The sequence below is a fragment of the Streptococcus sp. 27098_8_74 genome, assembly GCF_041431705.1.
In the GTDB taxonomy this organism is placed as follows: Bacteria; Bacillota; Bacilli; order Lactobacillales; family Streptococcaceae; genus Streptococcus; species Streptococcus salivarius_E.
On the sequence record NZ_JAPVYF010000004.1, the window covers coordinates 57,672 to 115,342 of the forward strand.

Genomic DNA, 57,671 nt, shown 5'->3' on the forward strand with positions numbered 1-57,671 from the left:
GTTAAGGCAGATACATCAAGGTTAGTGGCTGTTTCAGATGAAGCATTTGTGTTCCTTGTCGCTTCTGAGCTAGCAGTTGTTGATTCAGAAATTTTATCTGCTGCTTGTGAGTTACTAGCACTCACTTCACTTCTAGCCTCGCTAGTAGCAGTTTCACTAGCGGTTTGGCTAGTTGTTGAGACTTGGCTAGCTTTCTCACTTGATGCTGCCCCATCTGTTGCTACCCCACTGAAAATATCAGCTGCTGTCACAGCATCACTATCTGAGGTAGCACGCAAAGTGGCATCTGAAGGTGTTGAAACTTCATGATGCTCATCAGCCAAAGCTTGACCTGCAAAGACCAAACTAGCTCCTAAAAGGACTGATGCTGCCCCAAATGAATATTTACGAATGGAAAAACGTTGTTGTTCGTGTAAAAATTTTTCTCGTTTCATATCAATTATTCTCTCTATCGAATTGATGTTACTGTTTGATTGTAACACTCGGTGACAAATATTACAAGTATTTTACAATATGTTACTGAATATTTCTCACTTGTCCATTAGTATACCAAATTTATTTGACTTGTTCACACCTAAATCATAAACTGTCCAATTTTTGTCATAATCGAAAGTCGAAGCAAGCCATACTTATTTATTCGTAATTTTGTTAGAAAAAAGTGAAGAAAAATATAAAAGATCACTATTCAAATAGCAATCTTTTTCATACTAGTTACGGTAATATGGTCCGTTCGCCCCAATAACAATATAATCTGAATTTCCTGATACTCCGGCAACTGCGGAAAAAGCTACACTATCATCTTGAGATACAACTGATGCATTGAATGTATTTTCTGAAACTCCTTGAGGCTTCAGTTGAGCAGTATAACCTGTTGAGTTTTTGATAATTGTACCATCAGCGTTAATTGTAACTGATTCACCATTCGCATTAGTCCAAGTCCCCACAATAGAGCTAATATCACCATTATCAAGGGCACCGAAGTTAAGTGATGATTGACTATTAATTGTCCCCTTCTCAGATTTAGCCTTATCTGTTCCAGCTGCAGATTCAGCCACTTGTCCACTATCTGTAGCGCCTGCTTGAGCTTGTTCCTTAGAAGAAGCTTTAGGTGCTACTGCTGAATCCTGATTGTCATTTTCTTCATTTGAAACTGCTGAAGATGATGATTGAGTTGATTTTTTATCCTTCTTAACAGCCTTACTTGAGCTTGAAGATGACTTCTTAACCGTTTTGACTGGACTGCTACTTGTGCTAACACGAGCTGATTCATGGCTGTTAAACTTAGTCACCAGGAAGATGGCAAGAATAACTACGATAAGAGCTGCCACGATACCAATGAGTTTACTTGTATTTTTCATGAGTGATATTCCTTTTCTGATAATTTACTAGGTTATTATAATATATAGACAGCTAAATTTTTCATTGAAGTCATAAACAGTCGTTTTTTCGTCATAATCAAACCACATCTTCTATTTTTAGTGTCTGTTTAAAACGATAGTCTTTAGATTGTGTTGACAAAGAACAATTAGGGTACTTCCCTAAAATCTCTCGAACAGTGGACAGACCTATACCGCGGCCCTCTCCTTTACTTGAGCGACCAAGTTTAAAGATACCGACTGTATTGATAGATTCTTGAGCAATGGTATTCTCCACTATCACCACCTTTGTCTCTCCACTGATAAGAGCAATGTTTACTTCTTTAGCACTGCTATCCAGACTAGCTTCAATAGCATTATCCAAAAAAATAGACAACACTGTTATGAAATCCAACAATTCCATCCTCGATACTTCAAAGATATCACTGACCTCAAGGTGAATGGTAATAGACTGTCCCTGTGCTTCCAAAATTTTACTAGCCAGGACACCTTTAACGGCTTCATCTTTAATATTAATCAAGTTGGCAATTTCGTACTGTTCCCCCTCAATCCGAGTCTTTGTTTTTTCAAGGATGTTATCGTAGATATCGGAAATAATAGCCATATCCTTGGAGTCAATGCCATATTTGATACTAGACAAAACATTTAGGTAATCGTGCCTGAAGCGACGAAGATCCGTATAGAGTTGCTCGATTTGTTGACTATAATGAGCCAAATCACTCATTTGCCTATCTTTTTGGAGTAGGACTTCTTCTTTTAGTCTCTCACTGAAGGTCGCATTAATATAAACAAGGGTCGCAAGAAAGAGTAAAGCATAGGTCACCACGAGATAAACATGCCAATCTCTTCCTCCAGGGCTCTGTTGCACAAAAAATGTAATATATTGGAGAAGGAGGGCATAAGATAACATTGATATATCTATAAGTAATAAAAAGTACTTTGAAAATGACTTTCGAAAACCATAGTTCAATGCTTTGAAATCCACTTTTAAGGTCTTAATGATTAACCAAAACACAGGAAAGACTAGCAACTCAATGACAAGGTTTAAATGAAAATGGTTAAGTACAATCAGATAATGACGATTGATGACCAAGGCAATCCCATAAATAATAAGATTGTGAACAAGACTTTCTATGATGATTGGAAACAAGCCATAGAAAATATCTAATAACCTATTGCCATAACGATTTCTGTAGAGGGAATAAACAACCAAGAAGGCATGCCCTAAAACATAGGATAGTGCTGGAGAAAGCACGAACAAAAATCGGATAATCAAGGGGATGATGATATACCATCTTAGCTTTATCTTCTCGGAGGTAATGTATTGATAAACGAGAATAAAGAGGATAATCTCCGCTAAAAAGTCTAGATTATCCAACAAAAAATTGATTGCTGTCATAGGCTGATTCTCTCAAGCAATTTCTTTAGTTTCAACTTCGAAACATAGCAAACGCCACCATTTTCAAAATAGACTGTCCCCGTACTTTTATCTAATTTGATGATATTTTCTGGATTGATAAGGAAAGATTTGTGGCATTTAAACAGTCTAGGGTCACTCTTTTCGATTTGTGAGAGACTGCCATAAAACTCAATCTGCTCCTCTTTAGTATAAAGGATAACCTTATGAACAATATCTGACGTCTCAAAGTACAAGATATCATGAAAGGGAACCTGAATAACGGTCTTAGCATTCTCAATCCGAAAAGCGTCTTCTGGATTCTGACTCTGTATCTTTTTGCAGGTTAATAAGATAATACTTTCCACACGCTTTTGAAAGTCCTCACCCTCCAAAGACTTATCAATAAAATCTAGAGCTGCCAGTTGGTATTGAAAAGTTAAGGGAAGATACTCTGAATGGGTCGTGAAGAAAACAATATTGGCATAGGGATCATTCTTGCGAATCTGCTTAGCCACTTCCAAACCTTTTTTAGTATCGTCTTTAATTTGAATGTCCAAGAAAAAGAGCTGATGAGACCCTCGCTCGGTAATAGACTCTAACAGTTGGTTGGGTTTGTCAAAAACCTCAAAGTCGCCCACTTTAATGTTATTTTTCTTAAGAATCGTATGAATAACCTCTTCAATACGATTTTGTTGGATAAAATGATCCTCTAAAACATAGATGTTAAGCATGGCATAACTTCCTTTAGCATAATCTTAAGAGAAATTCTAAGTTAGAGCATTTCTTTAATAAATGAACCTCTCTTATTTATTTAAAATGAGATTTTTTGTTCTCTTTACCTATTTTACATTTTTATTACAAAAAAAAACAATAGTTTGTAACATTTTTTTGCTTCATTCACCAAAAAAACACCACCCTCAAAAGAGAGTGATGTTACCAATCTTAAGAAATATCCACATAGCGTCTTGCACCACTATAGGTTACATAAGACAACCAGGTGTGGCCATCGGCTGTTATGACCTTGTCATAGCGAACGGACATGCCTTTATCATAGTAGGCTAACTCTGGGCTTGCAACGCTTGGTTGAGCCTTGATAGAGCTAGGTTTGGTAAAGGTATAGGTGCCAGTTGCCGCTAAGCTTGGGCTTGCTGGTTGAGCAACTGCTGTTGCCTTAGCATCAATAGCAACGTATCGGAGGTTGCCTCCATGGCTGACATAAGAGAGCCAGGTATGACCATCTGCAGTCACCAATCTGTCATAGTTAACGGACATACCAGCATCATAGTAGGCCAACTCTGGACTTGCCACACTTGGTTCTGCTTTAATGCTAGAGCGTTCTTTGAAAGTGTAGGTTCCAGATGATGGTGTACTTGGTTGAACTGGTTGTTCTACAGGTTTAGTCACACTTGTTGGTGCGATAGCCACATAGAAACGATGTCCTGAATAGCTAAGGTAAGAAAGCCATGTATAGCCGTCATTATTGACAACCTTGTCATAGTTAACTGACATACCTGAATCATAGTAGCTAACATCAGGGTTGGCTACCAAAGGTTGAGTCTTAATTCCAGTACGAGTAGTAAAGGTATATGAACCTGAAGCTGGAAGATTATGGCGGGTTGCATTTTGAACTGGAACAGTTGTGCTAGTGCCTCCGATACCTACCATCTTACCGTCTTGAACATAGTAGAGATGGACAATATATTCGCCCGCTTCAGCCTTATGGTCACTAACATTGATGCGAACCTTGTAGCTACCATCACTTTGTCTGTCGGCTTGGTGCCATACAAGATCATCTTGGCCGTCCTTAGCTGTCCATACTGGAACACTCACACCTTGGATAGCCTTGTCACCACCAGAAACATTAGTGATATGAACGTCAAAACCGAGGTTAGAGAGGTTCTCAATATTGATAGTACCGCTTGGTTTGCTTTCTTGTTGAGCGAGTTTTGCCACGGCTACATAACGGCGGTTGCCATTGTAGCTGAGGTAAGAAAGCCATTGGTAACCATCACCACTGACAATCTTGTCGTAGTTGACTGACATGCCAGCATCGTAGTAGGCCAACTCTGGACTTGCCACACGAGGTTCTGCCTTAATGCTAGAACGTTCTTTGAAGGTGTAAGTTCCTGCATCAGGAAGGCTATAGCTAGTAGTTGTATGAGTTTCTTCAACCTTGGCAGGAACTGTGTAAGTTGTGCCACCCACACCAACTAATTTACCATTAGTTTCAACATAGTAAAGATGAACATTGTAGAGGCCACGTTCATTCTTGTGGTCAGTTAGACTGACGTTAACCTTGTAGTTACCGTTGTTAAGACGAGTCGCATTGTACCAGATGATGTCATCTTGACCATTCTTTTCAGACCAGATTGGAACAGATACCCCAAGGACACCGTTTTGATCTGAAACATTACTGATAACCACACTAAAGTCGCCATTATCATGGCTTTCAATAGAAATGTCGCCTCTTGGTTTAGCTACAACCTCTGCAACAGCACCTAGGTCGACATAACGACGAGTACCACTGTACGAAGTATAAGAAATCCAACGGTGGTTGTCAGCAAGCAAAGATCTATCGTAGTTGACTGACATCCCTGGATCAAAATTGAACTCAGTCTTGGCAGTCAAGCTAGGTTGGTTCTTCACATCTGCAGGTTTAGTGAAGTAATAAGTACCACGTTCAGGGATGGTTTCATCTCTAGTCGCTTCAGTGTTGCTACTAGTATTTTCAGTCTTTAAAGCTGCGATATCAGCGTAGTAGCGTTCATAGTCGTAACCAATGTAAGAAATCCATTGGTGATTGTCTCTCTTCAAGACCTTGTCGTAGATAACATGGTCACCTGCACTAAAGACGAAAGTAGGTTTGATATCCATGACTGGAGCTGTACGAATTTCAGTTGTGCGACGGAAATAATAGGTACCGTTTGATGGAATATCAAGAGAACCATCAGCAGTCACTGGACCATCCACACCAGGTTGAGGAGTATCCACAGCTTCACGGTCAGTAACTCTAGCTTCTGCTACTTCTGAAGTTGCTGAACGGTTAGTCTCACTTGCTACTTCAGAGCTAGCTACTGATGACACTTCAGAACGTGGGCTAGCCACTTCTGATCTAGAAACAGTAGCAACAGCAGATGCAGAATGAGCAACCTCTGCCGGTACTTCCAAAGAAGCAGCCTCGCTAGCCACTACACTATTAGCTTCAGAAGAGGCAACCTCACTGCTAGCAAGCTTAGGTCTTGGCGCTTCAGATCTTGAAGCTGGTTGATTGAGGACATCGGTAACAGCTTCTGAAGTTGCCTGGTCGATTTGAAGTGGTTCAGAATTATTTACAAAAACTTCATAGTCCTTGCTGGTACTTGTGCTGTTGGCTTGTTCCTGAGCCAAAGCATGTCCACCAAGCATCAAGCTCGCACCAATCAAGACTGATGCAGCTCCAAAAGAATATTTACGAATTGAGTAACGTTGACGTTCCTTAACAACATATGCCTTTCTCATTTTGATCACTCTCACTTTCTAGGCTGTTTGATAAAACTTGGAACCGTTTTCACATTTCTATTATACCCCTTTGAAATATTTTTTACAATTATTTCAATATTGTTACTAAACTTTATTTTGTAGAAAATTGATATCTAATTCTTTCAAATAACTATAATTAAGAAAAACCCCAAGAACTACCTGAGGGCTTTTGCTACATCTAATTCCTTGACACATTAAGCAAATCTGAATAGATTAATTAATTCATTCTGAGTTGATTTGACTATAGGTATCAATCTAGTCTAAGTCTGATTCATCATAAATGTATTCTTCTAAATGTTCAGTCACTGTAATCTCATCACAGGAGCTAACATTTTGAAAGTCCTTAATGTAAACAATTTTATACTGATTTGGTAGAAGTACAGGAAAGGCAATTGGCTCACCATTCTTACACACGCGAAACATCTGAAAGCTATCTGTTACGTTACTAATAAAGACAAACGGAAACAAATGAGGACTGGGAGAATTCAAATAGTGATAGATACCCTTTAAGGTACCACTAGTACTTCTTACTTCTCCTTGTTCTTTTTGAGACATTTTTAAAGTGTGCTCCTTCTACTACTTGTGATTTCCTTTTCTTAAGTACTGAGAGACAATACCATTAATCTAATTTATTGTAAACATGCATCCGACCATATATCGCATCAGAACCGAAACGAATCTGTCCGTTACTATCAAAGAAAATTGGGTCACTGGTTGGTCCATCATTATGAGCAAAACCTGCTACATAACCGCCATCTTGAGCAAAACCATTAAATAGCTGACTACTTGTATCACTATAACCACTTTCAGCACCAACACGGGTTACACTACCGGATGGGGATACTGTAATTGTGTCCCCTAAGTCATTTTGATAAGTACCAGCAACACTAGAGAAATCACCATTAGCCATTGCCGTAGCATCAACTACTGTGGTAGCTGGTGTTTGTTCCGCCGAAGCAGCTGGTTGTTCTGTCGTAGTTCCTTGATTTACTTCAGCTGTTTCTTCACTAGGATTTGTTGGAGCAACTTCTTGTTGAGTAGATCCAGAAACATTTCCGGCTGATGGTTGTGAAGCCGTTTCTCCAGAGGTTGCTTTTGAGACCTCTTCTGAACTAGAAGATTTTGTCTTTTGCTCAGACTTCTTAGTTTTTTCTTTTGAAGATGGTTTTGTCGATTTCACTTTCTGACTAACCTTACTAGAGCTCGATGTTAATGTAGCTTCCTTCTTGTTATTACCACATGCACCAAGTAATAGAACGGAAGTCAAAGCAAGTGCAGTTAAAGTTGTGAAACGTTTTGTAGCAGGTTTCATAATAATTCTCCTTAATACTCTATTTTAGACTGTGTCATTTTCAAAAATCTCGATGAAATAAGTTATATTCTTTAGTTCTTCTTATGGATATAATATACTGCATATTAGAAAAAAAGAACAGGACACGTATGTCCTGCTCTATTCTTTCATGGCATCTCTCATTTTCTCTGATATGATATCTGCTAAAGAGGTATCTCCTAATAATCTAGCCAAGATTATCCCTTCTTGATAGGCCTTTTTAGCCTCAAAAATATCATTCTTTACAACATATAGATATTGTCCCTCTAGCATTCTCAAAATTGGTTTTTTCTGATAATCTTGAGTTTCCTCCATAATGTGATGCAGTTGATTGAATGCTACTTCCGATAAATGAAACTTTTTTCGTTCATATTCAACTATTGGAACCATTAATAAGGCATCCCTAAGTAAAAATAAATACTCCGTGGGAATATTATCATAACTATTTATTAGATTTCTACAAATGGTATAAAAAGTCCCTTCACTAAACCCATCTGACCGCATGCTATCACCATCTCCTAACGAGATTTGATATAGTTCTATAAGTAGTAGGTCATTGATACCGTATACCCTTTTCTCACATAATGATGGTAAACTCTTCTCCAATATGCTCATGCCAAATTTTTGGTGTGTCTTTGAAGTATATGAGTAAAGTTTTGACTGTAAGATATCAACTACCCTCTGTTCATCAACTGGCAAATCATCATAATAGATATCAATAATTTTACCCAGCTTTTCGTCTAGTTTCATTAGGTTATTTGGCTTATCTAGACTAGTCGCATGCATCAATTGATATTTGAGATTGAGGTATTCTACCGGCAACTTTGAGCCTATAGCTCTCTCTCCAAGCAATTCCGATAAAGATATATTCAGACGTCTTGCCAAGTGCTCTAAGGTTTCTAGTTTAGGTTGAGACTTCCCTGTTTCTATACGTGTCAATTGTCGTACTGATAAAACCTCATCCCCTTCACAAAATTTTTCTTTAGTGAGTCCTTTTGCTAATCTCAACTCTCTTAACCGATGACCAAAGTCTTGTCCAAACATCGCTAGCTCCCTTTTACTTGAAACTATTATAATTTTTATGATTTGTAATAGTATACCACTCAGTATTCACTATTTCAATTATGAAACGAAAATAATCATTACTTTCAATACCACTTACAAAGAAAAAAGATAGGATTTTCATCCTACCTTTTCAAGTTACTTTTATTGTATCACATCTTAGAGCTGTTCTGCTACTGCTGAAAGAAGATCTTGGATACCATTGGCATCGCTACCACCGGCCATGGCCATATCTGGTTTACCACCACCACGACCTGATACGATTGGTGCGAGAACCTTGATAACATTACCTGCGTGAACATCTTTAGACTTGCTTGCTACGAGGACATTAACTTTTTCGCCAATGTGAGCTGCAAGGACAAGGACATCAGAGTAGTCTGCTTGTTTCCATTGGTCCGCAAAGGTACGAAGGGCACCTGCATCAGAAACTTCTACTTGGCTAGCAATGTAACGAACACCGTTAGCTTCTTTAACATCTTTGAAGACGTCACCAGCTGCAGCTGCAGCTGCCTTTTCTTTAAGCGCTGCATTTTCTTTTTGAAGGGCATGCAATTGCTCTTGAAGGCTAGCAACCTTGTTAGGCACTTCTTTCAATTGTGGTGCTTTAAGTGTTGCTGCGATTGCTTTGAGGGCATCTTCTTCTTCACGGTAAGCAAGGTAAGCTTCACGTGATGTCACTGCCAAGATACGGCGTGTTCCTGAACCGATACCCTCTTCTTTGACAATCTTGAACATACCGATTTCAGCAGTGTTGGCAACGTGCGTACCACCACAAAGCTCAACAGAGTAATCACCGATTGAAACGACACGAACATTCTTACCATATTTTTCACCAAAGAGGGCCATAGCTCCCATTGATTTAGCAGTGTCAATGTCTGTTTCAATAGTTGTTACTGGAGTAGCTTTCCAGATTTCTTCGTTGACTTGTTCTTCGATAGCACGCAATTCTTCTGGAGTTACAGCCTCAAAGTGAGTGAAGTCGAAACGCAAGAATTCTTGTTCGTTAAGAGAACCGGCTTGAACAGCATGATCACCGACGATGTTATGAAGGGCAGCGTGCAAGAGGTGAGTCGCTGTGTGGTTCTTCATGACACGGTGACGACGTGTGTGGTCAATTTCAAGTTTGTAGTTAGCTCCTACAACAAGTTCACCTTCAACTTCAACAGTGTGAAGGGCTTGTCCATTTGGTGCACGTTGAACGTCAACCACACGCGCAACGACTGTACCAGCTGCATCTGAGATTGTACCGTGGTCTGCTACTTGTCCACCCATTTCAGCGTAGAATGGTGTTTGTTCAAAGACAAGGAGGGCTTGACCAGAGTTAACACTATCATGACGAGCATCATCAGCAACGATGACGCTCAAACGGCTTTCAGCAGTTTCCGCTTCATACAAGAACTCAGATGGTTCAGTGATGTTAGCGAGGGTTTCATTTTGCATCCCCATAGAACCACCTTTAACCACGCTAGCACGTGCACGGTCTTGTTGTTCTTTCATGGCAGCTTTGAAACCTTCATGGTCAATCTTGAAGCCTTCATCTTCAGCCAACTCTTCTGTCAATTCCACTGGGAATCCGTAAGTATCGTAAAGTTTAAAGATGTCTTTACCTTCAAGCGTATCTTTACCAGATTTCTTAAGGTTAGCAAGAAGCTCGTCAAGCATGCTTGAACCTGCATCGATGGTACGTGCAAAGGTTTCTTCTTCACGTTTAACAATCTTCTCGATAAAGTCTTTCTTCTCAAGAACTTCTGGGTAATAGCTTTCCATAATTTGACCAACAGTTGGAACAAGTTTGTACAAGAAAGCGTCAGAAATGCCGAGACGACGACCGTGCATTACGGCACGACGGAGAAGACGACGAAGGACATAACCACGACCTTCATTACCTGGAAGAGCACCATCACCGATGGCAAATGCCAATGAACGAATGTGGTCAGCTATAACCTTGAAGCTCATTGTGTCACCATCTGGATCGTAAGTTTTACCAGACATTTTTTCGATTTCACGAATAATAGGCATGAAGAGGTCTGTTTCAAAGTTTGTTTTAGCCCCTTGCATTACGGCTACAAGACGTTCAAGACCTGCGCCCGTATCAATGTTTTTATTAGGAAGTTCCTTGTATTCTGAACGTGGAACTGCTGGGTCTGCGTTGAATTGTGACAAAACGATGTTCCAAATTTCAATGTAACGATCGTTTTCAATATCTTCTTCAAGCAAACGGATACCAATATTATCAGGGTCAAAGTCTTCGCCACGGTCAAAGAAGATTTCAGTATCTGGTCCTGAAGGTCCAGCACCGATTTCCCAGAAGTTATCTTCAATTGGAATCAAATGACTTGGTTCAACACCGCAGGCAATCCAACGGTTGTATGAATCTTTATCATCTGGATAGTAAGTCATGTAAAGTTTGTCTTTTGGAAAATCAAACCACTCTGGGCTTGTCAAAAGCTCATAACCCCACTCAATAGCTTCATCACGGAAGTAGTCACCAACTGAGAAGTTACCAAGCATTTCAAACATTGTGTGGTGACGAGCTGTCTTACCAACGTTTTCGATATCGTTGGTACGGATAGCTTTTTGTGAGTTGGTAATACGTGGATTTTCAGGAATCACAGAGCCATCAAAGTATTTTTTCAAAGTGGCAACCCCTGAGTTAATCCAAAGAAGGGTTGGGTCGTTAACTGGAACCAAGTTAGCTGATGGTTCAACAGCGTGACCTTTTGATTTCCAGAAATCAAGCCACATTTGACGAATTTGTGCTGAAGTAAGTTGTTTCATTGTTTCTCCTTAATCAATTGTTTCTTATTTTGAGCTATTCTCGAGCATTTCCACATAGTCAATAGCGACACATAGGGAAATGGCTAAATCTGCGTAAGTATTTTCATAAACAGTAACTGTATAAGTCGATGTCAGATGAAAGAGCTCCTTTTGAATCCTAGCAACTACCTGATTTTGACTATTAAGCAGTTGAAAATCCAGGTCCCAAATATTCCCCTCTATTCGCAAGCCAAGATTATCGACATCATACTTATCACGAAGAAAGGTTAATTTTTTACGAATGTAAAAACTCGAACCATCCTGTAAATCCACCGTAAATTTGGGTAAGAGACTAATAGGCTCCTTGGTGATATGACTGATCTCACGACCATCCTCGCCAAAAATCGTAAAGGTCTTTGGAATCTTAAAAAAGGATCCTTCGACCTGATAGGCAACTCTACCTTGATCATCCTTGATATCAAAGCGTTCGCCACCCAATCGAAACTTCTGTTTGACAAAATAGGTTTTCATACGCTACCTCCAATATTGCCATACATTTCATTCAGAAAATACCCGAAGAATAAAAGACAAGACCACTAAACGAAGGGCGACGTGAACCGCGGTACCACCTTCATTCAATGAACTTGTCATTCTTATTTGTCTTTAATTGTGAACTTTGAGTAGCAAGTAACCAGATTCGTCCATGGCTCGCAGCGACCGCCATTTTTCTGTATCAGAAGCGATGATTACCAATCTCAAAGGAAAGGCTAAAAATGTCATGATATTAGAACTTTCAGCCACTCTCCATTTTAACGTGTTTTAGGTCTTAGGTCAAGCTGATAATAGCATTATCAACTCTATCTTGTGATTTATTTGCTAGAGCTTGATGATGAACTTGATGAAGCTCCAGAACCAGTCACATACTGGTCAAGAATTGCGCTAAAGGCCTTGTCTACAACTTTAACATTGTATTTCTTAAGGACCTTAGCAATCACTGAGTTAGTAAAGTTAGTATCAGATTTCTTACCATTGATGATAACCTTAGTCAAATCATCCTTATAGTTTTTCCAATCTGCATTTTTCTCAGATTTTGAAACAGTTTTGACGATGTAGTAAGTCGCAGCACCAGTTGAGCTGTTTGAAACAGTCACTACGTCAGAAACGGCATTAGCATCTTGTTTGAAAGCTGCTGTCAAAACATCTGCTGGGAAGTCTTGAGAAGCCGAGTTAACTGTCTTAGAAGTCACTTCCAAGCTGTTATCTTTAGCTACTTGTGAGAAATCTGCTCCTTCTGCCTTAGCTTCAGAGTCTACTTTATCTGCAACTGCTTTATCAGTAGTTGAAACCACTTGCACCTCTGTATTTGGTGTGTAGTTATCATAGGCAGCCTTGTAATTTGCTTCCGTCAAATCTTTTTGTGCGGCTTGGTTAACAGCATACTCAACCAATTTTTGTGTACGGATTTGATTACGGTATGATTCTTCTGTTTGACCATAGGCTGCAAGTACTTGTGAGAATTGATCTCCGTATTGTTCTGAAGCTTGCTTATAAGCTTTGTCAACGTCTTCTTTGCTGACCTTGCTACCATATTCTTTTTCAAGAGCCTTTTGCAAAGTTGCACTCAAAACACTTTGTTGTGTTTGGCTGCTACCTTTAAGTGAATCAAAAACATCACCAACAGTAACAGTATCACCCTTCATAGATACCAAAGTTGTTTCTTCAGTTGTTTCGTTACCTAGAGAAACATACGTAATACCTGCACCAACGAGGGCTGAAACAGCTACAAGGGCAAGACCTCCAAGGAAGCGACCACCTGAGCTTGGTTTACCAGCATCACGTGTCTTTTTCGTTTTAGCACGTTTAGCTTTTTCCTTTGCTTTTTCACTGGCGAGGGCGATGCTTTCCTCTTCTTCTTTTTGGCGATCAAGATGCTCTTGTTCTGCGTCTTTGTCTGCTACAACCTCTTCAACAGTTTCTTCTGTTGACTCAAGGTTTTCATTTTCTTTAGCCATTCTATCTACTCCTTAAATTGTCAATATCTTTGTTATTATACCACACTTACTTAAATAATGCTTAATCTGGCAAGATAATATTTTCAGAATTTTTCCGAAGCATAAGAAGTCCGTCACTCATAGGGACCAAACTAGCAGTCAAACCAGGGTTATCTAAGGTCGCATCGAAAAGACGATGCAAGCCACGGTAAATCGTACGCTGACCACGACGAACTTCCATGATGTCTTTGGCAATGTCCCCACCTTGGAAGATATCATCAAAGACGATGACACCACCTACCTTGAGACGTTTTAGGATTTCAGGCAGAAAGACGATATATTTAGACTTGGCTGAGTCCATAAAGACAAAATCATAGTCAGTGTCCAAATCTTGCAAAACTTCTGCTGCATCTCCTTCGACCAAGGTAATTTGTTTGCGACTGTCATACTTGGCTAGATTTTCCTTGGCAAATCCAATCATTTCTTCATTACGATCAACCGTTGTAATCTGAGCATCAGGCGCATATTCAGCCATAAGAAGGGCTGAAAAACCAATAGCTGTTCCTACCTCAAGGATTTTCTTAGGCTGCAAGGTCTGCAATAAAAATCGGAAATAAGCAACAACCTCGTGCTGGATAATTGGAATATTCTCCTTACGAGCAAAGGCCTCCAGTTCAGCCAAATGCCCTTTATTTTCCTGAAGATGCGTTCGCATGTAGTCCACGATATCCTTGTTGACTACAGGACGTCGCATGTTGTGATTTGCGTTTTTACTATATGATTTAACCATGTGTTTTATTATATAAAAAATCCCTAGCGAGTGCTAGAGATTTTTCTTATCTATAAATCAAATCGTCATCATTAGGCTACTTGACGTAACCCCCTCTTTTTCAAGAGGTGAGCAATGACCAAAGCCACCACGTAAAGAGCGATGAAAACAAGCAAGGTCATCTGGTATGATTTTGTCAATTCGTAGGTTACCGACAAGAGCATTGGCCCCACTAAGGCCGCCATCGCCCAGGCAGTCAAAATGTAACCATGAAGGGTAGCCAACTCCTTTGCCCCAAAGATATCGCTAAGGTATGGAGGAATCAAGGAGAATCCTGCCCCGTAGCAAGTCATCAGAACAGCCATCGCAACCACAAAGACAAGTGGCACTTGCAGGACAATTAGGAGGACGGCCATAACAATATTAACCACAAAGAGGAGAATAAAGGTCTTCGGACGCCCAATATAATCCGACAAGCCTGCCCACAGAAGGCGACCAAAACCATTAAAGATTCCCATAACACCTACAACAACCGCCGCTGATTCCGCTGACATCCCAACCATATCTTGAGCCATTGGAGAAATAGCAGAGACAAGGGCTAAGCCACAAGAAATATTGATAAACAGAATAAGCCATAACCAGTAGAAAGTTGATGATTTCAGGGCCTCATTAGCCGTAACTCCCTTGCTCAAATCAGCAGCCTGACGGTTTGGACTCTTGTCAGCCAACAGTTGTCCTTCCTCTACACTTGGTCGTTTAATGAATTGTGAGACAAATAGCATAACAACAAAATAAACGACTCCCAAAATATAAAAGGTCTGCTCAACACCACGTGCCTGAATCAGATATTGAGCAATGGGACTAGTTAGCAGCGAGGCAAAGCCAAAGCCCATAATGGCAAGGCCAGTCGCAAGTCCACGCTTATCAGGAAACCACTTAATAATAGTTGAAACAGGTGTAATATAACCCACACCCAGTCCTAGACCACCAAGAATACCATAACCAAGATAAAGCATCCACAGCTCTCCATGAGCAATGGCAACTCCTGTCAGAATATTTCCCCCAGCATAGAGAACAGCCGACATACTTCCAGTCACCCTAGGACCAAATTTTTCAACCAGACGCCCCATGAAAGCTGCAGAGAGTCCTAGACAAAAGATGGCCAACGAAAAGGCAAAAGAAACTGAAGATTGATCCCAGCCAGTCTGGGCCATAATAGGATTACGATAGATACTCCAAGCATAGGTAGACCCCAACATGAGATGGAGTAAGACACCACATGTTGCTACAAGATAACGATTGGTTGTTTTCACAAAAACCTACTTTCTATTTCTGAACATTGTTCACTTATCAACTATAAAACGTTAGGTTTTTAGTCTATCATGAATATAAACTAGGGGCTATAAATATGCTCATCCATATATTTCCATATCAATTAGAACTTATATTCTAGTAAATGTTCGTTTTTAAACATAAAAAGAATCATCCTGATTCAGAATGATTCTCTCTTATAGTGACTTCTTTTTAAGAAAGGTGAACACCTTTTTCAACCAAGTCTTCCAATTCAACGAGACGGTCTTCAAAAACTTTGAAGGCAGCATCCAAGTAGTCGGTATTGGTCATATCAACACCAGCTTTCTTGATGACTTCCAAAGGATAGTCTGAGCTTCCCGCCTTAAGGTAAGTAAGGTAAGCTTCCTTATCTTCTTCAGTACCGTGAACAATTTTTTCAGCCAAGTAGCTTGCTGCAGCAAATCCTGTAGCGTATTGGTAGACATAGTAATTCATGTAGAAATGCGGAATACGTTCCCACTCAAACTGAATTTCGTAGTTATCTTCAGCTTTAAGGTTATAGTATTTCTCATTGAGCTCTGCATAAAGCTTATTCATGAAGTCCGCTGTCAAGATTTGACCAGATGCATCTGCTTCGTGTATAGCATGTTCAAACTCGGCAAATTGCGTTTGACGGAAGACAGTTCCCTTGAAACCATCCAAATAGTGGTTAAGAATAGCAAAACGTGTCTTGTCATCTTTAACCTCTTTAAGCAGCGTTTCTGTCAAGATATTTTCATTGGTTGTAGACGCAATTTCCGCCAAGAAGATTGGGTAATCTCCGTAAACATATGGTTGAGTCTGACGTGTAAACGTTGAATGCAAACTATGACCAGTCTCGTGAACCAAGGTAAAGAGATTATCCAAAGTGTCTTGCCAGTTCAAAAGCATGAAGGCATTGGTATCATAAGCCCCACCTGAGTAGGCACCTGAACGTTTTCCTTTGTTAGGGTGAACGTCAATCCAACGTTCCGTAAAGGCTGCATGAACCCCTTTACTATACTCTTCACCAAAGATTGCCAAGACTTCTTCTGCTTTCTTGAGGGATTCTTCATAAGTAAGAGCAGTTTCAGTCTCAGAAAGTGGTGTATAGACGTCATACATCTTAAGCTCATCAAGCCCCAAGACCTTCTTACGCAAATCAAGGTAACGGTGCAAAAGTGGCAAATGCTTGTTCACTGATTCCAAGAGTGAGTCATAAACACTCTCTGGAATAAAGTTAGCCGCAAGTGCTGCATGACGTGCTGAATTATAGTGACGAACTTTGGCTTGGTAATTGTGAACCTTGACAACGCCTTGGAGTGTTTGTGCATAAGTATGTTGGAACTGTTCGTAAGTCCCATACATCGCTTCATAGGCTCCCTTACGAATGTCACGGTCCTTAGATTCCATAAGAGTGATAAAGTTACCATGTGTCAACTCAACCACATCCCCTTGACCATCTGATACCCATGGGAAGAGGATATCAGCATTATCCAAGACATTGAAGGTATCCGTTGGACCGTTGAAGATATCACCGGCTGCTGCCAAGAGCTCTTCAGCTTCTTGAGAAAGAACGTGGTCCTTGTTTGCCAAAAGGCGTTCGAAATAATGGTCATAAAGTCCAAGACCTGGCTCTTGTTCTTTAAACTCAGCTAATTTCTTATCATCCAAGGCCATAAATTCAGGCTCAAAGTAAGCAAAGGCTTCACTCAACTGTGAGTAAAGGTTTGAGGCCTTTGCTTGGTACTCTTGATACAGACCTACTGTTGTGTCTTGGTCATTTTTCATTGACGCATAGACATAGATTTTCTCCAAGCGACGCATAAGGCTCATATAAAGTTCTGTTGCCTCAAGCAAGTTCTTAGCAGAATCTAAGAGATGACCTGCATAAGCACTAGCCTTCTTCAAATCCTGAACAGTGCTTTCATATTCAGTCTCCCAATCTGCATCTGTCGCAAAAATGGTCGTCAAATCCCATGTGTATTTCTCTTCTAAATGAGCACGATTGTCTGACATAATATTCTCCTTAATTGTATCTATTCTTTACTATTTTAGCATAAAAGGTGGGAGAGTAGAGAGTTTGTCGATAAGAAAAATGCCTTTTTCGATAATATTGCATAAAAAGCTTTTCAAAACCTTCAAGTGACTGTCTAATTTGTACAAAACCCTGCTTAGATTCTGGAAATCTCACTTGTGGAAAAAAATCCTGATCAGACAGGCATAACAAATTCATTCCCTTAAGATAGGCTTTTTCCTGCCTTCTCATCCACCTTGGATTTTTCCCCATTAATTCTCGTTGAATCACATGTGAGACCTTCTTTCGCTGAGTTACTTGATAAGTCTCAACCTGCTCTGCTTGATAAGGAAAACGTAAAACTGTCATGAGATTTTCGGTTAACGGCCAAGCCTTAGTTAAATAATAGATTTTCCCAAAAATATCCTCATAGATGAGATACTTAAGTCTAATTTCCTCTTTCTTCCAATCAAGCTCCCATAGGTGAAATCCTATCTTAGCCGTAAAATAGAGAAAGTCCCGCTGTAGGTCTGTTAAACGTCCATTCAACCAGAGTTCCTCACCCAAAAGCCAACGCACTTCGTAACCTGCTTGGTGATAGGCACATGTCCTCTCTCTCAAACGTTGCTGGGATAACCGAGAACACTGAACTTCTAGAGCCAGGGAATCGCCAACAAATAAATCTGCAATTTGCCCCATCTCAGACAAAACTTTTTCAATACTTACTTTTTCACCATGATTAACCAAAGATTTATACAAAGCTGCCTTAAGGGATAAATGTTGGGCCGATTCATTCTCCGAGAAGAACTGACAATCTTGCAAAGACTTATGAGCAAAATGTGGACACATTACCTGGCCATGTCTCAGAAGAACAACTCCCTGGCAACCAGGACAGCTATAGGATTCCTTACGTTGCAAACTGGTTTCTAGAGCTGAAACGAGCTTCCCCTCCTGATTTCTTGCAATTAACATGACTCTCTCCTTCGTGCACTCTCTTACTTATTCGTAAAAGAATTCACAAAATAAAAAAACATCTAGATTACTCTAGATGCGTCCCCCATTCAAACTGAAACTTGCTCCCTGCTGTATGGAAACTTAGGTTTATAGGTGTATTGCTTACCTTGGGATACAAGTGCCGCTCAGTCCATTTGATCTCTTTTCAACAATCTCAATTCTTCAAGGAAAATCCCCCAATTTTCCTAGGAATCAGGATTTTGAAAACAGTTTCTATCCCACATAACCATTAAAAATAGCTATTGTAGCATAGACAGATGCTCTCACAAACATCTGGTCAAATTCCGTCACTGAAGCATCATCCCAATATGCTTATCACCCTTTTGTTCCGCAATCCCACTAAAAACTTAATCCTTGAGTTGATAATGAGATAAAACAATTTTAGACTTTTACAAGTTAAAGTCTTTATTTACTAACATTGAACCACCATTTCCCTAGGTGCAGTTCAATACCAACAAACGCAAAACCGTGTTGGTCCAAAATGGTTTCTAGTCAAGAGTATCTTATGATTGATAGTCAGTCAATCTGAAGAACTTTCCCTCTAGCTTCTTTACGCAGAACGTCATACTGCTTACAAGATACTATTTCCTAGAAGAGTATTGGCTAAAAAAGCCACTCTCAAAACATACCACCTATCAGTCATTAGGTTTAGTCCACCTTCTGATAGGTATATTAGCAGTTACTGCTTTATTTTCTTTCCCTCTTCGCTTTTGACGATTAGTCTCTACCGATTCTGCTGTTTTTGAATCTGTCGTTTGCTCTACACGGATTAAAAATACCGCTAGCTCCCGCTACGATGATGCTGATGTATTAAATCGATTAATCTAATTTTTTGCTGTTTAAATCTTCTCTTTTTTAAATCATCACAATGAAACATTGGAATTTGATAACTTAGAATTCCAGATTCTAAGCTAGTCCTTTTTGACTAGGGAGTCACCCTGCCAAAAAAACAAACTCTTCCTAACACAATCTATTATACTGTATTATAATTTTTTGTCAATTAATTTATTTCATATTTTTTGAAAATAATATTTACCCCCTTGTTTTACACATAGTTAACTATAAAGAAAAGCTTATAATATAGGCTTTTCTTGCGATTTTGAAAAAATTAGAAAATGTATATCTGTTTTTCTTTTTTCAGTCGAAATCAAGTAATTTCAGTAAATGTCAGAAAATTTCATCTTTATTATTTCTGGTTAACTTGATTTTTCCAAACTAAAAAAACTAGGAAATTTTCCTAGCTTTTTTATGTATTATCTTAGTGTTTACGTTTGTAAGTTGAAATACCGAACAAGGCTAAAGCTGATGTCACCATAGCTGCACCTGCTGCTGCAGAAGCTGCTGTTGATTTTTCACCAGTAGCTGGAAGAGCTGGAGCTTCTTCTTTTACAGGTACTGATGTTGGTGTTACAGGTTTACCTGGTGTAGGTTCTGTTGGAGTTGTTGGTACTTGAGGTTTTGGTTTCTCAGTTGTTTCTTCAACAGATACAAAGTTTTTGTGGTAAGTAACTTTTGCTGAAACAGTATTTGGAAGAACAGGTTTGTTTGGTTCTTCTGGCAATTCAGGAACAACTACTGTTGAGTTAGTTGCAAACCAGTAAGCAGTTGGAACGTTAAGGTTATTTCCACTTACGATGAAGTCCATTGGTTCACCCTTGAAGATTGTTGCAGCAGCACCATAGTAGGCATTCTTCGTACGAGGTGTTCCGTCTGGGTTAATAGCATCCCAACCTTCATCTGTAACTTCATCAGTTGTTGGATCAACTGTTGGGTCACTGTTAAAGCGTGAACCGTTAGCCACAAATTCGTTATCATTTGTTGCATAAGCATAACCATCTTCATGTAAAGTGATAGATGAACCAGGAATTTGAACGTATTCATTACCATTCAAACCAACTTTTTCAATGTGGTTTCCAAGCTCAGTGTTCCAGTGGTTAAGTGATGAGATACTCAAAACTGATCCGTTCTTAGACAAATCAAGTGGTGTCACTGATGACTCAGAATCAAAGAAGTTCAAGTTCATCTTAACGTGAAGTTTTTTGTTAGTGTCGTCAGTTTGTGAACCAATGAAAAGTGTCTTAGTTGGATCGTGGTACAACTTAACAATGGCTGAACCATCTGTACTTGGTGTTTCTACCAAAGTGTAAGTTGCAACAATTTTCTTAACTGGAGTACCATTGAATGATGTTCCGTTTAGGTTGTTGTATGTTACAGTCAATGTTTGACCTGTAGCCATCTTCAACCATACATCTTCAGTGTATTCACCGTCAGCATTGATAGTGTATTGTGTACCGTTAGCTGCACTAAAGTCACTTGGAATGTAACGAGATGTGTTGAATTGTTCAAGGATTTCATCTACTGAGTGACCTGATTGGATTGTTTTATCCAAGTAGTCAACAGAACCTGCTGAGTTTTCAACAGTCATAGTGGCATCAGATTCTGTTTTATAGATCAAGCCAGTAGCATTTTCAGCCAAGCCTTTTGTCAAAAGACGAGCTGTTGTTCCACCAGTGTACTCTTTGTATGATTTTTCCCAAGCAGCATAAGCAAGAACGTCTTGGTAGTATTTATCCAATTGTGTCTTGTAATCTGCAAGTTTTTGTTTATATTCTGAAACCGCAGTTGTCAAAGCTGTTGTTTGAACTTTATTGTCATTGTTAGCAGCTTCAACGCTAGTGTGTTTAACACCTGCTTCTTCTGTAGCTGTGAATCCCCCTGTTGCAACAACATTTGCTTTAGCAGATGTAAGAGCTGCATCAGCTTCTTCACGAGTCAATTTATTTTCAGAAACAACTGTATTTGAAGCTTCTTGAGCATCTTTAGCTGCTTGATTTTGGACAGCTTTAACATCAGCAGAATCTTTTGATGCTGCTGCAGTCGTTGTTGCAGCTTCAACAGCATTATCGAAGTCAGGATTTGAAACTTCAGCAATAGCTTTAGTTGTTGTTTTTACAGTAGTATCTGTTTCAGTAGTAGTTTTTTCTTCTGTTCCAGGTACTGTAGTAACAACTGCTGCATCACCTGTTGTTTTAACAAGGTTAGCACTTGATTCTGCAGCCGTATTTGATACGGTTGCATCAGTATCAGTAGTTGTTGTTACATCTTTAGCTTCATCCGCAGCTGCTACGCTTGTAGCCGCGAGCCCTGCAAGCAATACGCTTGAATACAATGTTGTTTTAAATGGATTGACTTTCATTTACACTTTCTCCTTCTTGGTTAACATTTTATTAACCTATTTTCTTCACCGTTTAATATACTACCGTGATTTTCAAAATTTGGCAATAGTTTTCTGAAAAAAATATTATATATTTGCTACATGTTTTTAAAATTTGACACACTTTTGTTATATTTTAATCATTTCTTTACAATAAAGAGTAATTAGTAAGGATTTTACAGAGTTTTTTACTTAATACTTTCTTATAACTGTTCATTTATTTCTCATAATAAACTGTTTCAACGATAGAATAGGCTTCCTATTAGAAGCAGGTCATCAATAACTGGCCTCTTCATAACTAAAAACACAAAAAAACACCTTCAAGACCTTGACTTTAAGCATTTTTCGTCGTATGCTAGAAAAAAATGTTAAGAAAGTTGGGGGACTTTTCAATGACAAAAAAAGAAATGAGATTGCTGATTCTTCTTGGGGTTAGTATTATTTTAGCGAACCTTGTACTTCTTTTGCTTCTTAAGCCTTTGCCTGATTATCTAGCTTATCTCATTAAAACACTTGGCCTTATGTGTGTATACTATTTCATCGTACAGAGGCGTTTCGGATTAAAGATCAAATCGACTAAAAAGATAAGTTGGTCTGAAACCTTAGGGGTTTGTTGGTTTCTTCTTTTGGCAGATTTCTTCTATGTTTCTGCGGTTGCTTTTGGGATCAGTAAAGCACCTCACATGATAGGAACTGCCTTGGTTATTGCCTTAGGAGCCGGGTTTTTTGAGGAATATTTTTTTCGTGGACTTTTCCTTAAACTCGCCTTTCAAGATGGTATTAGATCTTCAAAACAGGTTTTAGGAGTCGTTTTCTTATCTGCCATATTTTTTGGACTGGCCCATCTTGGAAACCTCACTCACCAGCCCTTGAACGCTACCTTGTTCCAGGTTTATTATGCGACAGCTATAGGCATATTCTTTGCTGCTATTTACCTACGTACCGGTAGCCTCTGGTGGACTATTGTTCTGCACTTTTTGATTGATTTTGCCAGTGTCCTTCTCTCGCAATCAACACAGGCTGCACCAGCTACAAGTATCTGGCATTTCATTTTCTGGCTACCTTTAATTGCCCTAGGACTCTTCCTTATTCGTCCTAAAAAATTGAAAGCCATTAGATATCTTAATGACTAATATTTCAAACTGCATCCCACAAGTTAGATTTTTGGTGTCTAACCTGGGGATGCAGTTTTTCATTTATCAGCACCACATTCTTACAACTTATCTCAATTTCCATTATTACTCCTAAAACGATTTAATCATAGAAATTTCATATCAGGTCTTCATCTATTCCTATCAGAATTTTGCTGATTTTAGACTTCTCATTTTGTTATAATATGACCTACAATCATATTTTTCAAAGGGGATGCTTATGAATTTTCAACAATGTCGCTATGTTCAGACTATCGCTGAAACAGGGTCTTTTAGTAAGGCTGCTAAAAAACTCTTTTTGACTCAACCTAATCTCTCAGCATCCATCCGTGATTTAGAAGAAGAACTTGGAGTCCAACTCTTTGAACGTTCCAATACAGGAGCTAAACTAACTGATGACGGTCATGATTTTCTCAAATACGCCAAACGTATTCTTGGAGAGCTAGATCTACTAGAAGGACGCTATCGAAAATCCTTTAAGAAATCATTCACTGTTGCCAGTCACCACTACGATTTCTTGTCACTTCCCATGGCTCACATTGCCCAACGTTTTCGTAGTGATTATCAAGAATTTCAACTGATTGAAACAACAACTAGGAAGATTCTCAAAAGCGTTGAAAGCTTCGAAAGTGATCTGGGGATTATTTATCTAGATGAAGATAACGACCATATCTTAGAACGCAGTTTCCAACACATGGATCTGACTTTCACCCCACTCGGAGAGTTTGAAACCAAGATTTTCTTAGGTCGCCAACATCCCCTAGCTCACAAAAAATCCCTCAATCTCAAAGATTTAGAGGGATACCCACAGGTCCGCTTTCGTCAAGAAAGCTCTGGAATTCATTTTGACGAAGATCCTCTCGAGGTTCTGCCTGACCAACAAGTGATTTACAGTAATGACCGAGGCAGTGTCATGAATTTGCTCTGTGCCTCAGATAGTTACGCTTCTGGCCTCGGTATTGTTAATAGTTTCATTAAAGACCAAATTGTTTTACTTCCACTGAAGAACAGTCCAAAGCATACCTTGGGGTTTGTGACAAATAATAAACAGAAACAATCCGCAATTATTCAAGCATTTATCGAGGAAATTCAGGATAGCTTACTACCCCACCACTAAGGAGAAGAAAATGGAATTTCAAACACTTAACAATGGCATCAAAATACCCGTGCTTGGTTTTGGTGTCTGGCAAATTTTCGATCAAAAGGAATGTCAAAAAGCCGTTGAAGACGCTCTTTCTGTAGGCTATCGATTAATTGATACTGCTAGTCTTTATCGAAATGAGGAAGCCGTGGGACGTGCTATTAAGGCATCTGGTATCCCTCGAGAGGATATTTTCTTGACTAGTAAAGCCTGGATTAGCCAGCTCGGCTACGAAGATACCAAATTAGCCCTAAAAGAAACACTTCGCAAACTAGATACTGACTATCTTGATTTATATTTGATTCATCAACCTTTTGGCGACTTACATGGTGCCTGGCGTGCTATGATTGAGCTTCAGCATGAAGGACTTATTAGAGCCATTGGGGTTTCTAACTTCTCAACAGGACGTTTGGCAGATTTTGCCTTGCAAACACCTGTTATTCCAGCAGTCAATCAAATCGAGTTGCATCCCTATAAACAACACAAACTTATCCAGAAAGCTGATAAGGAATTTGGTACCCTAACACAAGCCTGGGCTCCTTTTCACAGAGGAGAGGATGGTATTTTTCAGGACTCAACTCTGACTGCTATCGCTGAAAAACATGGCAAGACAGTCGCTCAGGTCATCCTCAGATGGCAAACCCAACAAGGCATTCTGACCATTCCTAAAAGTACCCATATCGAACGAATGAAGGAAAACTTTGATAGCTTTGACTTCCACCTAGACCAAGCAGACCTTGATGCTATTAGTAAACTAGACCGATACCCAAATGCTTATGGTCCTGATGAAAGTGTAGAACGCATTAAGCATTTATTGAAATATAGTGTATAAGAAAACGAGTTCGACTGAACTCGTTTTTCTTATACACCAGCTCCTCTTGGGACTTTCTTCAAGTAGTGACGGAGCTTAGGTGACATTCTCCAGAAAATAATTTTCAGTTTTAAGGAATCAGAACTCCTAAGTGCTAGACTTAGATGTGTTTCAAGCGCTTTACTCACAACCGAAGTTTAGTAAAAAACAGTTTAGTAATTCTACGAATTGAAAAACTGTTTTTATATAATATTTTACCCAATCACACTTCCGTTTGGAACAGATGGATCCACTGTCAAAACAGTGAGTTTGCCATCATGCTCTGCGGAAAGAATCATACCTTGGCTGACATATTTCTTCATCATCTTACGTGGTTTGAGGTTAGCCACGACTTGAAGTTTTTTGCCGACCAATTCTTGTTCGTTTGGATAGAATTTAGCGATACCTGAGAGGATTTGGCGGTCTTCTCCGTCGCCAGCGTCAAGACGGAAGCGAAGTAATTTGTCTGAACCTTCGACTTTTTCCACTTCTTTAACTTCAGCGACACGTATTTCAACCTTGTCGAAGTCTTCAAATTTGATTTGGTCTTTTTCAGACTTAAGTTCGACCTCTTCTGGGTTCCATTCTTTCTCTTGAGGTTTGCCTGCGTTCATTTGAGATTGGATGTAGGCAATTTCTTCGTCCATGTCAAGACGTGGGAAGATTGGAGTTCCTTTTGAAACGACTGTCACATTTTCTGGGAAGCCAGAAAGTTCAAGATTTTCAAGGTCAAATGCTACTGGCAATCCAAGTTGTTCCATAATGGCATTTGAAGTTGTCATCATGAATGGTTGGATGAGGTGGGCTACCACACGAAGGCTAGCCGCCAAGTGAGCCATAACCGCTGCCAATTGTTCCTTGTCACCATCCTCTTTGGCAAGTACCCAAGGAGCTGTTTCATCAATATACTTATTGGTACGTGAAATGATGTTCCAAACGGCGTCCAAGGCACGTGGGAAATCTACAGCATTCATTTGTTTGTGGAATTCTTCAATATTTTCAGCCACAACCTTAGCCAAATCAGCATCAAAGTCTGTAACGTTCTCAACATAGGCAGGCACTTGACCACCGAAATACTTGTTAATCATGGCAACTGTACGGTTGAGAAGGTTCCCAAGGTCATTAGCCAACTCGTAGTTGATACGGGCCACATAGTCTTCTGGTGTGAAGGTACCATCTGAACCGACAGGAAGACTACGCATAAGGTAGTAACGGAGTGGATCAAGACCAAAACGCTCTACCAACATTTCTGGATAGATCACGTTTCCTTTAGACTTAGACATCTTACCGTCTTTCATGACGAACCAACCGTGGGCAACAAGACGTGTAGGCAATGGCAAATCAAGAGCCATAAGGATGATTGGCCAGTAGATTGAGTGGAAACGAAGAATATCCTTACCAATCATGTGGATAATTTCGTGGTTTTCATCATTTTGCCAGAACAAATCAAAGTTACCATGCTCATCCTGACCATAACCAAGGGCAGTGATATAGTTGATAAGAGCATCAATCCACACATAAACCACGTGTTTTGGATCTGACGGTACTTTTACTCCCCAAGTGAAGGTTGTACGTGACACAGCCAAATCTTCCAAGCCTGGCTCGATGAAGTTTTTAAGCATTTCATTCATACGACCATCAGGTTGGATAAATTCTGGGTGTTCTTTAAAGAAGGCAGTCAAACGGTCTGCGTAGTTGCTGAGTTTAAAGAAATAGGATTCTTCAGAAACAAGCTCTACCTCATGTCCTGATGGAGCTACCCCACCAATGACATTACCTTGATCATCACGGTAAACTTCTACCAACTGGCTTTCAGTGAAGAATTCTTCGTCTGAAACTGAGTACCAACCAGAGTATTCACCAAGATAGATATCTCCTTGTTCCAAGAGACGCTCGAAAACTTGAGCAATAACTTTTTCATGGTAATCATCAGTCGTACGGATGAATTTATCGTATGAGATATCCAAAAGTTGCCAGAGGTCCTTAACACCAACAGCCATACCATCCACATACTCTTGTGGTGTGATGCCTGCTTCTTCAGCTTTTTGTTGAATCTTTTGACCATGTTCATCAAGCCCAGTAAGATAGAAGACATCATAGTTCATCATACGTTTGTAACGTGCCAAGACGTCACAAGCAATGGTTGTATAGGCAGAACCAATATGCAATTTACCAGATGGGTAGTAAATAGGTGTTGTGATGTAGAATGTTTTTGTCATTTTAATTTCCTTTCATGTGTTAACAAATGGGCTAACACTGATGATATAACATCTTATTATAGCACGTTTTGGACACTAAAAAAACCAGACTAGCTGGTTTTAAACATTACTAGTTTTGAAAGAGCTTTTTATCAGCTCTAACATCACGTTCATAGTCATAATCTAATTTCTTCACGTCATCCTCTGATAGGCGTCTGAAGCTTCTCTCTTCTGTAAGTTTGCCTTTCTTATTATAAGTAGTGACAATTAATTTATCACCCTTAACCTTGTATCGAACGGTTTCTTCAAGAGATTCTTTGTAGGATTTAACGTAAATCTTTTTACTTTCATCGTTATCAGCCTTAGTTCGATATTCACTTATTTTGTATTGACTATCTACTGCCTGGTCAATGACTTTGGTATATTCAGATAGTGACATGTTTGGTTTAAGCGTTCTAGACCAAGCATCTGGACGGTAAGCTGCGTCTGTATCATAGTCTGTAAAGTCAACCAGATTGTTCCCGCCAGCTAAGGTATAAAAATAGAATTTAACATTATCACCTTTGACTTTAACAAAATCATGAGCCTCTAGGCCACTTTTCTTGAAAGATTCCATACCATCAACCATTTTCTTCTTATCTTTATGGTAAAAGCGATAAGTTTCAAGCAGATAGGTTCCTTCAGGTATTTTACCACCTTGCAGGTGCATAAACGCATAGCCACCAAATGAAAGTGCCACTAGGACAATCGCTCCCACCACAGAAGCAATAATAATTTTAGCTTTCTTAGACAAGCCTGTCTTAGCAGGAGCAACTTGTGAAACGGCTTGTGTCACTTGATCACTCAACTGAGATTGTTGAGGATTAACACCCTCGTCCTTAGACTCTTGAGAAATAAATTCCCCATTAGCTTTTGCTTGTTGGATTTCTTCCTCTGTCGGCTTACGATTATTGATTGTTTCGAAATAATCTAACCACTCTTTTTCGTTCATAAAAGTCCCCTTTTTCATTGATATTTCCATTCTACCAGAAAAAAGACTCCAAAGCTATTTGACTATTTTCATAAAAAGAAAAGCGGTACCAAGATGGAGTTTTAGCTCTCCTTCTTGTACCACTTTGCTCATTTACATCATTGGCTGATTAAATTTTATCAATGCCTCTTTTGCTGCTTTTACTATCGTCAGAGCCTGATTTAGAACCACTACCATAGTCATCGCTGTAACCATAACCGTAGTCACCTCCATAACCATAATTAAAGTAATCCTTATACTCGTCGTACTGATCACTATAAGTCTTCAATTCTTTCTTATAATCTTTAATTGCATCCTTATAATCATCCCAACGCTCTTCAGCATCCCCCTTACTCATACGCTTAAAAGTAACACGGGATTGAAGCTCTCCATCCTTGTCATAAGTAGATAGCGTATACTCGTTACCTTTTTTGACGTAAGTTCGTTTTTCTTTGAGAGATTTCTTGTAAGATTTTACAGATTCTTTAACGGCTTCTTTTGTAGCGTCTTTAGTGTAAAAAGAATAATCCTTAGACATATCTTTCATGAAGTCTTTGACTGTAGATTCAAGCTCTTCAACTGTTAAAACTTCTGTCTGAGTTTTATTCCATGGATCGAACTGCTGAGGGATTTCATGTTCATACTCTAACAAGCTAACATAAGGTGATTTATTGTCCTCGAGATAAGAATAGTATCTAGATCTATTATTTTTTACTTCTACAAAGGAGTAGACATCATCAAATTCATCGAAAGCATTTACCATCTTATCTTTATCTTCATCACGATAAGAATAGGCCACTACCTCATATGTTCCATCCGCAATCTTACCTGATTGGTAGCGCCATAGTGAATAGCCTCCAACGATAAGTAAAATCGCTGCCAAGGAACCTAAGACTGATGCCAAAATAATCTTAGTTTTCTTAGACATACCTTTTTTAGGGGGTACTACTTGTTGGAAGGTTGCTGTTGCTTGGGCAAACTGAGGCTGTTGCGTCATAGCAATTACAGGTTCAGCTGGTTTAATCGGTCTTTGCTCCGTCACTTGTCCATTTGAGCTAAAAATATTAGGTCGTTCAAGGATAAACTCGCCTGCTGCTTGAGCTTGAGATAACTCTTCGGGAGTTGGTTTACGACCGTTGACTAATTCAAAGTACTCAATCCACTCTTGCTGGTTCATAATAATCTCCTTTTTTATTGGTCTACTGTTCTATTGTACCAAAATAAATGGTGAAATAGTATTTGACAATTATCATAAAGACTGTAAGTTTTTTTAATAAAACATTTGGCTATGATTCTCGATAGTAAAGAGGTACTTGGTCGGTAAGTAGTTCAACGCCAGATGAGATAATCCCCATCATGCCTTGAATAATTATAATACTTCAAGGAATACTCATAATCCCAATCATAACCACTTTTGACCTCTTTGGCTTCCTCTGAGCTCAATCGTTTAAAAGTTCTACGCGACTCAATATGTCCATCATCAGCATAAACAGTCAGAACGAGACCATTAGGTCGCTTTTCATAAGTTCTTTTTTGCTTCAACATTTTTTTATAATCGTCTACACACCTTTGGACAGATACTTCCTTTACGTTTGAATACTCCTCTCCCTTTTTAGAAATCTTATCAATATGAGAAATCACTAGAGCTTTATATTCAGAGACTGTTAGATCCTGTTTCAAAGTCCCAGTATGTGGGTCAAAAGTCTGTGGAAGCTTTTCATCGTGCTCAAATGGTGAGACAAAAGGTTCCCCATCCCCCACAAAAACATAATAAAATTGAGATTTCATATTCTCAACAACTATAAAATCCTCATATAAACTATCATTATTCTCTCCCCGCTTAGTCCAATTTATCAATTCATTGGAATATGCTGATTTAGCCTCATATTTTACCATCTGATAGGTACCATCTGGAATATAGTTCTCTTGATACTTCCAAAACCTTCCCTCTATAATGGCTATTAAGACTACTGCCACAAGGCCAAGAACCGAAATAAGAGCAATCTTCCATTTTTTTGCCTTAGTCATACTTCTCCCCCCATTTTGGCCTATTCTTCAATACTATTTTACCAAAAATAGAGAGGAAATCTGTGACTTGACTATCAAAGAAAAAGAGGGGGAGAACACTTACTCTCAAACCTCTTTTCATCTATTTACTTTTAACATCCTCAGCACCAATGACTGGGTATTCGGTCAATCCTGATACTACTTCTTTAGCCTGGTCTGATTCTTCTGATTTTTTCTCAAGATCAAACTTAGGTGCATCTTTTTCATAAGCATTAATGATATCGGCAACAACTGGGTGACGTACGACATCACTGGCAGAGAAATGAACAAAATCAATAGCCTTGATTCCCTTCAATTTCTCCATGGCATCGACAAGACCAGATTTAACACGACGTGGAAGGTCAATCTGGCTCATATCTCCATTGACAATCATCTTAGAATTAAACCCAAGACGAGTCAAGAACATCTTCATCTGCATGATGGTTGTATTTTGCGCTTCATCAAGGATAACAAAGGCATCTTCGAGGGTACGACCACGCATATAAGCAAGAGGGGCAATCTCAATAATTTCACGTTCCATTAGGCGAGTCGTTTGCTCTTTGCCAAGAATTTGATAGAGGGCATCATAAACTGGACGAAGGTAAGGATCTACCTTTTCCTTGAGATCGCCAGGCAAAAAGCCAAGACTTTCACCTGCCTCAACCGCCGGACGTGTTAGAACAATACGTTTAACTTGACCACGTTTAAGAGCTGTAACTGCAAGGGTAACCGCTAAAAAGGTCTTCCCTGTACCGGCTGGACCAATCCCAAAGACCACATCATGATTTTTAATGCTATCAACATAGACCTTTTGTCCTAAAGTCTTCACTCGGATAGGCTTACCACTATTGTCCTTGATAATCTCTTCTTCATATAAAGCAACAAACTTATCAATCGAACCATCTTGAGCCATGGTCAAGGCTGCGACAACATCTGAAGTGTTAACTAACATCCCTCGCTCCACTAAAACAAGGAGGGCTTGAATGGTCAAACGGGCCAATTCAACACTTTCTTCGTCATCCCCAAGAATCTGCACACGCTCTGTTCGAGCATGAATGATAACATTTAGGTTTTCTTCGATAAGTTTTAGATGGCGCTCATTGGTCCCAAAAAGCGCCAAGACATCATCTGGATGATTTAGGGTAATTTCAACAGAATACTCTTGCAAATAGAGTTCCTCTTTCTTAAGTATTTTTATCCATTATATCAAAAAAATCACGCCAAGCGTGACTTTTTGTAATTCTTAATTATGCGTTGAATGACACGTGAACGTGGTCATAGTGGTTTTCAGTAACGCTACCACGGTCAGGCATTTGGTTCCAAGTGTTGGCTGGTCCGTAGATATTATCTACTGGTGCGTAGAATTGTTGTCTGTAGATGACATATGAGATACCTGCATTTGAGATATTGTCTACTGCATATTGAGCAACTTGATTACCAACTTCTGAACCAACTGGTACCATAACGTCAACGGCAAGTCCTTGACCATGGTCTTGTGGATCACCTTCACGGTAACCACCGATATCAGTAAGACCGAATTGTGCTGCTACATCTTGACGGAAAGCTTCAGCTTGTGGTTGAAGGTGTGGATCCGTTGGAAGTGTATTTGTTGATGCAGGTTGTGCTGCTGGTGCCTCTGAAGCCGCTGGTGCCTCTGATGCTACTTCTGATGTTGCTGCTGGTTCTACCGCTGGCTGTTCTGCTGGCGCCTCTGATGCTGCTGGTGCTTCTGAGGCAGCTTCTGATGTTGCTGCTGGCTCTGCAGCTGGTTGTTCTGCTGGTGCCTCTGAAGTTGCTGGTGCTTCTGAAGACGCTTCTGACGTTGCTGCTGGTGCTTCTTCTTTTACTTCAGGTTGTGCTGGTGTTTCAGCAGCTGGAGTAGTTTCTGCTTCAGGTGTAGCTTCTGCTGACGCAGTTACATGATCAATAGCATCAGCAACTGGTTGTTCAGTTTCTGCGTATGCTGGTGCTTCTGATGCTGATGCGATAGCTTCTGTTACTTCTGAAACAGCTTGAGTTGATTCTTCTGTAGCAGGTGCTTGAGTAGCTGTTGTGCTTACTGTTTCAACTGGAGCTGTCAAGTCCGCTGCAACTACAGATTGACCATTTACAGTCACTTCGTTAGTTGTCAAATTAGCTTCTGCAACTACAGGTGTAGTTGATGTTTCTGAAGCTGGAGTTTCAACTCTAACAGAGACTGCTTGATTATCAGAATTGTAAGTTGCTGTCAAGACTGTTCCAGGGTAAATCAAATCAATGTTTGTAATTTGATTGATGTTAGCCAAAACGTTCACATCGATACCCATTGCTTCAGCGATACTTCCCAAAGTATCACCGTATTGAACTGTATAAGTTTGTTGGTTATCACTTACAGCGATATCTGCTTTGATTTGGTCTACTGAACGTGCTGCCCAGTTTGAAGTTTCATCGGCATGTACGTGACTTGCAGCAAAAAGTGAAAGTGCTGCGGTCGAGTAAAGAAGAGCCTTTGTTGTTTTAGATTTTGATAACATGTATAATTCATTCCTTTTTAACAATTTTAACTTCTACAAGAATACCACACTTTTTGTCAAAAGAGAGGTGATTTACTGCACTTTAAAGCAATTACCAACTAGTTGTAACAAGCCTAATTTATTGAAAAAAAGCTGATATATTTGTAAAAAATTGTAACAATTCATCCCGTTTCAAATGGTAATTACTTTTTAAAGAAAATGCTAAAAGTCATTATGCTTATCGTAAACTTAGTCACTATTAATGGGCTAGATAATCTTCCCAAATCTGGTCAAACTGCCCTAGATTAAAGGAAAAGCTAGCTTGATCTTCCAAGTAACGACTGACTTCTTCAAAGTCATCGGTATGCTTCGGGAAGGTTGAATCTTCAAAAGCCAAATCAGCCAAGATTGCTACTGGTTCATTGGATTTGGAATTACGCTGGGCCATCAGCCAAGTATAAAAGGATTTTCTCACGCCTTCTCCTAACCGATTAATTCTGTTCCAAACTGATCTTGTTTGATTTTTTTGGCCTTCATCAGACCACCTAGAGCCTTCTTAAATTGACCCTTAGAAATACCGAAAGTTGCCTTGATATCTGCTGGTGATGACTTGTCATTAAGTGTCATAAAGCCACCATTGCTCTCTAAATAGGTCAAAATCATCTGAGCATCAATTTCGAGCATTTCAAAAGAACGTGGTTTAAGAGAAAGATTGAGGGTCCGGTCAACTTCTCTGAACCCAATCACACGCGCTTCAAGGACCTGACCTAAACGTGGCTCCACATAACGTTCTGATGGATGGATGAAACCAAGCATGTTATTCTCTGGCAAATAGACAAAAGTTCCTGACAATTTGAGACGGTAGGCAATGGCTGGCCATTTTTGGTTTTGCATATTATCGTAAGCAGGTCCAGCCATACGTTGAAAGACCTCAGGTTCAGCAGGAAGTCCCCAAATACGGTCTTTTTTGTCAACATCGAGTTTGATGTAGAGTTTATCCCCCTTCTTAGGCCAAAGCTCTTTGAGTTCTGGCAAAACATCGAGAGAGACAACAATCTCCTTATCTGGAATTCCTACGTCTACAAAGACACCCAAATCCTTACGAACTTCAGTGACCTCTCCCCAACCATAGGAATCGCGAGTTGCCTTGATTTCCTTTTGAGTCAGACGTGATTTTTGCTTGCTATCTGTATAGGCGAAGCCTGTCACCATGTCACCAATGGCGTATTTCCCTTCTTCTTTAGACAAGGCAAAAGTCACACCGTCCTTTTGTACAAAGTAAAATTTATCATTTTCATCAGTTACTAGGGCAGTAATGATCGTTCCAAGTAATGTATTCATCTTTTTTCCTCTAAAAAGAGAGTCGGACAAGGAAGCTAACATAGTCCATGCTCTTTTGCTTCTGTCCCACTCTCCTTATTTTTCTATTGATTAAACAGTAAGGAGTTCTTTTTCCTTTTCTGCTGTCATGCTGTCAATCTTCTTAACAGCGTCATCAGTTGCTTTTTGGATATCTTTTTCCAAAGCTTTCAATTGATCTTCTGTGATTTCTTTGTCTTTTTCTTGCTTCTTAGCTTCATCCATAGCATCACGACGGATGTTACGGATAGCGATTTTAGCATTTTCACCGACTTTTTTCACTTCTTTAGCCAACTCTTTACGTGTTTCTTCTGTAAGTGCTGGGATAACCAAGCGCACAACAGAACCATCATTAGCTGGGTTGATTCCAAGGTCAGATTCATTGATAGCACGTTCGATATCAGCAATTGAACCTTTATCAAATGGTGAAATCAAAAGGACACGTGCTTCAGGGACCGTGATTGAAGCCAATTGGTTAAGTGGTGTTGGAGCACCGTAGTATTCTACAGTGATGCGGTCAAGAAGTGAGGCATTGGCACGACCTGCACGGATAGAGCCAAATTCACGGGCCAATGACTCGTGTGAGTGGGTGAAACGTTCTTTTGCTTTTTCAATAATTGCGTTTGTCATAAATTCTCTCTTTCTTACTTGTGTGATTCTGCTTTGTTAGATACAGTTGTCCCAATTTGCTCACCAAAGATAACACGTTTGATGTTTCCTGGTTCGTTCATGTTGAAGACAACAAGGTCAATGTCATTATCCATTGAAAGGGTAGAAGCTGTGGCATCCATAATTTTCAAACCACGTTTGATAACTTCCACGTGTGTCAATTCATCAAATTTGACAGCATCAGCGTTTTTACGAGGGTCGTCATTGTAGACACCATCAACGCCGTTTTTAGCCATAAGAATAGCATCAGCTTCAATTTCAGCTGCACGAAGAGCCGCTGTTGTATCTGTTGAGAAGTACGGTGAACCAATACCTGCTGCAAAGATAACAATACGACCTTTTTCAAGGTGACGAAGGGCACGACCACGAATATAAGGCTCTGCCACAGATTTCATATCAATCGCTGTCTGAACACGTGTATCAACACCGAGTTGTTTCAAACTATCTGCCATAACAAGGGCATTCATAGTTGTTCCAAGCATACCAGTATAGTCTGCTTGAACACGATCCATTCCTGCTTCAGCTGCAGGTTCCCCACGCCAAAGGTTACCACCACCGATAACTAGAGCAATTTGAATACCTGAATCCGCTACCTCAGCAATTTCTTTAGCCATAGCTTGGACAGTTGGAAGATCAATCCCAACACCTCGTTCACCAGCTAGAGCTTCACCTGAAAGCTTAATGAGGACACGTTTGTATTTTGGTTCTGCCATGATTTCTCCCTATTAACTATTTTGTTTTATGATTTAATTCTTAGCTGAGATTCATCTTTCCTAAGTCGTCAATTACCATCCTTTTAGGGTGGTTAAGGGGCTTATTCGAGCAACTCCTTTTTATGATTAGAATAGGAGAATGTTTTCATTTTTTGCAAAGAAAACACTAAATCTTCATCCTTACTATTTTATCATAAATTAGGGTTTTCACCTAGTCAAATATTTAAAAATATCCTTACAAGATAACTGTAAAGGTGATGGTGTCATTTTTATAAGAGGCAAAGATACGCCCCTTAAATAATTTGACCATACTTTGAGCCATGGACAGGCCAATGCCAAAACCTTTATGTTCTTTGTTATTATGGGATTCTTCAATACGATAAAAACGCTCAAAAAACTTGCTATAGTCAACAGCCTTACCTTCTTTATAGGTGTTTGACACTTCTAAACGAGCCCGTTTTCGCGTTCTTCCAATCTGACGAAGTCTTACCGTAACTGTCCCTTCTGGATCACAATACTTGTTAGCATTATCCACAAGGAGAGTCACAAGTTCAAAGAGAGACTTCTCCTCTGCCTTTACATGAATATCCGGTGTGATGTCCATGACAAAAGATTTACCATCTCGAACGACAGGTCCCTTAAAGTCCTCTGCTGCATCCTCAGTAATATAGGAAAAATCCACATCTTGAAGAACAATATCCGGCTGCTCCTCCAGACGAGATAGGGCTACCAGAGAATTGATTAGAGTGGTCAAACGTGCCACCTGATCATTCGTTGACTTGGTCCATTCGTTCTCTCCAGTCATGAGTTCCTGTAGCTCCGTATTGGCAGAAATAATGGCCAATGGTGTCTTTAATTCATGACTAGCATTGGTAATAAAACGTCGCTGCTTTTCGTAGTTTCGAATGAAGGGACGAATGACGATTCCTGATAAGGCACTGACAATGACGACAAAAAAGATAAACCCAAACAGTGATAAAAGGATAGAAAGACTGAGCAAGGCTTGGGAAGAATTGTAATAAGAGGTCGTGTCCAGGAAGACCACAAGAATCTTATTTTTGCTGACTTTGCTAACCTGATAACTCAGATTGATATTTTTTTCTCTAATTGTTCCAAGAGTATTCGTCATACGGCTAGCTGCAAGTGCATAGCTAACAGCTTCTTCATCATCTATTAAAGAAGTATGGCTGGTATCCTGACTGACCACTTTATCACCAGATAAGGTCACACTGAAAAAACGAAAACTATCCAATGGAATTTCATGCCCTTGATTGGTCTCAATTTTTTTAGTTTTTCCGAAACTACCATTATTTTCTGTAAGCGTGTTGAGGACCTTACTAATTTCCTGTTCTGTCTGAAAGGACCTCACAGTATTAATGATTCCCACTGTAAAAACCAAGATAAAGAGAATAGCCAAGGAAGCAATCGTAATAAATTGAAGTCGTAAACGTCTAAACATGAACTACTCCTCTCTAATTGGCAAGAAGGCAAAAGTCACCACCCTTTTCACCAAGAATGCTGATATCAGCCTGGATAGCTTGCAATTTCTGACGCAAATAGGAAATATAGACCCAGACAATAGACTCGTCCACATCTTCCTCATCATCCCAGATGGTCTTAAAAAGGTGCTCAGTCGTTAATTTCTTGGCAGGATTGAGCATGAAGTGAGCCATTAACTTGGTCTCTCTGCTCGAAAGTCTAATGGCGTTGCCAGCTACCAACTCCTGTTCCTCCTGGTCCAAACGTACAGAACCAAGTGTCAAAATTTTGGCAGTAAAGGTCTCACTAACACGACGCTCTAGTGAGCGCAAACGAGCCAAAAGTTCTTTAAGAGAAATCGGCTTGGTCAAGTAATCGTCTGCCCCAGCGTCAAGTCCTGTCACACGATCATCAACTTCAGCCATGGCTGTCAACATAATGACATGCGTCGTATTCCCAGAGGAGCGAATCTCTTTCAGGGCCTCAATACCTGTTTTAATGGGCATCATGATATCCATAATCATTACTTGATAGGCATTCTGTGCGGCTAAGTCAACTGCCTCTTGACCGTTAAAGGCCTGATCCACCTCATAGCCTTGATGCTCAAGAGCCGCCTTGTAAACTCGAGAAAGAGCTTCCTCATCCTCAGCTAGTAGAATTTTCAAAGCCATTCTAGTCCCCTCCTTCTTGAATTAAGTTACGGATGGTCTGCATGGTCAAATCGCATGAAGCTAATTCATCCGCACAGCGCTTAAGCTCACGGGTAATCATTTCTGGATTCTTGATATCATGCTTGTACTTCATCTGATGCTCCAAACTGGCCCACGAATCCTGAGCGATGGTCCTAAGCTGAACCTCAACAAAATAGGTTCCTTTCTCATTTCCTAAGACATCTGGAAACTCAGTTTCTACTTCCAAAATGAGATGATATGAACGATAACCATTAGGCTTAGCATTTAAAATGTAATCTTTCTCGTTATAGATAGAGACGCCAGGGATAGTCTTAATGACATCGATAGTCTTGTAAATATCATCGACAAAGCCACAAACAATTCGAATACCAATACTGTCACGGGTTTCCTTGAGGGCAGACTGGCTGGTTTCAGGCAAATTTTTCCGACGACACTTGTCACGCATAGAATCGCTCTCCTTGATTCGTGAAATAAAATGTTCATAGAGTTTGAAGCCTGTTTCTTTTTTGCTAGTAATATTAGCCGCAATAATCGGGTCTGTTATTTCTTGTAAAATCTTGGGAAGATACTGTGCATATTCCCCATAAATACTTGGAGTTGACATATAAACCTCCTCTAATAGCGTTTCTTAATTATAGCATAGATAGGCTTAAAAATAAGGAATGAGCCAGACAAGAAGGACTCTAAAGCTAAGAAAAAAATCCAGCCGAAGCCAGATTCAATTTGCTTATCTAAGTTCAATTAACACAAGGCTATGCATCAAGTGGTTTGACAAAAGGCCAGTTGCCTAGTTTGTGTGTTTCATAGGTCAAGACCTTATAACCACATTGCTTGTAGCCATTTTTCTCATAGAAAGGCACATTGTAATCGCGATTGGTAATCAAGCCAAGACTACGACCTCCTGCACTACGTACAAAAGGTTCAACCCCTTCAAGCAAGAAACGACTTCCTATACCTTTTCTTTGATAATCTGGAGTTACTGCTAACATCATCAGGTACCAATCGTATTCTGCAGAATCCTCCAGATGTCTTTCAGACTCTTCAACAAAATTAAAGTACTTAAACAACTTAGTGATGCTTATGAAACGGAAAAGCTTGGTCGCTCCGTTCTGGAGATAGTTAAGCATAGAAATCGTCTGGTGCTGTAAAATAGCTGCCGCAACAATGCGACCATCCTTTTCAGCCACCAAACACGAATCCATCTTTATAGCTAAACGCACCAACATTTCCTGCAAGGCTAAGACAAATTCCTCATACTGTTCAGGCTTCTTTAAATTAGTGGCAATCATTGAAAGATAGGGATAATCTTCAAAGGCATCTGCACATACTTGTGCCACTTCCTGAACTTCGTCTAGTCTTGCTTTGCGATATTGCATCTTAATCTCCTAATCTGTCTGTTTTTTTCAGTATAACACAAAACGCATGACTGACAGTCATACGTTCTATGGCTTTTTGTAAAATCTTATAATTTTATAAGAAAAGTTTAGGCAACTTCTTCTGTAAATTGACTATTATAAAGATCAGCATAGAAACCATCTGCTGCCATGAGCTCATCATGATTTCCTTGTTCAATAATATTCCCATCTTTCATCACAAGGATAAGATCAGCATTTCGAATGGTTGATAAGCGGTGAGCAATGACAAAGGAAGTCCGACCTTCCATAAGTTTGTCCATGGCTTTTTGAATCAATTCTTCTGTTCTGGTGTCAACAGATGATGTCGCTTCATCCAAGATAAGAAGAGGGGCATCCTTCAGAAGGGCACGTGCAATGGTCAAGAGCTGTTTCTGACCAACTGATAATGTCACAGAGTCATCCAAATAAGTGTCATAACCTTTTGGAAGTGTGGTGATAAAGTGGTGAACACCGACAGCCTTGGCTGCAGCAATAACTTGCTCGTCAGAGATATTTTCTTGGTTGTAAATTAAATTATCACGAATAGTACCTTCAAAGAGCCAAGTGTCCTGAAGCACCATAGAGAATTGATCATGGACAGTTTCACGTTTCATGTCGCCAGTATCCACACCGTCAATGGTGATATGGCCTTGATCGATGTTATAGAACTTCATAAGCAAGTTAACAATAGTCGTCTTACCAGCACCTGTTGGACCAACAATCGCAATCTTTTGACCTGGCTTAGCAAGAGCTGAAAAATCATGAATAATAATCTTTTCAGGAGTATAACCAAAGGAAACATGATCAAAGACAACTTGACCTTTAGTATCTGTCAATTCAGCTGTCTTACCTGATTCGTCATCCATATCTTTTTCTTCCAAAAATTCAAAGATACGACCGATAGCTGCAGTGGCTGACTGGAGCTGTGTAATCCCTTGTGCAATTTGAGAAAGAGGTTGTGAGAAAATACGAACATAAGTCATGAAGGCCACCACATCACCAATAGTCAAGCTACCATCAATAACCTTAATAGCTCCCACAAGACAGACCATGACGTAACCAAAGTTCCCAATGAAAATCATAAGTGGCATCATAATACCTGAGATAAACTGAGATTGCCACATCGATTTATAGAGCTTATCATTAAGCCCCTTGAAAGCTTGACTACTTTCTTCAGATGCATTGTAACTCGTTACAACTGCTTGACCTGTGTAGATTTCTTCAATATATCCATTAATGTTAGCCAAATTTTCTTGTTGACGTTTGAAAAGGGGTTGTGAGAAACCCATGATGAAGGCTACTAGAACAAATCCTATCAAGACAGAACCAATCGCAGTGAAAGCCATAGTGACATTTGAGTAAAACATCATAATAATGGCTGCGACCAAGAGAATACTTGAAGTAATTAGGGTACCCAAACCTTGACTAAGAGATTGTCCCAAAAGGTCAACGTCATTAGTCACACGAGAGAGGGTGTCCCCTTGAGAATGACTGTCAAAATAATTAAGGGGAACACTGTTGATTTTCTTTTGGATAGCTGTACGAAAACGTTGTGAAAAGCGTTGTGTAACCGTCGCAACCGTAAAGCTTTGTAAGTAACCCACAATCGCTGAAATGGCATAGAGAACAGCCAAGGTCATAGCAATACTTGTCACCTTATCCAAATCAATACCTGGAATCGTCCCCATTTTGGTAGGTGTAATACCTTCAGTAATAGTATTCGTAATTTCTTTAAGCTTATCTGGTCCAATAACTGTAATGACTGCTGAAATAATTGCTCCAACAATCGCAAGGACAAAGGGAATTGGGAAACCTTTAATATAGGGTTTTAAGCGTTTATAGGACGATGTTTTTGGCTTATTTTCCATTTTCTAACTCCTCCTTAGACAATTGTGAATAAGCAATTTCTTGGTAAACCTCATTGTTAGCCAAGAGTTCCTTGTGGGTTCCTTGCCCGACTACTTTACCTTGATCAAGTACCAAGATTTGATCAGCATCCATAATAGTAGAGATACGTTGAGCAACAATCAACTTGGTCATATCTTGTGTTTTTTCAGACAATTCTTGACGCAGTTTACGATCGGTCTTATAGTCCAAAGCTGAGAAGGAATCGTCAAAAATCAAGATTTCAGGCTTACGGGCAAGTGCACGCGCAATAGCCAAACGTTGCTTCTGGCCACCTGAGAAGTTAGACCCCGCTTGAGCCACTTCTGCCTTAAGTTGGCCTTCTTTATTTTCAACAAAGTCTTTTCCTTGAGCCAATTCGAGAGCTTCCCAAATTTTAGCGTCATCTAGAGGACTATTATTGCTCGTTCCCATTGTCATATTTGACGTGATATTACCTGAGAAAAGCACAGCCTTTTGTGGAATATAACCGACTATATTGTGCAAGGTTTCGTGGTCATAATGTCGTACATCCACACCGTCAACCTTGATAGTTCCTTGCGTGGCATCATAAAATCGTGGGATAAGGTTGACAAGCGTTGATTTACCAGATCCAGTCGAACCAATAAAGGCAACCATATCTCCCTTTTTAGCTTTGAAGCTAACATGCTCCAGAACAGGCTCTGAAGTTTCAGAATAACGGAAGGAAACATCATCGAATTCGACAGTGCCCACGTCTTTAGGTTTTTCAGAACTATTTTCAGGGTAAGAGACTGAAGATTGGGTATCTAAAACTTCATTGATACGGCCAGCTGCTACAACGGCACGTGGAAGAAGGAAGAAAACGACAATCATCATCATGAATCCCATAACAACCTGCATGGCATAAGACGAATAGACAACCATATCTGAGAAGAGATGGACCTTGTCTTCCATGGCACCAGCAATTTTCGTTGGATCTGTTGGAATCTTAACATCTTCAATCAGATGCGCACCAATCCAATAAATAGCCAGTGTCAAACCGCTGGATACAGCAGTCATTACCGGTGTTAGCAAGGCAAAAGAACGACCGATAAAGAGGTTGTTTTGGGTCAAATCAGTATTGGCCTTTTCAAATTTATCCTCTTGATAACTTTCGGCGTTGTAGGCACGCACCACACGAATTCCTGTAAGAGATTCACGCGTTACGCTATTCAGTTTATCGGTCAGAGTTTGGATTAAGCGTTGCTTAGGCATAACCATAATTAAGAGGAAGAGCATGAGAACGGCAATCACTGCCACAGCGACAAGCAAGGCAAGGAGCCAATTTCCATTTTTATCGGCAATCTTTGTAATCGCCCAAATGGCCATGATAGGCCCCTGTGTAATGACCTGTAGTCCCATGGTCAGTACCATCTGTAATTGGGTAATATCATTTGTCGTGCGGGTCAAAAGACTAGGAATGGAGAATTGCTTAATCTCTGCATCCGAAAAATCTAGAACTTGATGGAAGATATCATCACGAAGACGGGTTGTAAAACTTGCTGCTGTTCTGGCAGCTAGGAAACCAACCACTACTGAGGCCATAAAGCCCGCAAAGGACATTAAAAGCATTCGCATTCCTGGGGCATCTGTATTCCAGGCAAAAATATCCGACGCCTTAGTCCCCTTGGTTGATAAGAGGGTCGTAATGTCAGACATATAGTCTGGAATTTTCAAGTTTAAATAGACGTTCAAACAAACAAATATCACAGCTAAGATAATCATGCTTAACTCTTTTGCTGTCAAACGTTTAAAAATTTTAAACATAAGTTACTCCTTATTTTTTTCTAAATTCTTACGAATTTGGTGAAAGACCCGAAAAGCTGTTTCAGCATCCTCTTTCGAAATGCCTTCTAATAACTGTTCATGGATAGCCTCTCGGAAATGTCCAACATCTTGGGCCTTCTTTTTACCCAAGTCTGTCAGATGAACATACTTGTAGCGTTTGTCCTTGTCCGATGTCACCAATTCAACGAAACCGTTTTTCTCCATACGTTTGACCAAATTACTAGCCACTGATTTAGATATAGATAGCCTTTTCTCGATATCTTTGATAAAGATTTCTTTATCTTGGTTCTCAAACAAGTACCTGACGGCAAACCCTTGTGGACCAGCTAAATGCTCAACGCCGTATGCTTTGCCTAGCTCTTGCACTCTAGATTCCATGGTATTGATGAATTCTCTAACGTCACTAAAAGGATCTCTTCCATGCATCGCAAGTTCCTCCTTGAATAATTCTCATGGAAACTATCTTAGTTCTTATGAGAACTATTGTCAAGAAAAAAGGTTCCTATGAGAACTAAAAAAGAGTGAAAAAGAATATTGCTTTCCACTCTCACTCCCGTAACTGTGATTATTAAGGCTTTGGACTCTAAAACCTAACAACGCTTGAGCTAGGCTATCTAAATAATAATACCCTCCAAATGGTCCAATTCATGTTGAATAATTTGGGCTGGCATGCCAGAAAAACTTAACTGTTTAGGCATCCATTGTTCATCTAAATAAGCTACCTCAATCGACTCATAACGTCTGGTTGGACGACTTCCTTCTAAAGATAAACAAGACTCCTCTGTTTGAAAAGGTGAGGATTTGCTGACTAAAACAGGATTAAACATGACTAGATTAACAAAACCGATATTTACGATAATGACACGCTTTTTAACTCCAATCATATTGGCAGCCATACCCACACAGGCATCCTTATGAAACTCCAATGTATCACGCAAATCTTTAGCCAAATAGAGGTCTTCTTTAGTCGCTTCTGTCGATTTTTGTCCAAGGAAAAAGACATCCTTTACGATAGTTTTTATCATCTATTTACTCCCTTTTCTTATCTAAACTATGAAATAATATATCCTTCTTTTATCGGAACCAAAGGTTTTCATTTCAAATAAATCACCTTGACCTATTATATCAAAAGGCCCGCCCTCTAGTAAAACTGACAAAAAAAAGAAACCCGCAGGCTCCTTTTTAGTCATCTTTCTTCACTCTATACAAATAACCAATAAAAACCAAAAGACTAATAGTTGAAACACTCATTGCCACTTTAGCAACTGTAGTATAGCTATAGGTCAAAACAACACCATGTTTACCTGGTGGTAAGACTAGATTAGTTGGATTCTTTTCCTTAGCTAAGTAAGTGGTTACTCGCTTCCCATCAATCCTTGCTTCTTGCCCTTTGTAGTAGAAAACTGGCAACGACAAGACCTTAGATTCTTTAGACTCGTTGGTCACCGTAAGTACTAGCTCGTTGGGGGAACGGCTGATGAATGGCTTGATTTCCTGATTATCCAAGAAAAGGTGTTTGTCAAAGATAAAGCCAAAAGGCACTTCTTTATTGGTATAATCCCCATTTATATTTTTATAAGTTCCCTTGGCCAGCATTTCTCTCGTGACTTTTGTATGACTTGGCAATATATTCTTTGCTTTAGTCATCTTATCTTGAACAGTAACAATCTGAAACATATTTAGACAAAGACCTAACAAGACAAGTATTGTCGATGCCTTTATAGAAATATTTTCTAAGATATTCGTCAAAGCTAAACTGAAGAAAAGCAGAGCAAAACTCCATAATCTCCAAGGAAATTGAAGGTTGGACACTGGACTTGACTGTAAGAACTGCCAAGGAAAACTTTTCAAGGTTAAAAAAGCTAAAATAAGAGAAATAAAAAGGTAAATTCTAGCTTCCCTAACCTTAACAAAACGCTTAGCAAAGATAAGGCTTAGCAATAAGCCCAGGAGATAGAGAAGATTTACTGATGGAGTCCTTAAATCACTTTTTAGAATCGACTCCCAGTTGTCTGCCAGACTTAAAGCTGTCTTTGATAGGAGCGGTTTAAAAGTCGTTCGTAGAGTGACATACTTGAATTGCTCTATCATAGGAACAAAGAAAGCTAGAGACATACTAAGAGTGACAAGGGTGGCCTTAAGAAATCCTAGGACACGTTCTTTTTTATTATCCCAAATCCAAAAACTAGTTACCACCGCAAAGAAAATTCCAACAGAAGCCAAGAGGACCGATAAGACATGGGAATAAACTAAACCAAGCATCCCAAGAGTCAAGATCCACCATTTCTTGTAATCTCCAAAAGTTATCAAACGAACGCCAACGAAAACTAGAGGTAGAAAAATCATCGCTAGCGTTTCGCCAACGGCCGCCCGGTAATAAGAATTGTGCAAGAAATACCCCGAAAAGAGATAAAAGGTAGAAAATATCATCACCTGTTTATCAGAATATTTCAATAAACGTAATCCGTAAAAACTAAGCAAACAAGTTACAAAGCGAACAAGAAACTGAAAACTCATCCAGGCTACAAAGACCGACTGAGTCAGCTTATAGATTATGAAAATAGGATAATAAGTTAACCAGGGATAAAAGGTATTGATTAATTGTCCGGTCCCTCCGTTAGTCGTAAAATTGATAGGACTCTTCCAGACAGTATCCAAAGATAACAGTCGGTTAATGTGAAAGACAATATCATCACCATAAAGCTTGTCCCTAAAAAAGAACATAGGCAGTATTGACACCATACTGATTAAGAAACTTATTAGAATGATTGTCTGATTAGTATACTTCTTCTTTTTTAGCCCACAGGGACCCTTTCCAACACTCAAAATTATTCCTCTTGTATTCTAATTCATAAAAATCTGCTCTAGAAAGAGATTTCTTACAAGGTATTATACCAAAAAAAGCACGGAACACCTCTTCCTCCTAAGTCTGTCTAAACAAAAAAAGAAACCCGCAGGCTTCTTTTTTTATTTTATCGAGAGGCTTATTAATCAGGGCAAGGCTGTTAATTAAACAATACCTTGAGCTGACATAGCGTCTGCAACTTTAAGGAATCCAGCGATGTTGGCACCCACAACAAGGTTACCTTCATGACCAAATTCTTTAGCAGCTGCTGCAGCATTTTCGTAGATACCTTTCATGATATCGTAAAGTTTAGCATCAACTTCTTCGAATGTCCATTGTGTACGTCCGCTGTTTTGTGCCATTTCAAGAGCTGATACAGCAACACCACCAGCGTTAGCAGCTTTGGCAGGACCAAATGATACACCAGCTTTAAGGAAGACATCAATAGCTCCCAAAGTTGAAGGCATGTTAGCACCTTCTGAAACAGCCAATACACCATTTGCTACAAGTGTTTCTGCATCTGTTTCATCCAATTCATTTTGAGTTGCACATGGGAATGCCAAGTCAGCTTTGATAGACCAAACTGTCTTTTCACCACCAGCAGGTGTGAAGGTTGCATTTGGACGAGCTTCTGCATATTTAACGATACGTTCACGTTTAACTTCTTTGATTTCTTTCAACAAGTCAACGTCAATTCCGTCTGGATCATAAACAAAACCAGATGAGTCAGAACATGTTACAGCTTTAGCACCTAGGCTTTGCAATTTTTCAATAGCGTAGATGGCAACGTTACCAGCACCTGAAACAACTGCTGTTTTACCGTTAAAGTTTTCACCACGTGCATTAAGCATTTGTTCTGCAAAGTAAACAGCACCGTAACCAGTTGCTTCTGTACGAGCAAGTGATCCACCCCAGTTCAAACCTTTACCAGTAAGAACACCTGTGTACTCATTACGAAGACGTTTGTATTGGCCATAGAGGTAACCAATTTCACGTCCACCAACACCGATATCACCTGCAGGTACGTCTGTATCTGCACCGATGTGTTTGCTCAATTCAGTCATGAAGCTTTGGCAGAAACGCATGATTTCGTTATCTGATTTACCTTTAGGATCGAAGTTTGATCCACCTTTACCACCACCGATTGGTTGACCAGTCAATGAGTTTTTAAAGATTTGTTCGAAACCAAGGAATTTAATGATTGATTGGTTTACTGATGGGTGGAAACGAAGACCACCTTTGTAAGGACCAATAGCTGATGAGAATTGTACACGGAAACCACGGTTTACTTGTACTTGTCCTTTATCGTCAACCCATGGCACACGGAATGAAACGATACGTTCTGGTTCAACCAAACGTTCCAAAAGGTTTTCTTCAATATATTTAGGATATTTATCGAAGACAGGAACAAGTGAATCGAAAACTTCTTCAACTGCTTGAAGGAACTCAGCCTCATGGCCATTTTGAGCTTTCACTTTTTCAAAAACGCTAGCAACGTACTCTTTACCTGTTGTCATATCAATGTTTCCTTTCAAATAATTACCTTAGTAATTTAATTACATGAATAGTATAAATTTTCAGAATCTTCTTGTCAAGTATTTTCTGCTATTTTTTTGATTTTTATGTTAGGTTTTATGACATAGCAAGTGATCTATCTTTTTTAAGCTACTCCTAAAAAGTTATCAATTCAACAATGTAAGCGAATTCTATTTTTCTAGTTTTTCTCCAAAATTTTTTAAACTTTTTTTCAACTTTAAAGCTAAAATAGCCTAAAAACAATTTAGTAAATTTACTATTTTTACATTTACAAATATCCCCAACTATGTTATTATGAATTTAATAATTTTACTAAATCTTGAAAAGGATCATTTTTTATGAAAAGAAAGCAATTATCAGGAAAGCACATCGGCATTGTTTTTGGAACTTTCGCTCCAATGCATGTTGGGCACGTTGACCTTATTACCAAGGCAAAACGCGCTAATGACAATGTGCTCGTCATCGTAAGTGGCAGTAACACACAAGAAGATCGGGGGACACGCGCAGGCCTATCGCTCAACCGCCGTTTCCGTTATGTTCGAGAAGTTTTCTATGATGATGAATTAGTCGTTGTGGATAAACTGGATGAGGCTAGGATGCCAGCCTATCCCGAGGGATGGGTACCTTGGGTTAATCGTGTCAAAGAGCTTATCTCTAAAAATACGGATAATCCTGAAAAGATTACCTTCTATGTTGGAGAGCCAGAGTATGTGACCGAGCTCAATCGCTATTATCCTCAAGCTCAGGTAGAACTCATCGAACGCTCTATTATCAACATCTCTGCTACCGAGATTCGCGACAATCCTATGGAAAATTGGCGTTTTATCACCAAGCCTTTCCGTCGTCACTTTACTCATAAGGTCCTTGTCGTGGGCTCTGCTAGTGGTGGAAAAACTACTCTTGTTAAAGATTTGGCCCGAACTTACAACGCTCCCTGCTCTCTTGAATATGCTAGGGAGTATCAAGAAAAGTATAATGTACGAGATGACGAGTTAGATACTAACGATTATATTCACCTCCTAACAGATCAATATGCCCAGACCTCTGATATCATTGATAAAGGGCAGCACTCAGGACTTATCTTTGCCGATACCAACTCAACAGTCACGAAAGTTTATATCGACTACTATTTGAAAGAAAATATTTCTAAAGAAGAATTTGATATGCTGGATCGGCTCTATCAGGTAACTCAAGCCCGTGAAAAATGGGATTTGATTTTTGTAATTCTGCCAAAATCAAACTATGTGGATGATGGCTTCCGTGACATGACTATGGCTGATAGCCAAACACGTGACTGGTTTACCAAGCATCTCTTAGACCTCCTATCACCATTCAAGGATAAAATCGTTATTTTAGGGGAAAATAGTAATAGTGACAGCTTCTTTGCGGACAACTACCACAATGCCAAAAAAGCAATCAAGGAACGTCTACACATCGAGATTTAAAGGACCAATCCAACGTAATCATCACTTAAAACTTACAATACAAACATGGAGGAAACATATGACTAGAACCTTCGAAAACTCTGGTAGCGAAAAGGAATTTTTGGACATCTATCAGCGAGAGGAAATGGATAAGTACGTTAAGCCCTCAGTGACCGTTGACTCGGTCATCTTCCGCTATTATGAAGGAAGAGTCCAAACCTTACTTATCAAGCGAAAAAACCATCCCTTCATGGGGAAATACGCCTTCAGTGGTGGCTTCGTTCAGGAGCAAGAAGATCTCAATCTAGCTGTCTGTCGCGAAGTACAGGAGGAAACATCCATTACACTCAACCCTGATCATATTGAGCAACTCATTACTGTGGGAACACCTTATCGGGATCCTCGAATGTGGACCATTACAGTGGCTTACCTCTGCTTCATGACCTTCAATGACATTCAAGTGGAAAAGGCTGCCGACGATGCTGCGTCTACGCATTGGTTAGACATTGCCATGGTAGACGGTCAACTGCAACTTGTTGATGGTGACAAGACGCTGTCACATGATGACCTTGCCTTTGACCATTGGGAAATTCTCTTAACAGCTATGGAACGTATCAAGGGACGACTCGAATACTATCCAACTATCCTTTCCATTATGCCCGAGGAAAACACCTTGACCACCTACCGCCAACTTTTTGGTACCTTCAATGAAGACTACCTCAAGATGGATTCCACAAATTTCTTGCGTCGCTTTAAACACCTCTTCCAAAAAACAGGTCGTCAGGTAGCTACTAGAACCAGAAAGGCTGCCACCTACACATATCATATCAAGCCACTCTAAAGTAAGGTCTTTGTTTGACAATTTGATACTTACATAGTAGTATTAAGAAAATTAATAAGAGGTATCCTATGAAAAGTTTTACATTGATTAGTGGAATTCTCATTACACTCTTGGGTGTCTTTTTCTTCGCTAATCCTACAAATCTTCTTGCCATCGTTGGTTGGCTATTTGCCCTAGTGATGCTGGTATCTGGTGTTTCAAGTCTCATGGTTTATTTTAAACGAGATAACGAAAACCGTTCTTTCTTCCAACTGCTTCAGAGTATCATTTCCATCGTTTTTGGTATTATCCTGCTATCAACATCAGCATGGGTGCTCTCGGGCGTAGCTGTAACCATTATCGCTTGGTGGCTTCTTGTCTCAGCATTTACGCAAGGCTTTCAAGCTTATCGCCAACGTCAATTCGGCTTCTCAGGTCAACCTGCCCTATCAATCGCCTTGATTTGTCTAGTCTTTGGACTCCTGCTCTTTAGTGCTCCGTTTTTCTCAGCCTTTCTTATTGGACGCTTGGTAGCTTCCTTAATTATCTTCGCGGGGGTCTCTGTCCTGTCCTTTTCGTTCCGCTTGTGGTAGGAAGAAAATAGTCACTACATAAACATAAAAAAGCCTTGCAATTCACATTTGCAGGGCTTTTGTCACACTTTGATTACTAAAGAGCTTATCCTTCTAGCTCACTCAAATACTCATAGCGTTCATACTTTTCAAGTAGTGTTTCGTTAGCAGCATCCAAATCACGTTGAAGGGTAGCTAACTGTCCATAATCGCTAGCATTTTCAAGCATGGCTGCTTCAATCTCTTCGATTTTAGCTTCAAGGTCAGCAATCTCATCCTCGATGGTCGCCCACTCTTGTTTTTCAAAGTAGCTCATGCGTTTTTTGTCTTCTTTGACTTTCTCAACTTTAACGCTAGCTTGCTCTTTTTCCTTCTCTAAGAGGGCTGCTTGCTCTTGGAAGAAGGCTTTTTCATCAAGGTAGTCAGTGTAGTTACCAAAGAACTCTCGCACACCACCCTCTTCAAAGGCTAGAATCTTGTTAGCCACCTTGTCCAAGAAATAGCGGTCGTGACTTACGGTAACGACAGGGCCGCCAAAACCATTAAGGAAGTTTTCCAAAACCGTCAAAGTCGCAATGTCTAAATCATTTGTCGGCTCATCCAAGAGCAGAACATTAGGCTTTTCAATCAGAATCTTAAGTAGATAAAGACGTTTCTTTTCCCCACCAGAGAGCTTAGCAATCTGTGTCCCATGGGTAGAACGAGGGAAAAGGAATTGCTCTAAGAGCTCTGTGATACTAGTTGTTCCAACCGTTGTCTTAACCTCATCTGCAACTTCTTGCAAGTAGTTAATGACACGCTTGCTCTCATCCATGTCCTTAATTTGCTGCGAGAAATAACCAATACGTACCGTCTCACCAATATCTAGGACACCAGCTGTGGGCACAAGGTCGCCATTAATCAGATTGAGCAAGGTCGATTTCCCGACACCATTATCCCCAACAATACCGATACGATCACGATTTTGCATGATAAGATTGAAATCACTGAGAATTTGCTTGCCATCTTCATAAGCAAAATCGACATGCTCAAAGTTAACCACCTTCTTACCAATACGGCTAGTCTCAAAGTTAATTTCAAGATCGTCATTATTAACCGTTTGGTGAACCTCACCCTTAAGCTCCTTAAAACGATTGATACGAGCTTGTTGCTTGGTCGCGCGTGCCTGTGGTTGCGTTCGCATCCATGCCAACTCCTGCTTATAGAGTTGCTTTTTCTTGTGAAGAGCCGCTGCATCTCGTTCATCTTGTTCAGCCTTTAGACGCACATAGTCTTGATAATTTCCCTGGTATTCAATCAGATTAGCCTGGTCTAGCTCAAAGATACGTGTGGCCACATTGTCCAAGAAATAACGGTCGTGGGTAATAAAGAGGACCGTTTTTTTAGAAGACTTGAGAAAATTAGTCAACCAAGCAATAGTATCAATATCCAAATGGTTAGTTGGCTCATCCAAGAGCAAGAGATCTGCATCATTCAAGAGAACCTGAGCCAACTGCACACGGCGACGAAGACCACCTGAGAGGTCCCCGACCTTTTGCGAGAGGTCTGACAATCCCAACTTAGACAAGACTGTCTTAACCTCGCTCTCAATGGACCAAGCATCTAGACTATCCATCTCTGCCATAACCTTCTCCAAGCGAGCCTGATTCTCCTCAGAATATTCTGCCATAAGGGTTTCATATTCTCGAATCAAAGCCATCTCACGAAGGTCTGATGACAAGACAGTTTCAAGAACCGTCTTGCTATCATCAAATTCTGGCTCCTGAGTCAAATAAGCAATCTTATAGCCATTAGCCTTGGTGAAAGGTGACACATCACCATCAAAACCAATACGCTCAGAGACAACATCTAGCAAGGTTGTCTTACCTGTCCCATTGACACCAATAATCCCAATACGATCCAAATCATGGATAATGAATGAAATCTCTTTAAAAACCGTCTTATCTCCAACGGACTTGGTTAATTTTTCAACAATAAAATCTGACATCTTACTTCCTTCTTACAAATAACACCGCTACGGATCCTACGCATGCTCTGTAGCGGTGTGTCTTTTTTATCACGTCTCTAGACTTATTTCATAGCTTGAACAAAGGCCATGATGGCTTCCTCGGCATTAGCTAGTTGACCATCAACGATAGCATTTTCGATAGCCTTAAGTGCACGGCCAAGGTCTGGACCAGGTTTGAATCCCAGCTCCTTCATCAGTGTGCCACCATTCACAACGATTTCGTGCTTATCATGGATGAGCAACTGGCCATCCAACTCGGCAATACGCTCATAATCGACGTCCAAGCCCTGAGCCCGTCTCAAGGTTTCAGCCTCCTCTAAGAGTTCCTTACCATACTGATAAACATCTTGCTTGGTCACAGCTCTCTCCAAACGGAAATTGAAAATGTCAACCAGGGACTGAACTGTCTTTTGGAAATTAACAGATGTCTTCCATTTTTTAAGAAAAGAACGTGGATTATCGTGCTTGAGAGCCAGAAGAGTTGCCGCCCAGGCTTGCTCAGAACTTGTAAATCTAAAGTCATCAGCATAATCTGATACAAAAGACTGCCATTTCTCTGCTGTCTCTTGAAAATCTGGAAGATACTGATAAGCCTTAGTTGCTAGAAGTGCCTTGATTCCTTTTTTCCAATGTGGTGCCAAAAGCAACTTATCGAACTCGATGAAACTTCGCTCAATCGAAATCTTTTCCAAAAGAGGAGCATGGCTGGTCATAGCCTCAAAAGTCTTTTCTTCAATATCGAAATCTAAGCTCGCTGCAAAACGTAGTCCCCGCATGATACGAAGAGCATCCTCGTTAAAGCGTTCCTCAGCCTTACCAACAGCCCTTAAGACACGGTTGTCCAAATCAGCAAGACCATTGAACTTATCAATAATCTCAGCATTTTCATTAAGAGCAAAAGCATTGACTGTAAAATCACGACGCTTAAGATCTTCTTCCAATGAACGCACAAAGGACACGCTAGACGGACGACGGTAATCCACATAGACGTCCTCTGTTCGGAAGGTCGTCACCTCATACTCACCGCCATTTTCCAAGACCAAAACGGTCCCATGTTCAATACCAATGTCTACCGTACGCTCAAAAATCTGTTTAGTCTCCTCAGGATAAGAAGACGAAGCAATATCAACATCGTGAATGGGACGGTTGAGAAGGGCATCGCGGACCGATCCACCAACAAAGTAAGCCTCAAACCCTGCAGCCTTAATTTTCTCTAATATTGGTAAAGCCTTCTGAAATTCAGAAGGCAAATAACTTAATCTCATAGCAAATGTTCCAAACCATAAACAAGCTGATTACGTTTAACAACTTCTTTAATCCCAAGATTAACACCACCCATAAAGGAAATGCGGTCGTAAGAGTCGTGACGCAAGGTCAATCCTTCTCCTTGGGCACCAAAGATAACCTCTTGGTGAGCCACAAGACCTGGCAAACGCACACTGTGAATACGGAAACCATCAAACTCCGCACCACGTGCCCCAGCAAGTGTTTCCACCTCATCCTCAGCTCCCTGACGTTTAGTCTCGCGAACCTCACGAATAAGTTCAGCCGTTTTCACTGCTGTACCTGAAGGCGCATCTTTTTTCTTGTCATGGTGAAGCTCAATGATTTCAAGATCTGGGAAATATTTGCTAGCTTCTGCCGCAAACTTCATAAGTAAGATAGCACCAATAGCAAAGTTAGGAGCAATCAAACCACCAATAGACTTGTCTTTAGAAAGGTCTGTTAATTCCTGAATTTGTGCTTCAGTAAATCCTGTTGTACCCACAACTGGTGCAAAACCATTCTCCAAAGCAAAACGAGTATTTTCATAGGCAACAGCAGGCATAGTGAAATCCACCCAGACATCTGCATCAAAGCCAACCAAATCCGCTTTATCTGTGAAGACAGGAATACCGTCCACTTCTTTTTCTGTCGCAAATGGGTCAAGCAAGGCAGCCAAAGTCAATTCGTCATCTCCCTTGACCATCTCAACCGCAGTTGAACCCATTCTTCCTTTAAATCCAGCAACAATAACTTTAATAGACATGTCATTTTTCCTCTCTATTGATCTTAATCATAGACAAGCCCCCATCCCAGATGGATAGTACTTATTTGGTAAATTTAGGTGTTAGACCTAACACTAGTGCTCCTTCACCCAAGTGTGTCGCAATTACGGCACATAAGGATACCACTGTTGAAACGCTAATTCCCTGTGCTTCTAGCTGTCTTTTAAATTCCTCAGCTTTTTCAGGAGCATTAGTGTGAAGGATACTAAGCTCCATTTCACGATTTTCCTCAGCTAGGGCAACCAAACGTTTCACAGCTTTCTTCTCTGTACGCACCTTTTCAAAAACAACGATTTTTCCTTCGTCATTAAAATTCAAAATAGGTTTGATGGACAAAAGATTTCCTAAAATCGCCGAACCATTCGACAAACGACCACCCTTAACCAGATGATTAAGATCATCCACAAGAATATAGGCCGTCGTTTGGTCAACTTGCTCCTCAAGCTTCTTCAAAATGTTCTCAAAAGACATTCCTTGGGCTGACCAATGCAAAACGTTTCTCACCATAGCTCCCATAGGAGCTGCTGTGATTTTTGTATCAGGAAAAGCAATCTTCAACTTGGCATGGTCCTCAATCAAAAACTGACTATTGGCCCAAAAACCAGAGATTCCTGAAGAAAGGAAAAGCCCAATGACATGGGTATAACCTTCCGCCTCCAACTCCATAAGCAAGTTATCCAAGTCAGCTAGATTTGGTTGTGATGTCTTGAGCAGTTCCTCAGAGTTTGCCATTTGTTCATAAAACTGATTGACATCCAAGTTTTTTCCTTCAACAAAAGGCTGCCCCTCAATGATGACTGGAATATCTAAAACATAAACATCAGCATGGCCCTGAATCTCAGCAGGGAGATTAACCGATGAATCCGTAATAACTGCAAGAGACATCTTAGAACTCCAAGTTGATACCTGGGCGATCCAAGGCAATTTCAGTTACTTCATAAGTCAAACGTTGAAGCGTATCCAAGAGCGGTGCAGCCAAGGCTTCTGCTTCTTCTTGTGAGAAGTCTTTTGGTTCATTGACGATACGGTTTTGAATATGGTCCATTTGAGAAACAATCCCTGAGATAACAAACTCATCTCGGACAATCATAAATTGCAAAACAGCTACAACAGACGTATTGTTAGCTTCTTCATCTTTATTGTGCAACTGGAAAGTTACTTCAACATTTGTTTTAGGCACACCATTCTCTTTTTCCCACTCATGGTTACGAACATCATAGTGGTAACGGTTAACAAATACTTTTTCGCGAATTAAATCCATTAGTCATATTCTCCTTGATACAATTACTCTTTATTATAGCATAAATATGCTTTATTATGGGAATATTATTGACAGAAAAATGAGTATTTAGACCGAGTTTGACAGCAATAATAATCACTAGAAAAGTAGGAGCTTTGATTTAGGTCTAAGAACACTAAAATAAGGCTCCTTCATCAGAAAAGAGCCTTACATTGACAGCTAACAGTCCCTCAAAGAACGTTTCTGCTGCCCCTTTTCATCAAAGTTCTCAGGAGCTAGCCAATTCTCAAATCGTTTCTTAAGTACTGGCCACCCACTGTCAATAATCGAGAACCAGTCCGTATCACGGCTGCGTCCCTTATAGATAGCATGGTTACGAAAACGCCCCTCATAGGTGAACCCTAAACGCATGGCTGCATTGGCAGAAGGGCGGTTGAGACTGTCACATTTCCACTCATAACGACGATAGTTGAGGACTTCAAAAACATATTTCATAAGCAGGTATTGAGCTTCTGTGGCTGCCCGAGTTTTTTGCATAGCAGGAGCCAAAATCACTCGTCCCATCTCTACACTGCGATTTTTGGGTGTAATAGCCATGAGTGAAAAGGTTCCTAGAACTTTATCTGAAGCCTTATCCCTGATGGCAAAGAAATAAGGATTCTGGGATTGCTCATAATCCTCCAAACACTGACGTACAGCTTCTTCAGATTCAAAAGGGTCCGCATACATATAGGTCCAATCAGAAAGAATCTGATTGGTAAAGTAAAAGTCTAGAATATCATCAAAATGTTCTGCCACCGTTAAATGTTCGACACTGCAATAACGGCCTTCTAATAGTGCAACATCAGGCATCTTACCCGGACTAACATCCCTTAAACTTGGTCCCACTTCTTGTTGATACTGATTTAAAGGCATATGATTCTCCTTTTTCATAAAGAAAAGCCTACACAAAAGTGCAGACTTTAGCTGAATTATTTAGCAACTGGGTATACAGATACTTGTTTTTTGTCGCGACCTTTACGTTCGAAACGTACAACACCTTCAACTTTAGCGAAGAGTGTATCGTCACCACCACGGCCTACGTTTACACCTGGGTAGATGTGTGTACCGCGTTGACGGTAAAGGATTGATCCACCTGATACAGTTTGTCCATCAGCTGCTTTAGCACCAAGACGTTTAGCTTGTGAATCACGACCATTGGAAGTAGAACCCCCACCTTTTTTGTGGGCGAAAAGTTGCAAGTTTTCAAGAGTTTTCAACATAAGATTGTGTCCTTTCTTAGTGATTAGTCGCTAACTTACGCGTTGATAGCGTTGATAACAACTTTTGTATAAGGTTGACGGTGACCTTGTTTACGGTGGCTACCTTTTTTAGGTTTGTATTTGAAAGTAACAACTTTCTTTTGTTTACCTTGTTTTTCGATAGTTCCGACAACAGTAGCTCCCTCAACAACTGGAGTACCTACTACAGTTTTATCACCACCGACAAGAACAACTTCGTTAAAAGTTACTTCTGATCCAGCTTCAGCGTTGATTTTTTCAACGTAGATCGCTTGACCTACTTCAACTTTAACTTGTTTTCCACCAGTTTTGATGATTGCGTATGTGCTCATGATGCACCTCCTATTAAAATTTTTAATGTGTCTGAGGTTTCCCTCTGTGAAGACTCGCCTAGTACTGCGGGGGCGAACCCACTTGTAAACAGTAGTCGTGCGGTTGCACAGGACGTGCATTTAGTCAACGTTACAATTCTATCATTTTTTCATGCTAATGACAAGAGAAAAAGTTATTTTGATTATTCTTATTCTGCTCATTGAAATTTATCAAAGTAACGATTACCCTAATCAACTCTTATTCCATATCTTCCTAGGAAAGTCTTAGCTAGAGCCCGCTCCAGACCAACTAAGGAAAGGCTCTTATCCGTTGTCAAAATTTGATAGCGTTCACTTCCTTCAAAATAGAAGTGATTCAATGCCTGATAGCCATTTCGTTCATAAAATGCTAAACGTTTTAGACGTTGAGCCCGATTAGAGACTTGCTCCTCATCCATAGGTTCAATCGTAAGCACACACGGTCGTTCTCCTGCTTCTTCCCTAACTTGTGCCAAAATTTGACTACCGTAACCCTGCGACTGTTTACTTTCCTCAACCGCAAGAAAGAGTAGGTAGACCAGGTTATCAGTACAGATTGCATAGGTAAAACCAATAAAAACTTCTTGATCAAAATAAGCCAAGAAAGATTGTCCATTTTTCAAACTGTTCCAAGACAATTGCCAGAGTGGGAGCCTCTCCTCCACAGGAAAAGCCGCTTCATAAAGTGAAGCGACCTTCTTGAATGTTGGTGTCAGAGGATAAATGTTACGAACCTCTAGTGTCATTTCCCTAACCAATAACCTTCTTATAATCTTCTGGTGTCGCCACATGAGCATGCTCACGTTGACGATCAAGCAAGTGACTAAGGAAGTCACGGTTGCCCAAGGCTTCTTTAAGGGTTTGTTTAAATTGCCCAGCATTCATAGCTGAGAAAATATTGCT

Annotated in this window: 53 protein-coding genes and 1 other annotated feature (2 of these 54 cut by a window edge); of the genes, 6 read left to right on the plus strand and 47 right to left on the minus strand. The window is 40.0% G+C overall.

Annotation, left to right across the window (positions count from 1 at the left end):
- From ldcB to O3670_RS02485, 17 genes are all read right to left on the minus strand, one after another.
- Window positions 1-434 carry the 5' end (the start) of an LD-carboxypeptidase LdcB/DacB gene (gene ldcB / locus O3670_RS02405; protein WP_371595750.1) on the minus strand. 3,898 nt of this gene lie to the left of the window's left edge, so only the first 434 of its 4,332 coding nucleotides appear in the window; the start codon lies at window positions 432-434; its stop codon lies off the left edge, out of view.
- A 273-nt stretch (window positions 435-707) separates the two neighbouring features.
- Window positions 708-1,358 (minus strand): DUF6287 domain-containing protein, encoded by a 651-nt coding sequence (locus O3670_RS02410; RefSeq protein WP_048676262.1) that lies wholly within the window; start codon window positions 1,356-1,358, stop codon window positions 708-710.
- Between the two features lie 97 nt (window positions 1,359-1,455).
- Complete coding sequence (locus tag O3670_RS02415) at window positions 1,456-2,775, minus strand: sensor histidine kinase (protein ID WP_048676264.1); 1,320 nt, start codon at window positions 2,773-2,775, stop codon at window positions 1,456-1,458.
- Window positions 2,772-3,506 (minus strand): response regulator transcription factor, encoded by a 735-nt coding sequence (locus tag O3670_RS02420; protein ID WP_048676267.1) that lies wholly within the window; start codon window positions 3,504-3,506, stop codon window positions 2,772-2,774. The genes O3670_RS02415 and O3670_RS02420 overlap by 4 nt, the downstream gene beginning before the upstream one ends.
- A 211-nt stretch (window positions 3,507-3,717) precedes the next feature.
- Window positions 3,718-6,273, minus strand: a complete 2,556-nt coding sequence (locus O3670_RS02425; protein WP_175057431.1) for an SH3 domain-containing protein — start codon at window positions 6,271-6,273, stop codon at window positions 3,718-3,720.
- Window positions 6,274-6,549: 276 nt separating this feature from the next.
- Window positions 6,550-6,849 carry a hypothetical protein gene (locus tag O3670_RS02430; protein ID WP_175057430.1) on the minus strand — a complete coding sequence of 100 codons (300 nt, stop codon included), beginning with the start codon at window positions 6,847-6,849 and terminating at the stop codon, window positions 6,550-6,552.
- Window positions 6,850-6,913: 64 nt separating this feature from the next.
- Window positions 6,914-7,606, minus strand: coding sequence for a DUF6287 domain-containing protein (locus O3670_RS02435; protein ID WP_048676274.1), 693 nt, complete (start codon window positions 7,604-7,606; stop codon window positions 6,914-6,916).
- A gap of 138 nt (window positions 7,607-7,744) precedes the next feature.
- Window positions 7,745-8,668 carry a helix-turn-helix domain-containing protein gene (locus O3670_RS02440; RefSeq protein ID WP_201061550.1) on the minus strand — a complete coding sequence of 308 codons (924 nt, stop codon included), beginning with the start codon at window positions 8,666-8,668 and terminating at the stop codon, window positions 7,745-7,747.
- Window positions 8,669-8,845: 177 nt separating this feature from the next.
- Window positions 8,846-11,464, minus strand: coding sequence for an alanine--tRNA ligase (gene alaS / locus O3670_RS02445; RefSeq protein ID WP_060973372.1), 2,619 nt, complete (start codon window positions 11,462-11,464; stop codon window positions 8,846-8,848).
- 24 nt (window positions 11,465-11,488) lie between these two features.
- Window positions 11,489-11,974: an LURP-one-related/scramblase family protein gene (locus O3670_RS02450; protein WP_347095757.1), complete on the minus strand. Its 486-nt coding sequence runs from the start codon at window positions 11,972-11,974 to the stop codon at window positions 11,489-11,491.
- A 132-nt stretch (window positions 11,975-12,106) separates the two neighbouring features.
- The gene (locus tag O3670_RS02455) at window positions 12,107-12,244 is read right to left on the minus strand and encodes a hypothetical protein (RefSeq protein ID WP_153300621.1); all 138 of its coding nucleotides are present in this window, start codon (window positions 12,242-12,244) and stop codon (window positions 12,107-12,109) included.
- Window positions 12,245-12,312: 68 nt separating this feature from the next.
- A complete protein-coding gene (locus O3670_RS02460) occupies window positions 12,313-13,455 on the minus strand; it encodes a peptidyl-prolyl cis-trans isomerase (RefSeq protein ID WP_175061655.1) in 1,143 nt (380 codons plus the stop codon).
- 61 nt (window positions 13,456-13,516) lie between these two features.
- The gene (locus O3670_RS02465) at window positions 13,517-14,224 is read right to left on the minus strand and encodes an O-methyltransferase (protein WP_014633986.1); all 708 of its coding nucleotides are present in this window, start codon (window positions 14,222-14,224) and stop codon (window positions 13,517-13,519) included.
- A 71-nt stretch (window positions 14,225-14,295) separates the two neighbouring features.
- Window positions 14,296-15,516 (minus strand): L-lactate MFS transporter, encoded by a 1,221-nt coding sequence (locus O3670_RS02470; RefSeq protein ID WP_175061654.1) that lies wholly within the window; start codon window positions 15,514-15,516, stop codon window positions 14,296-14,298.
- 211 nt (window positions 15,517-15,727) lie between these two features.
- On the minus strand, window positions 15,728-17,533 hold the full coding sequence (pepF, locus tag O3670_RS02475; RefSeq protein ID WP_371595751.1) for an oligoendopeptidase F: 1,806 nt from the start codon (window positions 17,531-17,533) through the stop codon (window positions 15,728-15,730).
- A 10-nt stretch (window positions 17,534-17,543) separates the two neighbouring features.
- Window positions 17,544-18,503, minus strand: coding sequence for a competence protein CoiA (locus O3670_RS02480; protein WP_371595752.1), 960 nt, complete (start codon window positions 18,501-18,503; stop codon window positions 17,544-17,546).
- 1,300 nt (window positions 18,504-19,803) lie between these two features.
- The gene (locus O3670_RS02485) at window positions 19,804-21,741 is read right to left on the minus strand and encodes a GbpC/Spa domain-containing protein (RefSeq protein ID WP_371595753.1); all 1,938 of its coding nucleotides are present in this window, start codon (window positions 21,739-21,741) and stop codon (window positions 19,804-19,806) included.
- 410 nt (window positions 21,742-22,151) lie between these two features.
- Here O3670_RS02485 and O3670_RS02490 point away from each other — a divergent pair, with 410 nt between their 5' ends.
- From O3670_RS02490 to O3670_RS02500, 3 genes are all read left to right on the plus strand, one after another.
- Window positions 22,152-22,892 carry a CPBP family intramembrane glutamic endopeptidase gene (locus O3670_RS02490; RefSeq protein ID WP_371595754.1) on the plus strand — a complete coding sequence of 247 codons (741 nt, stop codon included), beginning with the start codon at window positions 22,152-22,154 and terminating at the stop codon, window positions 22,890-22,892.
- Between the two features lie 238 nt (window positions 22,893-23,130).
- Window positions 23,131-24,027, plus strand: coding sequence for a LysR family transcriptional regulator (locus O3670_RS02495; RefSeq protein ID WP_002885507.1), 897 nt, complete (start codon window positions 23,131-23,133; stop codon window positions 24,025-24,027).
- Between the two features lie 10 nt (window positions 24,028-24,037).
- Window positions 24,038-24,883 (plus strand): aldo/keto reductase, encoded by an 846-nt coding sequence (locus O3670_RS02500; RefSeq protein WP_070839714.1) that lies wholly within the window; start codon window positions 24,038-24,040, stop codon window positions 24,881-24,883.
- A 233-nt stretch (window positions 24,884-25,116) separates the two neighbouring features.
- Here O3670_RS02500 and metG read toward each other — a convergent pair whose 3' ends face one another.
- The 20 genes from metG to gdhA all read right to left on the minus strand — a co-directional run bounded on the left by metG (window position 25,117) and on the right by gdhA (window position 47,007).
- Window positions 25,117-27,120: a methionine--tRNA ligase gene (gene metG, locus O3670_RS02505; RefSeq protein ID WP_371595755.1), complete on the minus strand. Its 2,004-nt coding sequence runs from the start codon at window positions 27,118-27,120 to the stop codon at window positions 25,117-25,119.
- 109 nt (window positions 27,121-27,229) lie between these two features.
- On the minus strand, window positions 27,230-28,108 hold the full coding sequence (locus O3670_RS02510; RefSeq protein WP_371595756.1) for a hypothetical protein: 879 nt from the start codon (window positions 28,106-28,108) through the stop codon (window positions 27,230-27,232).
- Between the two features lie 130 nt (window positions 28,109-28,238).
- Window positions 28,239-29,285 (minus strand): hypothetical protein, encoded by a 1,047-nt coding sequence (locus O3670_RS02515; RefSeq protein ID WP_037601891.1) that lies wholly within the window; start codon window positions 29,283-29,285, stop codon window positions 28,239-28,241.
- Window positions 29,286-29,437: 152 nt separating this feature from the next.
- Complete coding sequence (locus O3670_RS02520) at window positions 29,438-30,136, minus strand: hypothetical protein (RefSeq protein ID WP_070576537.1); 699 nt, start codon at window positions 30,134-30,136, stop codon at window positions 29,438-29,440.
- 121 nt (window positions 30,137-30,257) lie between these two features.
- Window positions 30,258-31,322, minus strand: a complete 1,065-nt coding sequence (locus O3670_RS02525; protein WP_155212836.1) for a PhoH family protein — start codon at window positions 31,320-31,322, stop codon at window positions 30,258-30,260.
- A 79-nt stretch (window positions 31,323-31,401) separates the two neighbouring features.
- On the minus strand, window positions 31,402-32,667 hold the full coding sequence (locus tag O3670_RS02530) for a LysM peptidoglycan-binding domain-containing protein (RefSeq protein ID WP_371595757.1): 1,266 nt from the start codon (window positions 32,665-32,667) through the stop codon (window positions 31,402-31,404).
- Between the two features lie 238 nt (window positions 32,668-32,905).
- Window positions 32,906-33,121 carry a YozE family protein gene (locus O3670_RS02535; protein WP_173018390.1) on the minus strand — a complete coding sequence of 72 codons (216 nt, stop codon included), beginning with the start codon at window positions 33,119-33,121 and terminating at the stop codon, window positions 32,906-32,908.
- A gap of 8 nt (window positions 33,122-33,129) precedes the next feature.
- A complete protein-coding gene (cvfB, locus tag O3670_RS02540) occupies window positions 33,130-33,987 on the minus strand; it encodes an RNA-binding virulence regulatory protein CvfB (RefSeq protein WP_371595758.1) in 858 nt (285 codons plus the stop codon).
- A 90-nt stretch (window positions 33,988-34,077) separates the two neighbouring features.
- Window positions 34,078-34,635: a ribosome recycling factor gene (frr, locus tag O3670_RS02545; protein ID WP_002886708.1), complete on the minus strand. Its 558-nt coding sequence runs from the start codon at window positions 34,633-34,635 to the stop codon at window positions 34,078-34,080.
- Between the two features lie 14 nt (window positions 34,636-34,649).
- Window positions 34,650-35,387, minus strand: a complete 738-nt coding sequence (pyrH, locus tag O3670_RS02550; RefSeq protein WP_002885551.1) for a UMP kinase — start codon at window positions 35,385-35,387, stop codon at window positions 34,650-34,652.
- A gap of 235 nt (window positions 35,388-35,622) precedes the next feature.
- A complete protein-coding gene (locus O3670_RS02555; RefSeq protein WP_073685638.1) occupies window positions 35,623-36,846 on the minus strand; it encodes a sensor histidine kinase in 1,224 nt (407 codons plus the stop codon).
- Window positions 36,847-36,859: 13 nt separating this feature from the next.
- A complete protein-coding gene (locus tag O3670_RS02560) occupies window positions 36,860-37,537 on the minus strand; it encodes a response regulator transcription factor (RefSeq protein ID WP_060972076.1) in 678 nt (225 codons plus the stop codon).
- A 1-nt stretch (window position 37,538) separates the two neighbouring features.
- Entirely contained in the window at window positions 37,539-38,162 is a 624-nt protein-coding gene (locus tag O3670_RS02565; RefSeq protein ID WP_371595759.1) for a GTP pyrophosphokinase, read from the minus strand.
- A gap of 148 nt (window positions 38,163-38,310) precedes the next feature.
- Window positions 38,311-38,934: a GNAT family N-acetyltransferase gene (locus O3670_RS02570; RefSeq protein ID WP_371595760.1), complete on the minus strand. Its 624-nt coding sequence runs from the start codon at window positions 38,932-38,934 to the stop codon at window positions 38,311-38,313.
- Between the two features lie 107 nt (window positions 38,935-39,041).
- Entirely contained in the window at window positions 39,042-40,820 is a 1,779-nt protein-coding gene (locus tag O3670_RS02575; protein ID WP_371595761.1) for an ABC transporter ATP-binding protein, read from the minus strand.
- A complete protein-coding gene (locus O3670_RS02580; protein WP_371482391.1) occupies window positions 40,810-42,624 on the minus strand; it encodes an ABC transporter ATP-binding protein in 1,815 nt (604 codons plus the stop codon). The genes O3670_RS02575 and O3670_RS02580 overlap by 11 nt, the downstream gene beginning before the upstream one ends.
- A 3-nt stretch (window positions 42,625-42,627) precedes the next feature.
- On the minus strand, window positions 42,628-43,071 hold the full coding sequence (locus O3670_RS02585; protein WP_371482389.1) for a MarR family winged helix-turn-helix transcriptional regulator: 444 nt from the start codon (window positions 43,069-43,071) through the stop codon (window positions 42,628-42,630).
- A gap of 188 nt (window positions 43,072-43,259) precedes the next feature.
- Window positions 43,260-43,670, minus strand: a complete 411-nt coding sequence (locus O3670_RS02590) for a peptide deformylase (RefSeq protein ID WP_002886693.1) — start codon at window positions 43,668-43,670, stop codon at window positions 43,260-43,262.
- Window positions 43,671-43,827: 157 nt separating this feature from the next.
- Window positions 43,828-45,075, minus strand: a complete 1,248-nt coding sequence (locus O3670_RS02595; RefSeq protein WP_371482387.1) for a putative glycosyltransferase family protein — start codon at window positions 45,073-45,075, stop codon at window positions 43,828-43,830.
- 579 nt (window positions 45,076-45,654) lie between these two features.
- Window positions 45,655-47,007, minus strand: coding sequence for an NADP-specific glutamate dehydrogenase (gdhA, locus tag O3670_RS02600; protein WP_037597452.1), 1,353 nt, complete (start codon window positions 47,005-47,007; stop codon window positions 45,655-45,657).
- Window positions 47,008-47,364: 357 nt separating this feature from the next.
- Between gdhA and O3670_RS02605 the strand changes: the two genes are divergently transcribed.
- From O3670_RS02605 to O3670_RS02615, 3 genes are all read left to right on the plus strand, one after another.
- Window positions 47,365-48,471, plus strand: a complete 1,107-nt coding sequence (locus O3670_RS02605; RefSeq protein ID WP_201036482.1) for an AAA family ATPase — start codon at window positions 47,365-47,367, stop codon at window positions 48,469-48,471.
- Window positions 48,472-48,529: 58 nt separating this feature from the next.
- The gene (locus O3670_RS02610) at window positions 48,530-49,291 is read left to right on the plus strand and encodes an NUDIX domain-containing protein (RefSeq protein ID WP_002890096.1); all 762 of its coding nucleotides are present in this window, start codon (window positions 48,530-48,532) and stop codon (window positions 49,289-49,291) included.
- A gap of 68 nt (window positions 49,292-49,359) precedes the next feature.
- On the plus strand, window positions 49,360-49,863 hold the full coding sequence (locus O3670_RS02615; RefSeq protein ID WP_002886681.1) for an HdeD family acid-resistance protein: 504 nt from the start codon (window positions 49,360-49,362) through the stop codon (window positions 49,861-49,863).
- An 85-nt stretch (window positions 49,864-49,948) separates the two neighbouring features.
- Here O3670_RS02615 and O3670_RS02620 read toward each other — a convergent pair whose 3' ends face one another.
- The 10 genes from O3670_RS02620 to gtfB form a co-directional block, all read right to left on the minus strand.
- The gene (locus O3670_RS02620) at window positions 49,949-51,829 is read right to left on the minus strand and encodes an ABC-F family ATP-binding cassette domain-containing protein (protein WP_060973350.1); all 1,881 of its coding nucleotides are present in this window, start codon (window positions 51,827-51,829) and stop codon (window positions 49,949-49,951) included.
- An 83-nt stretch (window positions 51,830-51,912) separates the two neighbouring features.
- Window positions 51,913-53,115, minus strand: a complete 1,203-nt coding sequence (locus tag O3670_RS02625; RefSeq protein WP_049545669.1) for a CCA tRNA nucleotidyltransferase — start codon at window positions 53,113-53,115, stop codon at window positions 51,913-51,915.
- Entirely contained in the window at window positions 53,112-53,879 is a 768-nt protein-coding gene (gene dapB / locus O3670_RS02630; RefSeq protein WP_049545670.1) for a 4-hydroxy-tetrahydrodipicolinate reductase, read from the minus strand. The genes O3670_RS02625 and dapB overlap by 4 nt, the downstream gene beginning before the upstream one ends.
- 61 nt (window positions 53,880-53,940) lie before the next feature.
- Entirely contained in the window at window positions 53,941-54,783 is an 843-nt protein-coding gene (locus O3670_RS02635) for a DegV family protein (RefSeq protein WP_021144637.1), read from the minus strand.
- A gap of 1 nt (window position 54,784) precedes the next feature.
- Window positions 54,785-55,159, minus strand: coding sequence for a DUF1149 family protein (locus O3670_RS02640; RefSeq protein WP_002885550.1), 375 nt, complete (start codon window positions 55,157-55,159; stop codon window positions 54,785-54,787).
- A gap of 198 nt (window positions 55,160-55,357) precedes the next feature.
- Window positions 55,358-56,053, minus strand: coding sequence for a GNAT family N-acetyltransferase (locus O3670_RS02645; RefSeq protein ID WP_049545671.1), 696 nt, complete (start codon window positions 56,051-56,053; stop codon window positions 55,358-55,360).
- 56 nt (window positions 56,054-56,109) lie between these two features.
- Window positions 56,110-56,400: a 50S ribosomal protein L27 gene (gene rpmA, locus O3670_RS02650; RefSeq protein ID WP_002885483.1), complete on the minus strand. Its 291-nt coding sequence runs from the start codon at window positions 56,398-56,400 to the stop codon at window positions 56,110-56,112.
- Window positions 56,401-56,435: 35 nt separating this feature from the next.
- Entirely contained in the window at window positions 56,436-56,750 is a 315-nt protein-coding gene (rplU, locus tag O3670_RS02655; RefSeq protein WP_002885597.1) for a 50S ribosomal protein L21, read from the minus strand.
- Between the two features lie 40 nt (window positions 56,751-56,790).
- Window positions 56,791-56,865: a sequence feature (ribosomal protein L21 leader region), on the minus strand.
- A 112-nt stretch (window positions 56,866-56,977) separates the two neighbouring features.
- Complete coding sequence (locus O3670_RS02660) at window positions 56,978-57,514, minus strand: GNAT family N-acetyltransferase (protein ID WP_002886674.1); 537 nt, start codon at window positions 57,512-57,514, stop codon at window positions 56,978-56,980.
- A gap of 4 nt (window positions 57,515-57,518) precedes the next feature.
- Window positions 57,519-57,671, minus strand: partial view of an accessory Sec system glycosylation chaperone GtfB gene (gtfB, locus tag O3670_RS02665; RefSeq protein WP_002890082.1) — the 3' portion only. It continues 1,167 nt past the right edge of the window; only the last 153 of its 1,320 coding nucleotides appear in the window; the start codon falls outside the window, past its right edge; the stop codon is at window positions 57,519-57,521.

Coding starts and splice junctions, on each gene's coding strand:
- alaS (WP_060973372.1), bottom strand. CDS start 11,464: ATGAAACAACTTACTTCAGCACAAATTCGTCAAATGTGGCTTGATTTC.
- O3670_RS02585 (WP_371482389.1), bottom strand. CDS start 43,071: ATGCATGGAAGAGATCCTTTTAGTGACGTTAGAGAATTCATCAATACC.
- dapB (WP_049545670.1), bottom strand. CDS start 53,879: ATGTCTATTAAAGTTATTGTTGCTGGATTTAAAGGAAGAATGGGTTCA.
- cvfB (WP_371595758.1), bottom strand. CDS start 33,987: ATGAATACATTACTTGGAACGATCATTACTGCCCTAGTAACTGATGAA.
- O3670_RS02490 (WP_371595754.1), top strand. CDS start 22,152: ATGACAAAAAAAGAAATGAGATTGCTGATTCTTCTTGGGGTTAGTATT.
- O3670_RS02425 (WP_175057431.1), bottom strand. CDS start 6,273: ATGAGAAAGGCATATGTTGTTAAGGAACGTCAACGTTACTCAATTCGT.
- O3670_RS02645 (WP_049545671.1), bottom strand. CDS start 56,053: ATGCCTTTAAATCAGTATCAACAAGAAGTGGGACCAAGTTTAAGGGAT.
- rplU (WP_002885597.1), bottom strand. CDS start 56,750: ATGAGCACATACGCAATCATCAAAACTGGTGGAAAACAAGTTAAAGTT.
- O3670_RS02510 (WP_371595756.1), bottom strand. CDS start 28,108: ATGAAAAAGGGGACTTTTATGAACGAAAAAGAGTGGTTAGATTATTTC.
- O3670_RS02515 (WP_037601891.1), bottom strand. CDS start 29,285: ATGAACCAGCAAGAGTGGATTGAGTACTTTGAATTAGTCAACGGTCGT.
- O3670_RS02595 (WP_371482387.1), bottom strand. CDS start 45,075: ATGATATTTTCTACCTTTTATCTCTTTTCGGGGTATTTCTTGCACAAT.
- O3670_RS02435 (WP_048676274.1), bottom strand. CDS start 7,606: ATGAAACCTGCTACAAAACGTTTCACAACTTTAACTGCACTTGCTTTG.
- O3670_RS02605 (WP_201036482.1), top strand. CDS start 47,365: ATGAAAAGAAAGCAATTATCAGGAAAGCACATCGGCATTGTTTTTGGA.
- O3670_RS02635 (WP_021144637.1), bottom strand. CDS start 54,783: ATGTCTCTTGCAGTTATTACGGATTCATCGGTTAATCTCCCTGCTGAG.
- O3670_RS02530 (WP_371595757.1), bottom strand. CDS start 32,667: ATGTTATCAAAATCTAAAACAACAAAGGCTCTTCTTTACTCGACCGCA.
- O3670_RS02500 (WP_070839714.1), top strand. CDS start 24,038: ATGGAATTTCAAACACTTAACAATGGCATCAAAATACCCGTGCTTGGT.
- pepF (WP_371595751.1), bottom strand. CDS start 17,533: ATGTCAGACAATCGTGCTCATTTAGAAGAGAAATACACATGGGATTTG.
- rpmA (WP_002885483.1), bottom strand. CDS start 56,400: ATGTTGAAAACTCTTGAAAACTTGCAACTTTTCGCCCACAAAAAAGGT.
- O3670_RS02560 (WP_060972076.1), bottom strand. CDS start 37,537: ATGGCTTTGAAAATTCTACTAGCTGAGGATGAGGAAGCTCTTTCTCGA.
- O3670_RS02420 (WP_048676267.1), bottom strand. CDS start 3,506: ATGCTTAACATCTATGTTTTAGAGGATCATTTTATCCAACAAAATCGT.
- metG (WP_371595755.1), bottom strand. CDS start 27,120: ATGACAAAAACATTCTACATCACAACACCTATTTACTACCCATCTGGT.
- O3670_RS02410 (WP_048676262.1), bottom strand. CDS start 1,358: ATGAAAAATACAAGTAAACTCATTGGTATCGTGGCAGCTCTTATCGTA.
- gdhA (WP_037597452.1), bottom strand. CDS start 47,007: ATGACAACAGGTAAAGAGTACGTTGCTAGCGTTTTTGAAAAAGTGAAA.
- O3670_RS02465 (WP_014633986.1), bottom strand. CDS start 14,224: ATGGTTAAATCATATAGTAAAAACGCAAATCACAACATGCGACGTCCT.
- O3670_RS02450 (WP_347095757.1), bottom strand. CDS start 11,974: ATGAAAACCTATTTTGTCAAACAGAAGTTTCGATTGGGTGGCGAACGC.
- O3670_RS02660 (WP_002886674.1), bottom strand. CDS start 57,514: ATGACACTAGAGGTTCGTAACATTTATCCTCTGACACCAACATTCAAG.
- O3670_RS02485 (WP_371595753.1), bottom strand. CDS start 21,741: ATGAAAGTCAATCCATTTAAAACAACATTGTATTCAAGCGTATTGCTT.
- O3670_RS02580 (WP_371482391.1), bottom strand. CDS start 42,624: ATGTTTAAAATTTTTAAACGTTTGACAGCAAAAGAGTTAAGCATGATT.
- frr (WP_002886708.1), bottom strand. CDS start 34,635: ATGACAAACGCAATTATTGAAAAAGCAAAAGAACGTTTCACCCACTCA.
- pyrH (WP_002885551.1), bottom strand. CDS start 35,387: ATGGCAGAACCAAAATACAAACGTGTCCTCATTAAGCTTTCAGGTGAA.
- O3670_RS02415 (WP_048676264.1), bottom strand. CDS start 2,775: ATGACAGCAATCAATTTTTTGTTGGATAATCTAGACTTTTTAGCGGAG.
- O3670_RS02590 (WP_002886693.1), bottom strand. CDS start 43,670: ATGATAAAAACTATCGTAAAGGATGTCTTTTTCCTTGGACAAAAATCG.
- O3670_RS02565 (WP_371595759.1), bottom strand. CDS start 38,162: ATGTCAACTCCAAGTATTTATGGGGAATATGCACAGTATCTTCCCAAG.
- O3670_RS02480 (WP_371595752.1), bottom strand. CDS start 18,503: ATGTTAATTGCAAGAAATCAGGAGGGGAAGCTCGTTTCAGCTCTAGAA.
- O3670_RS02440 (WP_201061550.1), bottom strand. CDS start 8,668: ATGTTTGGACAAGACTTTGGTCATCGGTTAAGAGAGTTGAGATTAGCA.
- O3670_RS02495 (WP_002885507.1), top strand. CDS start 23,131: ATGAATTTTCAACAATGTCGCTATGTTCAGACTATCGCTGAAACAGGG.
- O3670_RS02610 (WP_002890096.1), top strand. CDS start 48,530: ATGACTAGAACCTTCGAAAACTCTGGTAGCGAAAAGGAATTTTTGGAC.
- O3670_RS02460 (WP_175061655.1), bottom strand. CDS start 13,455: ATGGCTAAAGAAAATGAAAACCTTGAGTCAACAGAAGAAACTGTTGAA.
- O3670_RS02555 (WP_073685638.1), bottom strand. CDS start 36,846: ATGTTTAGACGTTTACGACTTCAATTTATTACGATTGCTTCCTTGGCT.
- O3670_RS02430 (WP_175057430.1), bottom strand. CDS start 6,849: ATGTCTCAAAAAGAACAAGGAGAAGTAAGAAGTACTAGTGGTACCTTA.
- O3670_RS02570 (WP_371595760.1), bottom strand. CDS start 38,934: ATGCAATATCGCAAAGCAAGACTAGACGAAGTTCAGGAAGTGGCACAA.
- O3670_RS02620 (WP_060973350.1), bottom strand. CDS start 51,829: ATGTCAGATTTTATTGTTGAAAAATTAACCAAGTCCGTTGGAGATAAG.
- O3670_RS02640 (WP_002885550.1), bottom strand. CDS start 55,159: ATGGATTTAATTCGCGAAAAAGTATTTGTTAACCGTTACCACTATGAT.
- O3670_RS02615 (WP_002886681.1), top strand. CDS start 49,360: ATGAAAAGTTTTACATTGATTAGTGGAATTCTCATTACACTCTTGGGT.
- O3670_RS02520 (WP_070576537.1), bottom strand. CDS start 30,136: ATGACTAAGGCAAAAAAATGGAAGATTGCTCTTATTTCGGTTCTTGGC.
- O3670_RS02625 (WP_049545669.1), bottom strand. CDS start 53,115: ATGAGATTAAGTTATTTGCCTTCTGAATTTCAGAAGGCTTTACCAATA.
- O3670_RS02575 (WP_371595761.1), bottom strand. CDS start 40,820: ATGGAAAATAAGCCAAAAACATCGTCCTATAAACGCTTAAAACCCTAT.